Origin of the sequence: Flavobacterium aquariorum (genome assembly GCF_003254745.1) — a bacterium.
GTDB classification, from domain to species: domain Bacteria; phylum Bacteroidota; class Bacteroidia; order Flavobacteriales; family Flavobacteriaceae; genus Flavobacterium; species Flavobacterium aquariorum.
In genome coordinates, this window is sequence record NZ_QKXH01000006.1 from 1 (window position 1) to 57671 (window position 57671).

42 protein-coding genes and 1 pseudogene (1 of these 43 running past the window's edge) are annotated in these 57671 nt (G+C 34.2%); 24 read left to right on the top strand and 19 right to left on the bottom strand.

The features are described from left to right. The 5 genes from DOS84_RS10160 to DOS84_RS10180 all read right to left on the bottom strand — a co-directional run. Positions 1-772, bottom strand: a 772-nt coding sequence (locus DOS84_RS10160; RefSeq protein WP_207802044.1) for a 6-phosphogluconolactonase, incomplete at its 3' end; no start/stop codon positions are given. A 44-nt stretch (positions 773-816) separates the two neighbouring features. Next, positions 817-2199: a sugar MFS transporter gene (locus DOS84_RS10165; protein ID WP_243636359.1), complete on the bottom strand. Its 1383-nt coding sequence runs from the start codon at positions 2197-2199 to the stop codon at positions 817-819. 82 nt (positions 2200-2281) lie between these two features. Continuing rightward, complete coding sequence (locus DOS84_RS10170; protein WP_111410024.1) at positions 2282-3211, bottom strand: NAD-dependent epimerase/dehydratase family protein; 930 nt, start codon at positions 3209-3211, stop codon at positions 2282-2284. A 24-nt stretch (positions 3212-3235) separates the two neighbouring features. Further along, a complete protein-coding gene (locus DOS84_RS10175; protein ID WP_111410025.1) occupies positions 3236-4114 on the bottom strand; it encodes a sugar phosphate nucleotidyltransferase in 879 nt (292 codons plus the stop codon). A gap of 20 nt (positions 4115-4134) precedes the next feature. After that, complete coding sequence (locus DOS84_RS10180) at positions 4135-5211, bottom strand: mevalonate kinase family protein (protein WP_111410026.1); 1077 nt, start codon at positions 5209-5211, stop codon at positions 4135-4137. A gap of 462 nt (positions 5212-5673) precedes the next feature. Between DOS84_RS10180 and DOS84_RS10185 the strand changes: the two genes are divergently transcribed. From DOS84_RS10185 to kbl, 3 genes are all read left to right on the top strand, one after another. Next, positions 5674-6714: a substrate-binding domain-containing protein gene (locus DOS84_RS10185; protein WP_111410027.1), complete on the top strand. Its 1041-nt coding sequence runs from the start codon at positions 5674-5676 to the stop codon at positions 6712-6714. 524 nt (positions 6715-7238) lie between these two features. Next, the gene (locus tag DOS84_RS10190) at positions 7239-8195 is read left to right on the top strand and encodes an NAD-dependent epimerase/dehydratase family protein (RefSeq protein WP_111410028.1); all 957 of its coding nucleotides are present in this window, start codon (positions 7239-7241) and stop codon (positions 8193-8195) included. A 6-nt stretch (positions 8196-8201) separates the two neighbouring features. Next, positions 8202-9407, top strand: a complete 1206-nt coding sequence (kbl, locus tag DOS84_RS10195; protein ID WP_111410029.1) for a glycine C-acetyltransferase — start codon at positions 8202-8204, stop codon at positions 9405-9407. A 118-nt stretch (positions 9408-9525) separates the two neighbouring features. Here kbl and DOS84_RS10200 read toward each other — a convergent pair whose 3' ends face one another. Next, positions 9526-10176: a sugar-binding protein gene (locus tag DOS84_RS10200; RefSeq protein WP_111410030.1), complete on the bottom strand. Its 651-nt coding sequence runs from the start codon at positions 10174-10176 to the stop codon at positions 9526-9528. Between the two features lie 715 nt (positions 10177-10891). Here DOS84_RS10200 and DOS84_RS10205 point away from each other — a divergent pair. The 9 genes from DOS84_RS10205 (at position 10892) to DOS84_RS10250 (ending at position 29594) form a co-directional block, all read left to right on the top strand. Next, a complete protein-coding gene (locus DOS84_RS10205; RefSeq protein ID WP_111410031.1) occupies positions 10892-13993 on the top strand; it encodes a SusC/RagA family TonB-linked outer membrane protein in 3102 nt (1033 codons plus the stop codon). A gap of 37 nt (positions 13994-14030) precedes the next feature. Further along, entirely contained in the window at positions 14031-15542 is a 1512-nt protein-coding gene (locus tag DOS84_RS10210) for a RagB/SusD family nutrient uptake outer membrane protein (protein WP_111410032.1), read from the top strand. Between the two features lie 118 nt (positions 15543-15660). Further along, positions 15661-17070, top strand: a complete 1410-nt coding sequence (locus DOS84_RS10215; protein WP_111410033.1) for an aryl-sulfate sulfotransferase — start codon at positions 15661-15663, stop codon at positions 17068-17070. 72 nt (positions 17071-17142) lie between these two features. Then, complete coding sequence (locus DOS84_RS10220; RefSeq protein ID WP_111410034.1) at positions 17143-18132, top strand: c-type cytochrome; 990 nt, start codon at positions 17143-17145, stop codon at positions 18130-18132. A 58-nt stretch (positions 18133-18190) separates the two neighbouring features. Next, positions 18191-21208, top strand: a complete 3018-nt coding sequence (locus DOS84_RS10225) for a glycoside hydrolase domain-containing protein (RefSeq protein ID WP_243636360.1) — start codon at positions 18191-18193, stop codon at positions 21206-21208. 213 nt (positions 21209-21421) lie between these two features. Further along, positions 21422-24520, top strand: a complete 3099-nt coding sequence (locus DOS84_RS10235; protein ID WP_111410036.1) for a DUF5107 domain-containing protein — start codon at positions 21422-21424, stop codon at positions 24518-24520. A 119-nt stretch (positions 24521-24639) separates the two neighbouring features. After that, complete coding sequence (locus DOS84_RS10240) at positions 24640-26820, top strand: M1 family metallopeptidase (RefSeq protein WP_111410275.1); 2181 nt, start codon at positions 24640-24642, stop codon at positions 26818-26820. A gap of 20 nt (positions 26821-26840) precedes the next feature. Then, a complete protein-coding gene (locus tag DOS84_RS10245; protein ID WP_111410037.1) occupies positions 26841-28139 on the top strand; it encodes a DUF3472 domain-containing protein in 1299 nt (432 codons plus the stop codon). 132 nt (positions 28140-28271) lie between these two features. After that, entirely contained in the window at positions 28272-29594 is a 1323-nt protein-coding gene (locus DOS84_RS10250) for a Gfo/Idh/MocA family protein (RefSeq protein WP_243636371.1), read from the top strand. 54 nt (positions 29595-29648) lie between these two features. Here DOS84_RS10250 and cfa read toward each other — a convergent pair. Then, a pseudogene (gene cfa, locus DOS84_RS10255) lies at positions 29649-30590 on the bottom strand (cyclopropane fatty acyl phospholipid synthase); the annotation flags it as partial. Positions 30591-30602: 12 nt separating this feature from the next. Next, a complete protein-coding gene (locus DOS84_RS19225; RefSeq protein ID WP_207802046.1) occupies positions 30603-30767 on the bottom strand; it encodes a hypothetical protein in 165 nt (54 codons plus the stop codon). A gap of 658 nt (positions 30768-31425) precedes the next feature. Here DOS84_RS19225 and DOS84_RS10260 point away from each other — a divergent pair. From DOS84_RS10260 to DOS84_RS10270, 3 genes are all read left to right on the top strand, one after another. After that, positions 31426-31902 (top strand): YbhB/YbcL family Raf kinase inhibitor-like protein, encoded by a 477-nt coding sequence (locus DOS84_RS10260; protein ID WP_243636361.1) that lies wholly within the window; start codon positions 31426-31428, stop codon positions 31900-31902. A gap of 16 nt (positions 31903-31918) precedes the next feature. Next, positions 31919-32116 carry a DUF2188 domain-containing protein gene (locus DOS84_RS10265; RefSeq protein ID WP_111410039.1) on the top strand — a complete coding sequence of 66 codons (198 nt, stop codon included), beginning with the start codon at positions 31919-31921 and terminating at the stop codon, positions 32114-32116. A 138-nt stretch (positions 32117-32254) separates the two neighbouring features. Continuing rightward, on the top strand, positions 32255-33565 hold the full coding sequence (locus tag DOS84_RS10270) for an erythromycin esterase family protein (RefSeq protein ID WP_111410040.1): 1311 nt from the start codon (positions 32255-32257) through the stop codon (positions 33563-33565). A gap of 276 nt (positions 33566-33841) precedes the next feature. On the opposite strand, the gene DOS84_RS10275 is transcribed toward DOS84_RS10270, so the two are convergent. Both DOS84_RS10275 and DOS84_RS10280 read right to left on the bottom strand, forming a co-directional pair. Further along, positions 33842-34225 carry a hypothetical protein gene (locus DOS84_RS10275; protein ID WP_111410041.1) on the bottom strand — a complete coding sequence of 128 codons (384 nt, stop codon included), beginning with the start codon at positions 34223-34225 and terminating at the stop codon, positions 33842-33844. A 105-nt stretch (positions 34226-34330) separates the two neighbouring features. Further along, positions 34331-34591: a heavy-metal-associated domain-containing protein gene (locus tag DOS84_RS10280; protein ID WP_111410042.1), complete on the bottom strand. Its 261-nt coding sequence runs from the start codon at positions 34589-34591 to the stop codon at positions 34331-34333. Positions 34592-34916: 325 nt separating this feature from the next. Between DOS84_RS10280 and DOS84_RS10285 the strand changes: the two genes are divergently transcribed. Continuing rightward, on the top strand, positions 34917-35387 hold the full coding sequence (locus tag DOS84_RS10285; RefSeq protein ID WP_111410043.1) for an NUDIX hydrolase: 471 nt from the start codon (positions 34917-34919) through the stop codon (positions 35385-35387). A gap of 18 nt (positions 35388-35405) precedes the next feature. Continuing rightward, positions 35406-35834 (top strand): response regulator, encoded by a 429-nt coding sequence (locus DOS84_RS10290; RefSeq protein WP_124020631.1) that lies wholly within the window; start codon positions 35406-35408, stop codon positions 35832-35834. A 435-nt stretch (positions 35835-36269) separates the two neighbouring features. Here DOS84_RS10290 and DOS84_RS10295 read toward each other — a convergent pair whose 3' ends face one another. Both DOS84_RS10295 and DOS84_RS10300 read right to left on the bottom strand, forming a co-directional pair. Further along, positions 36270-37001: a LytR/AlgR family response regulator transcription factor gene (locus tag DOS84_RS10295; RefSeq protein ID WP_111410045.1), complete on the bottom strand. Its 732-nt coding sequence runs from the start codon at positions 36999-37001 to the stop codon at positions 36270-36272. Then, the gene (locus DOS84_RS10300; protein WP_111410046.1) at positions 36988-38058 is read right to left on the bottom strand and encodes a sensor histidine kinase; all 1071 of its coding nucleotides are present in this window, start codon (positions 38056-38058) and stop codon (positions 36988-36990) included. Before DOS84_RS10300 ends, DOS84_RS10295 begins: the two co-directional genes overlap by 14 nt. A gap of 208 nt (positions 38059-38266) precedes the next feature. On the opposite strand from DOS84_RS10300, the gene DOS84_RS10305 reads away from it, so the two are divergent. From DOS84_RS10305 to DOS84_RS10320, 4 genes are all read left to right on the top strand, one after another. Further along, positions 38267-40120, top strand: coding sequence for an alpha-amylase family glycosyl hydrolase (locus DOS84_RS10305; protein WP_111410047.1), 1854 nt, complete (start codon positions 38267-38269; stop codon positions 40118-40120). Positions 40121-40226: 106 nt separating this feature from the next. Continuing rightward, positions 40227-41570, top strand: coding sequence for a beta-alanine-activating enzyme beta-propeller domain-containing protein (locus DOS84_RS10310; protein WP_111410048.1), 1344 nt, complete (start codon positions 40227-40229; stop codon positions 41568-41570). Between the two features lie 45 nt (positions 41571-41615). After that, a complete protein-coding gene (locus tag DOS84_RS10315; protein ID WP_111410049.1) occupies positions 41616-44249 on the top strand; it encodes a DUF5916 domain-containing protein in 2634 nt (877 codons plus the stop codon). 41 nt (positions 44250-44290) lie between these two features. Further along, entirely contained in the window at positions 44291-45433 is a 1143-nt protein-coding gene (locus DOS84_RS10320; RefSeq protein ID WP_124020632.1) for a hypothetical protein, read from the top strand. A 164-nt stretch (positions 45434-45597) separates the two neighbouring features. Here DOS84_RS10320 and DOS84_RS10325 read toward each other — a convergent pair whose 3' ends face one another. The 7 genes from DOS84_RS10325 to DOS84_RS10360 all read right to left on the bottom strand — a co-directional run bounded on the left by DOS84_RS10325 (position 45598) and on the right by DOS84_RS10360 (position 54755). Next, a complete protein-coding gene (locus DOS84_RS10325) occupies positions 45598-46818 on the bottom strand; it encodes an ABC transporter permease (RefSeq protein WP_111410051.1) in 1221 nt (406 codons plus the stop codon). Continuing rightward, on the bottom strand, positions 46815-47567 hold the full coding sequence (locus tag DOS84_RS10330) for an ABC transporter ATP-binding protein (RefSeq protein ID WP_111410052.1): 753 nt from the start codon (positions 47565-47567) through the stop codon (positions 46815-46817). The genes DOS84_RS10325 and DOS84_RS10330 overlap by 4 nt, the downstream gene beginning before the upstream one ends. Beyond that, positions 47564-48775, bottom strand: coding sequence for an efflux RND transporter periplasmic adaptor subunit (locus DOS84_RS10335; protein WP_207802048.1), 1212 nt, complete (start codon positions 48773-48775; stop codon positions 47564-47566). Before DOS84_RS10335 ends, DOS84_RS10330 begins: the two co-directional genes overlap by 4 nt. A gap of 594 nt (positions 48776-49369) precedes the next feature. Further along, the gene (locus DOS84_RS10345; protein WP_111410055.1) at positions 49370-50425 is read right to left on the bottom strand and encodes a serine hydrolase domain-containing protein; all 1056 of its coding nucleotides are present in this window, start codon (positions 50423-50425) and stop codon (positions 49370-49372) included. Between the two features lie 153 nt (positions 50426-50578). Beyond that, entirely contained in the window at positions 50579-51319 is a 741-nt protein-coding gene (locus DOS84_RS10350; RefSeq protein ID WP_243636362.1) for a helix-turn-helix domain-containing protein, read from the bottom strand. Between the two features lie 750 nt (positions 51320-52069). After that, positions 52070-53224 carry a sensor histidine kinase gene (locus DOS84_RS10355; RefSeq protein WP_341537929.1) on the bottom strand — a complete coding sequence of 385 codons (1155 nt, stop codon included), beginning with the start codon at positions 53222-53224 and terminating at the stop codon, positions 52070-52072. A 181-nt stretch (positions 53225-53405) separates the two neighbouring features. Continuing rightward, entirely contained in the window at positions 53406-54755 is a 1350-nt protein-coding gene (locus DOS84_RS10360; protein WP_111410058.1) for a sigma-54-dependent transcriptional regulator, read from the bottom strand. Positions 54756-54896: 141 nt separating this feature from the next. Between DOS84_RS10360 and DOS84_RS10365 the strand changes: the two genes are divergently transcribed. From DOS84_RS10365 to DOS84_RS10375, 3 genes are all read left to right on the top strand, one after another. Then, on the top strand, positions 54897-56135 hold the full coding sequence (locus tag DOS84_RS10365) for an efflux RND transporter periplasmic adaptor subunit (protein WP_111410277.1): 1239 nt from the start codon (positions 54897-54899) through the stop codon (positions 56133-56135). 88 nt (positions 56136-56223) lie between these two features. Continuing rightward, the gene (locus tag DOS84_RS10370) at positions 56224-56925 is read left to right on the top strand and encodes an ABC transporter ATP-binding protein (RefSeq protein ID WP_111410059.1); all 702 of its coding nucleotides are present in this window, start codon (positions 56224-56226) and stop codon (positions 56923-56925) included. Between the two features lie 119 nt (positions 56926-57044). Next, positions 57045-57671, top strand: partial view of an ABC transporter permease gene (locus DOS84_RS10375; protein ID WP_111410060.1) — the 5' end (the start) only. 1797 nt of this gene lie beyond the right edge of the window; only the first 627 of its 2424 coding nucleotides appear in the window; the start codon lies at positions 57045-57047; its stop codon lies beyond the right edge, outside the window.

Here is a 57671-nt window from a genome sequence, read left to right on the forward strand (position 1 = left end):
CCAAAACGAAAATAGCATTTTTGTGTTCCTGCAAAAAGGAAGCTGGTATTTGATTGGTGACCGTGCCTTCAACAGAGGCTTTTATGATGTTCGATTTTCCTTCTCCCCAAGCCATCAGAATAACCTGTTTGGCTTCCATTATTTTTTTAACACCTAATGTGATTGCTGTTCTTGGAGTATTGCTTAACCCTTTGAAATCGCCGCTTGCCGCCACTCTCGTGATATGGTCCAATGCCACCAATCTTGTTTTGGAATTCTGCAAAGAACCCGATTCATTGAATCCGATATGACCGTTACCGCCAATTCCCAGAATCTGCAAATCAATACCACCCAAAGCTTCGATTTTGGCCTCATAATCGGCACAATAATCCGCGATTTCTTCTTTTGACAAAGTGCCGTCAGGAATATGGACGTTTTGAGGTAAAATATCTACCTGGTTAAACAACAATTCTTTCATAAATCGCACATAGCTGTTTATCGAATCCGGTTCCATCGGGTAATACTCATCCAAATTGAATGAAATTACGTTTTTAAAGCTCAGTCCTTCTTCTTTGTGCAAACGCACCAATTCTGCATATAATCCCTTTGGGGAAGAACCCGTTGCCAATCCCAATACGCAGGATTCATTGTTTTCCTTTTTTAGTTGGATAAGGTTTGCTATTTCTTTTGCAACAGCCACCGAAGCCGAATTTGAGTTGTCAAAAACCACGGTGTTAATATTCTCAAATCTTTTTTCAAATCCTGTCGACTTATCTATATTGCTCTTTAACATTTTTTGATTTATTATGTTACTGTTTTTTTTACTGTGCTATTATTTTAGGCTCTGGACCAACTTCTGTATTTATGCCCTTTTATTGCAAAAAACAGAATCATAAAGTAAGAAGGTAATAATATTAAATAGGCGAGTTGATTTCCGCTTTTTACAGTTTCCTTAAGGATTTTGGTTTGGTTACTTATATCAATCGAATCGGCCAATGCACCATACATTAACGGAAAAATGGCACCACCTATAATTGCCATAATAAGCATAGCACCACCAATTTTGGTATAGCCTCCCAGGTCTTGAAGAACCATAGGCCAAATTGCAGGCCAGCATAATGCATTTGAAAGCCCCATTAATGCTACCAAAATAATTACGAGCGGTAATACTGGGATTCCTGGTATTGCAATCATTGTGTTCGGTGAAACGGTCACAATTGACAGTACCAAAATAACCCCCAGTGCACCAGAAATTTTTAAAGCGGTAACTTGAGAAACATATTTTGGAATTAAAGTCATCCCTAAAATGTAACCTATAACCATCGCTGTCATGGTAAAGGAAGTCAACTTTAGATAAAAATCCCCATTATCTCCATAAACACCCAATTTTTTTCCGAAACTGCCTATTGAATCTCCTGCCAAAACTTCTGCAGCTATATATAACATCAAAGTTATCACACCCAAAACTAATTGAGGACGCTGTAATACATCTCTAATCTGCTGAAAAATGCTTAGATGTGCTACATTTCCATCTTCGTCTAGACTTATTTCCGGAAGTGGAGAAAATTTAACCAGTATCGCTAAAACAAGTATAATCAATCCCATATAAAGATAAGGAGTTTGTAATTGCAGTGCAAGAGAGTCTAATGCAGCTGATTTAGCTGTAGCGTCTAGAGTAGCAATTTTATCGGATGTATAATCTGCCATATTAGACAATACTAATGTTGTTAATACAAGCGGTGCTATAAATCCAGCCAACTTATTGGCTGTACCTAAAATACTTATACGCGCAGCTGCACTTTCGCGAGGGCCAATTACTACAACATAAGGGTTGGCGGCAGTTTGTAAAACAGCCAAACCTGTTCCCATAATGAATAGTGCCCCCAAGAATAAACCAAAAGTTCTTGTTTCTGCAGCTGGATAAAACATAAATGCTCCAAATGCAATAATTATCAGTCCTATTGACAAGCCATTTTTATACCCTACTTTTTCAATCAACCAAGAAGAGGGTATTGCCATAACAAAGTAAGCGATATAAAAGGCGAAAGTTACAAAATATGCTTGTGATTCGGATAGTTCACATGCTAACTTAAAAAACGGAATTAAAGGGCCGTTTAACCAAGTTACGAATCCAAAAATAAAAAACATAAAGGTTAAAATAGCCATTGGTACCAATGTGTTATTTTGTTTATTTGCAAGGGAACTATTCATTTCGTTCATACTATTTTCGTTACTATTTATAATTTTAAATCTAGGTTTTTTGGTAGTTTGATGTGGAAAAAGGACTTTCTTAATGAAGTAACTATTTTATCTGCAGTAATTCATTCTCATAGAAACAAATAGTTTCTTGCAAAGCCCGATCAATTGTATAATCTGGTTTGAAACCTAATTGATTAAATTTGGTTGGGTCTGCAATTGAATGTTTAATATCTCCGGGTCTTTCTTCTAAAAATTGAATTTGAGATTTTGAGTTGGTAATTTCGATTATTTTTTTGGCCAGTTCCAAAATAGAGGTGCTATATCCCAAAGCTACATTATAGGTTTCTCCACCCATTCTTGAAGCCAAAACATTGGCTTTAACAACATCTTTTACATAAATAAAATCTCTTGTTTGTGAACCATCTCCATAAATAGTTATAGGTTGATTTTGAAGTGCTTTATTTATAAAAATAGGCACTGCTGCTGCATAAGCTGATTGCGGATTTTGGCGAGGTCCAAAAACGTTGAAATAGCGTAATGAAGCAGTCGGGACATTCCATTGATCCTGATACATTTTCAAATAAAACTCCCCATCCAGTTTTGTTACTGCATAAGGTGTCATCGGTTCGGGTGTCATTGTTTCAATTTTAGGCAAAATAGGATTATCTCCATAATTTGCAGCAGAAGACGACAGCACCACTTTACAGCTGTCGTTCTTCTTTGCAGCTTCCAAAATATTTATTGTTCCCAATGTATTTATTTCAATACACTCGTTTATGTTCAACAGGGATTCCGGTACACTAACCAAAGCAGCTAAGTGAAATATTCCACTGGCCCCTTGTACTAGTTCTTCCACAAGATTTTTGTCCCGAATATCTCCTTTTATGAATTTAACATTCAAGCCACTAAGATTTTTTTCAAATCCTGTTCTTAAACTATCCAATATGGTTACTTCGTGTCCTTTATTTGATAAATATTCGGCAATGTGACTTCCTATAAAGCCGGCTCCTCCTGTAATTACATATTTATTCATAGTTTTCTTTTTTGAGTTTTTTGACTAGTTTTCATACCAGTTTATCTCAGGATAATGCTTTTTTAAATATTCTTTTACCTCGAGTATATCTTCTTTTGCAGTTAAGTCAGGAACGTGTTCAGAAAAAGGAATCCCAACTGTCATATTTGGATGATCTTTTATGGCGTTTAAAAGAGCTGTTGGAAGTTCTTTTTCGTCTCTTTCCGGATGAACAGGACAGTTTTTGAGGTATGGATATAAAAGTGCTCCGTTAAATTTGAAGGCGTTCATACTTACTCTTAATTTACCTTCGGAATCCTTATAATCCTCAATATTATCAGCTGATGGTTTTTCAAGAATATCCAAGAGTTGATTATCTGTACCTAATTTAGCAATGGCAAAGCGCGAAATTCGTTCTGAAGGAAATTCCATTGCGTCCCGATCATAGCTTATGAAAGCATTTGGGCTATTCGTTTCCCTAAGTGCCAAAAGGGCTTTGGTCGAATATAAATTATCACTATTACACACTGAATATAATTGAGTGTTTAGTTCCGGATACTGTTCTACTGCCTGAAATAAAGCATCTGCTGTACCAAATGGTTTTATTCTGTTTTTAGGAACATGTTGAACTGCAAATGAAATGTTTAACCCGTAAAAATCATTGTTTTCCTTTTTACTTCCGTAAAATTCTTTAAACAATTCTCCCTGTTCACCAATGATAATATATATGTTTTTGTATCCGGCTTTTTTAGCATTTAGCAAAAGGTAATCTAATAAAGGTCTTCCGTTTGGACCTACTCCAATAAGTCCTTTACTTCTTTCATTGGCTTGTTGGATTTCTTCCTCATTTAAATTTTCCAAAGAAGCTTGTTTTTTCATTCTTGAAGAAGCTCCTCCCGCTAAAATAATTAAACTATTATGCATGTTTTTTATTTTTAATTACATTATAAAATTCTTGCTCCAGGATCTACACCCACAGCATAGGCCTCTTTTGCACCTGCTTCCAAAATGGACTGGACAACTCGTTCTTGATTTTTTGGATCAACAATTGCCACTATGCACCCGCCGCCGCCAGATCCCACAATTTTTGCCCCGTATGCGCCTGAGTTTAAAGCAGCATTTATCATAGCATCAATTTTTGGTACCGTAATTTTTAGTAAATCTCTCAAAACGGCATGATGGCCATTCATTAATTCCCCAATCTTTTTCAAATCAAGAGAAGGTTTCTGAAATTCTTTCAAAGCAAGTTTAGTGTATTGATGATTTTTTATTGCTGCTTCAAAATAAGGAATTAACCGATCCGGTAAAAAGTTGCAATATTTCTTTAAATCTTCATTTTCGGCAGTATTTAAATCAAAATCTTTATGATTTTGTTTTACAATATCGATTGCCAATAATGCATTGTTTTTTAATTCACCGATTAGTCCAATGGTTTCTTTTGGAACACCGGAAACACCTATAATGAGGCCTTTTAAATCAGTGCCTATAATAGAACAGCGAAACGGTTCACTTGTGTTGATGTGTACAATATTACCCATGCTGATACTATAATGATCCATCATACCTCCTGGTTCACCATGTTCTAATACTTCAGAAACATATCCCATTTGCGCAATAAATTCAGGGGTTACTTCATCATCAACGCCAAACGCGGTTATCAAAAAATTGATCCATGCAATTAGTAAGGCAGATGAACTCGATGTACCGGAATTGATGGGAATATTTCCGGTTACGGTAATGTCATATCCAACAGTTGGAATGCAGCCATGTCTTCTAAGAACCCTTAATGAAGAGGCAAAATAGTCTCGTGGTTTTAATTCGGGGAAAGTTTCATTGATGTTAATTATTCTTATTTCATCAATATCTACCATATCTAGTTTAAAAACGTTGGTTGTATTTTGTATTGCAGTTAATTTTATTTCTCTGTCAATTGCGCATGCTATAACTGGCAATCCGAGATAATCTTGATGGTCTCCAAAGAGACAAGTACGACCCGGAGCTAATGATGTAATTTTCTTCACTTATTAAATATGTTAAGTTGCTGAATATTAGTAATTTGTATTTAAAATAATTATTGATAATTATTCATTGTTTTTTTCAACGCAACGAAATTATAGATTAACTTTTAATTAAACAAGTAAAATCAAATAAAATGTGCTCGAACACACTAAATTTATGTTTTCGAGCACACAATATTTATGTTTTCGAGCACAATATTTATAAAGTATCCTTAAATTAGCAAAATTAGTTAGTGGATTTACTGGTGTTAATTTTAAAAACACAGTAGGGTTTTATTATGTTTTAAGTAGTTCCTTTGAGCAGTTTGTTTACAAGCGAAAAAGAATGATTGTTGTAAAAGGAGCGTAATTGGAGGATGATAATTCAATTTGAATTGAACCTATTTATTTCATTAGATTAGGAAAAATAATTACCATTAAATCTTAGGTCTAAAAACTTAACGAAAAACTTATATATTTGTGATTATGAATAAGAAATATACAATAAAAGATATTGCCCAATTGGCTGGAGTTTCGAAAGGAACTGTGGATAGAGTTCTACATAAAAGAGGAAAAGTTTCTGATGACGCTCTAAAAAAAATCAACGAAGTTTTAGACGTTATAAACTACGAGCCAAATCTTATTGCCAGAAATTTAAAGAACAATAAAGTGTATCGCATTTGTATATTGCTTCCAGATCCAAAAATAGATCCTTATTGGCTACCTTGCATAAAAGGGATTGAAGATGCAGTGCAAGAATTTAGAGCTTACAATTTTGCAATCGAGACTTTTTTCTTTAATCCGGAAGGAAAAAAATCATTTTTAAAAATTAATGAAACAGTTTTGGAAAAATCGCCAGATGCCGTTTTGTTGCCACCTTTATTTCATAAAGAAACATTGGAAGTTATCAAGAAATATGATGAGTTAAATATTATTGTAAATACCTTTAATAACCAAGTTCAATCGGATTCAATAAAGAGTTTTGTTGGTCAGGACTTATTTCATAGTGGAAGAGTAGCTGCAAAATTATTGGACTTACTTTTAAAAAAAGGACAGATTGCCATTATCCATATTGACGAATCCATTAAGAACGCCATTCACATGCAGGAGAAGGAGAGGGGCTTCCGCAATTATTTTAGTGAAAAACAAAATCAGGACTATAATATCACTACCTTAAAATTAAAAAATCCCAATGTTGAAATCAATTTTAACAACTTCCTAAATGAAAACCCCGATTTGTCAGGAATCTTTATTTCTACTTCAAAAGCCTATCAAATTGCTAAAGTAATTAGTGAAACAAAGCATAAAAAAATAGCAGTCATCGGTTATGATTTAATTGAGAATAATGTAAATTATTTGAATCAAGGTGTAATCGATTTTTTAATACATCAAAATCAAAAAAGACAAACCTATCTTGGGGTTACGTCAATAATAGAATTTTTTCTTTTTGATAAACAGATTCCAAACACTATCCTTCTGCCCATTGACATAGTGAATTCTGAAAACGCTTCGTTTTATATAGAATAACTTATCCTTTATATTTAATTACCAAAAAGTAGCTATACAGAAATTACTAAGTTCTGTATAGCTGCTTTTATGTTAACTATTTAGTTTCAAAATAGCGCTAATCATTTTTATTGCTATCACTTAATTTAATTAGTGCACACAATTCTATTTGCTTTTATAGTTTTATGTGCTCGAGAACATTATTTTAATGTGTTCGAGCACATTTTATTTGTTTTTGCTTGTTTTATTAAAACGTAATCTATAATTTCGTCACGTAATAAAAAAAGCAATCTTTAATTCTTATGAAGAATATCCTTTTAAAATTTATTTAGATTTAAATAAGTTTTTGAAAACAAGCTATTTATTCTTGTTTAGGTTGTTTTTTTTCTTAATGGATCTTAGATGAATTGGACTTTGAATCATAAGTTTTTTGAATATCAAAAAAAACAGCAAATGTAATCTTTAGCCGCAAATAAATCCGACTGCTTTTTAAGCCCAATTATTACATTTCGATGAACTGCTAACACATAAATTTATTTCATAAAATGATAAAAATATTAATCATTGGAGCCAGTGGACAATTAGGTTCCGTTTTGACCCAAAAACTGCAGGAAAAGTATGGTGTTGAAAATATAATTGCTTCCGATTTGCGCATGAACCCATCGTTTAATGGTTGTTTTGAAGTTCTTGATGCTACAGATTTTGATGCCTTAAAAGAAATAGTCATAAAATTTGGAATTACCCAAATATACCATCTTGCGGCAATTTTATCTGCGAATGGCGAAAAGGCGCCGCTAAGTACTTGGGATATAAATATGAAATCTCTATTTAATGTTTTGGAGGTTTCAAGATTGACCAATATGGAAAAAGTGTTTTTCCCTAGCTCTATAGCCGTTTATGGGAATGATGCACCAAAAATACAAACGCCACAAGATTATGTTTTGGCACCTTCAACGGTGTATGGCATCAGTAAAGTTGCTGGTGAAAATTGGGCCAAATATTATTATGAAAAATATGGTCTTGACATACGTTCCATAAGATATCCGGGTGTAATAGGACATCAGTCATTGCCAGGAGGCGGCACAACAGACTATGCAATTGATATTTTTCATAAAGCTGTTAAGAACGAGGTTTTTGAATGTTTCTTGGAGTCTACATCAGTACTGCCAATGATTTATATGGATGATACCATCAGGGCTACCATTGAATTAATGGAAGCGCCCAAAGAAAATATTACCGTAAGAACGTCTTATAACTTGTCGGGGATGAGTTTTTCGCCTGAAGAGTTAACCAAATCCATTCAAAAGATTTATCCGGAATTTAAAATAGTCTACAAACCAGATTTTAGACAAAAAATCGCCGAAAGTTGGCCATCCAGTATTGATGATTCTGCGGCTAGGGCTGATTGGAATTGGAAACCACAATTTGATATTGATGCGATGACCAGTATTATGATTGAAGAATTGAAACTAAAATATACTGCTGAACTTAATATTAATTAGACCATCATGTACGGGACAACAAAAAATGAATTGATAAACGAGTTGGAAAACATAAAATCTAACGGACTTTATAAAAATGAACGAATAATTACTTCAAAACAAGGAGCCGAAATTAATACAACATCCCAAAATAACGTATTAAATTTTTGTGCAAATAACTATCTGGGGCTCGCATCCAATTCGGACGTAATTGAGGCTGGAATTGAAGCTTTAAAAAGATATGGTTTTGGACTTTCGTCCGTTCGCTTTATATGTGGGACACAAGATATTCACAAAGAACTGGAACAAAAAACAGCTGCATTTTTAGGAATGGAAGACTGTATTTTATATGCTTCTGCATTTGATGCCAATGGGGGGATTTTCGAGCCGTTACTATCTTCTGAAGATGCAGTAATATCAGATGAGTTTAATCATGCCTCTATAATTGACGGTATTCGCCTTTGTAAAGCAAATCGATTCAGATACAAGCATAATGATATGGGAGATTTAGAAGAACAGTTAAAAGCGGCTAGTTCCTCAAGGCGAAAATTAATTGTTACGGATGGTTCATTTTCTATGGATGGAACAATAGCCCAATTGGATAAAATATGTGACTTGGCAGACAAGTATGGAGCTTTGGTTATGATCGACGAATGTCATTCTACCGGTTTCATTGGGACCAAAGGGAGGGGCGTTCATGAATACCACAATGTTATGGATAGAGTAGATATTATCACGGGAACTTTTGGAAAAGCTTTGGGAGGCGCTTCGGGTGGATTTACGTCTGCAAGAAAGGAAATAGTTGAATTGTTGCGACAAGTTTCCAGACCTTATTTATTTTCAAATACAATAGCTCCGTCCATTGTTGGCGCTACTTTAAAAGTGCTTGAAATTTTAACCGATTCTACCCATCTAAGAGATAAATTGGAAGAAAATACAAAATATTTTCGTCAGGAAATGACAGCTGCCGGATTTGATATTGTTCCTGGTTTGCATCCCATAGTGCCTATAATGTTATATGATGCACAGCTAGCCCAAGATTTTGCACGAAAACTATTGGAAGAGGGAATTTATGTAATTGGTTTTTTCTACCCGGTTGTGCCAAAAGGAAAAGCCAGAATACGAGTTCAGCTTTCTGCGGGACATGAACTGGATCAAATAAAGAAGGCTATCAATGCTTTTGTTAAAGTTGGAAAAGATTTGAAAGTAATTGAAGGCAATAATACTTTTTAAGTTATAGTTAAAATTCAATTAAATCAATCAAAAACAGAAATAGTCGGTATAAAAAAAACGGATAGTATTTAGATTCTAATACTATCCGTTTTTTATTTGATTCATAGAATGCTATATTTTATTCTTTTAAAATTAATGTTCCGAAAGAAGAAGCTATATGGAAATTGGGTGTTTCCGTATTTGGATTTACCCAGGTTATCCAGATTGGTTCAAAATTTCCTTTTTCGTTCTGGGAATATTTTGCCCGAAAAATACCTGTTTCGATTTTGTTATTTTTGATTAAATTGAAATATTTTAAGGATTGAATCGAAATTGAACCTTCTACGGTGAAAGAATCCTTTTTTACGGATGATTTTACTACCATGTCATCTTTCGGCCAACTCCAGCTAAAATCCAAATTCTTATTTGGATAAGCAATGAAATCCATTAATCGTGCTTCAGAATCCATTTCCAAGCAGTAATAAGGATTCATGGAATCGTCGGACCTAAAAAAAAGTTCGACTCTATCCGAATTATTGATTCTGTCAAAACTATCATCCTGTTTTTCAATGTGAATTGATGAATCCACAACGGTGAAGTTGAAAAATAATTTTTCAGAATCCCAAAGTGCCTTGAATATAATCTTTGATGGCTTTTCACTATCCCATGGAGAGCAAAAATCGGTCAACGGCATGGCATTATTCCATAGAATGTCATCTCCTTTTCCGGTGAGAATCAATTGTTCTTTTTCGATTAAATTTACTGTGTATTCTTTTATTTTGTGATTCATTTTATACTGAATTGGTTTTTTGGATAAAACTTAGTTCAAACATTTTTCGCAAAAAAATAATTAAAAGAAATGTCAATTTTTCCCCTTGTAAAATCACTATTTCTGTGATGTTATTAACAGTACTTTTTTGAGCTCTAATTTTTAACTGCAAATAAGCAAATAAAATTAGAAAAAAGGGTTATTCTAGTCTTAACTGATAATTATTTAATTTTCAATGATATTATTTATTTTCTACAAATTAATATCATTTAATCAGTATTTCAATCATTTGTCAGGAAATATAATTCTAAATCTGATAAAACTATTTTTTTAATTATTGGAATTGTATTACAAAAAATGTGTGATTATTCAATTTTTTGTGCTCGAGAACACAAATTTAATGTGTTCGAGCACATTTTTTATGTTTTTCCTTGTTTAATAAAAATATAATATATAGTTTCGTAATTGAATTGTAGATTTTATTGTTTGAATTTTAATTTTTAACGATCAAAAAAATGACTTTATCATCATTTTAACTTTAAAAATGAATATGTATTTAGTTAAACATTTTCTTTTCTAAAAACACTTTAAAAATTTAAAAATCAGAATAAATGAAACAAAATAAATTCTTCTTTTTTTATGAAATTAAAATAGACGTGTTTGATTTCATAACACAAAAAGAGGAACGAATTGAAAAAATATTGATTAAGTATACCAACCAAAAAAAACAATAAGTATGAATGAAATAACCAAAAACAAGCAGGAGCACTATCGGCTTAACATTTTCTCAGGGAGAATGGTCAAAATTACTACCGTTTTACTGTTAAATTGGACTTTGCAGGCTTCAGCATCAGAAAGTTTTAAGACAAATCTTCCTATTGAAGTTAATGTTCAAAATGTACAAAAGCAAATTAAAGGGAAGGTTACCGATGAAAGTGGTTTACCTATATCTGGAGTAAATATCCAGGTAAAGGGGAGTAAAGAATCTGTCCAATCAGAATTTGACGGATCTTTTACAATTAATGCAGATGAAGCTTCGGTTACTTTGGTTTTTTCCTTTATAGGCAAAGAAACTAAAGAAGTAAAAGCTGGTGCTGGTTTCGTGAATGTCGTTTTGAAAGAAGAGGGACTAAAAATGAACGAAGTAATTGTTGTTGGGTATGGTAAACAAAAGAAAGGTGACGTTACTGGCTCTGTGAGTTCTATTGGTAAAGATAACTTAAATTTAGGTGGTACTGTTGCCAATGTCGGCCAAGCCTTGCAAGGTCGTGCATCTGGAATTCAGGTACAACAAAATAATTTTGCTCCGGGGAGTACACCTTCTGTTGTTATTAGAGGTGGTAACTCAATCAATACTTCTAATTCACCATTGTATGTTGTTGATGGATTTATTACAAGCACCGGTGCATCTATTAGCCCAAATGACATTGAAAATATTCAGGTTTTAAAAGATGCTTCTTCTACGGCCATTTATGGTGCCAGAGGAGGAAATGGGGTAATATTGATTACTACCAAGAAAGGAAAACTTGGGAAAATGCAAGTTGAGGCCGAAATCTCGGATGGTTTTCAAAATATAATTAAGGAGCCTTCTTTGTTGAATGGACAACAATACGCCAGCTATCAAAATGCACTTGCTGCCGAAAATGGTAAGCCGCCGGTTTTTCCTTCCAGTTTTCCAATTGCGAATACCAATTGGTTTGATGAAGCAACGCGTCAGGGAAGCGTAATCAACAGAAGCCTTACTTTTAGCGGAAGCGACAAAGTGTCTAAATTTTTTCTTTCAGGAAACTATATAAAACAAAAAGGAGCTTTAGAAAATACTGATTTTGAAAGATACACTGTTAGAATGGGTGCCGAGAAAAAATTTAATGATAAATTAAATATGGGTACCAATGTTTATGGTGCTGTAAGTGAAGGAAACAACAGTGATTTTGGGGACAACATTTTATCTCCGATGTATTCTCTTCAAACTGCACCTCCTAGTATTCCTGTTTACAACCCTGATGGATCTTATTATAAATTTCAAGGAAAGGATAACGCATTGGCTCTTTTGTTAGAACCTACAAATCATATAATCAATAGATTGGTAAACGGAAGTATGTTTTTGGACTATGAAGTTATCAAAAACTTAACTTACCATTTTGGCGCAGGGGCTGAGTGGCAAGAGAACATACAAGGAAATTATACCCCTAGTACGCTTGTTGCTGGAGCCGCCTTAAAAGGGATTGGATCTGAAGAAAATAAAACATATTTTAGGTGGAGTACAGAGCAATATTTAACATATAAATTTACAACTGGTGAGCATGCTGTAACCGCGATGTTGGGAACTTCAAATCAAAAAGATACCTACGAGCGATTAAAAGCAGTAGGTACTGGTTTTAGCAACGATTTGTTGACATATTACAACCTTCAAGGAGCCGAAGTTTATCAGAAACCGGAAACTGAGAAAACAGAGACGAAGCTTACTTCGTATTTCGGTAGGTTGAATTATTCATTTGCTGATAAATATCTAGCTTCTTTCACTATAAGAAAAGATGGTTCATCCCGTTTTGGTCCAAACAATAAATATGGGATCTTCCCATCTGGGGCCGTTGCTTGGAAACTCTCAAATGAATCGTTTATACAAGACCTAAATACTTTTTCGGATTTAAAATTAAGAGTCAGTTACGGTATTACAGGGAATGATGGTATTGGAGATTATTCATACATGAGTAGACTTGTTTCTTATGGGGTAACAATTGCTCCTGATGGTTTTGTTGGCGGTACGGAGCCTGCTAATTTAGCTAACCCTAATTTGAAATGGGAAGAAACGGCTCAAACCAATTTAGGTTTGGATATGGGATTCTTTAATGGAAGACTTAGCGGGACTATTGATTTCTATAAAAAAACAACAAGTGATGCACTTTTAAATGTTCCTGTTGGAGGATGGTGGGGTTTTGGTACTCAAAGAATTAATTCGGGAATTATTGAAAATAAAGGGTTTGAGCTTGGCATAAGCAGCGAAAACTTTAGAACAGATAATTTTTCATGGAGAACATCTTTAAATTTCGCGTACAATAAGCAGGAGATTGTTGAACTTGCTGACAATGTTAAAATAATTAGTACCAATACATCCAACCCAAGCGGTGTAGTTTCAGGTCAAGAGTTTACAAGATTAGAGCCAGGAAAAGAAATGGGAGTATTATTTGGTTATGAATATGCGGGAGTTGTAAAAACAGGAGAAGTGTATGCGCCGCAACCATTGTCTAAGCCAGGAGACCCGAAATATGTGGATGTAAATGGAGACGGAAAAATTACGGCCGATGACAGAACTTATTTAGGAAATTCTACACCTCATTATCTTGCAGGGTTTAATAATGATTTTAGATATAAAAATTTCGACTTGAATATCTTTTTTCAAGGGGCTTTTGACTATTCCGTGTACAATATGACCGCAATGGTAGGAGAATCATCTACAAGTACAGACGTCTTAAATCGTTGGGTTGCCGGTACAAATGAAAATACAGATATTCCAAGAAACGGCTATTACGCAAGTAAATATGGTAGTTATGTTAATTCAAAATTTGTTGAAGAAGCATCTTATATTCGTTTGAAAAATGTTTCTCTTGGATACTCTATTCCCGAGAGTGCATTGAAACAAGTTAAATTTATAGATAGTATCAGATTGTATGCTATTGGTCAGAATTTGGTAACTTTTACAAACTATTCTGGAAATGACCCTGAAGTAAACGCACATACAGCTTCAGTTACATCACAAAACATTGGTGGAGGAATCGATTTCAACTCATTCCCAGCTTCCAGGACTTTTATTTTGGGTTTAAAAGTTACAATTCATTAGTCTAAAAAGCTTTTTTACTAACACTAAATTTATTAAAATGAAAAAATATACAATACTATTACTTTTACTTACCGCAGGAGTACAATTTTCGTGCAACAACGATCTTGATCCCACGGTATACAGTAATTTGACCAATACAAACGGGTATCAAACAAAGTCGGATGCCATTGCAGCCGTCAATTCAATTTATGGCAGGCTAAAAGGACCTGTTGTTGGAGATAACTTTTCGTATTGGGCAACGAGACATTTTGCTTTGACAGATCTTGCAACAGATTTAGGACATTGCCAATACGGTGGTGATCCAGGACAACTCTCTTTAGGAACTTGGAATGCTGCCAATGGATTGCTTAAGGAAGATTGGAATGCAATGTATAAGTTGATTGCCAATGCCAATAGTGCGATTTATAACATCGCGCCTATGACTGGAATTTCGGATGCTGAAAAAGCGCAATTTATAGCCGAAGCCAAATTTTTAAGAGCTTCTGCCTATATGGACTTAACGGATTCTTGGGGTCCGGTAATTTTAATTACGGAAGCCAATTTGGGAAACCCTGCTTATTTAGATCAAACACCTCCAACATCAGTTGAGGATATTGATGCTTTCTTGATTAAAGAACTTAATGACGCAGCAGCTGTATTGCCCGTGAATTATAAAAGCAATGCAATTTATGATAGTAATGATGTGGGGCGTGCCACCAAAGGTGCTGCATTAACATTGTTGGCAAAATTGTATTTACGCAGCCACAGCTGGCAACAAGTAGTGAGTGTTACCAAACAGGTAATGGACCTTAATGAATACAGCCTTTTCCCCTCTTATAATGGATTGTTCAAAGAAAGCAACAAATGGTGTAGCGAAAATATTTTCTCTTCCCTTAGTGATGCCAATACAAATGGAACGGAATTGTTGAATCATTTTGGACCAGTAGATCATCCTGTTGTTCAAAACAGATGGCAGTATTATACTGTAAACTGGGATTTCTATAATACTTTTGGTGATGAAGATGACAGAAAACAATGTTTCTTCCCAGAATTTATGGGTGTTGACGGTTTGTTGCACAAGCAAGCTCCTACATTGGGTGCTGAACCACCTGCAGGTGAGTTCTACATGCCGGATGTATCTACCAGAAAATACGCAGATGATGAAACTACTACTTATTATGATGGTCACAGTGTAGATATTTTACGTTATGCCGATGTATTGTTAAGTAGAGCAGAAGCAATAAATGAACTTAGTGGGCCTACTGCCGAAGCAATAGATCTTATCAATCAAGTTAAAGCAAGATCACACGCTAAACTTTTGGTTTTGGCAGATTACAATCAAACAACTTTAAGAGATGCTATTTTGCAAGAAAGAGGTTGGGAGTTCTTCTTTGAAGGAAAACGTCGTTCCGATTTAATTAGAATGAACAAATATGATGTTCTTGTAAATGCATATCACCTTAGAGTAGGTGAAGCAGCTCAAATCAAGATGCCTCAAAATAAATTTTATACTTACCCTCAAAGTCAAGTGGATCTTAACCCTAAGTTAAGCAATGCCGACAGACAGTAAGTAGTAATTTGGTTGTTTAAATTTAAGACCAAGGATATAAAACATAGTAAATAGGGAAACTATTATATCCTTGGTTTTTATAAAAAAGGACTAGCATTTTTTTTAAAACACACATAAAATGATCAAGAGATTTTTATCAATAGGACTTTTTGTTTTCTCGCTATCAATACTGATGAGCTGCTCTAATAAAGGCAATTGTATCCAAAATATCATCGTAGGAACTCATGGTAACAACGAATTGAAAATTCAAATCGATGTTACTACAAGTACTGATGCAAAGGTCTATGTAGAATATTGGCGTGAGGCAACTGGAACTAAAGGTAAAATGACTTCCTTGACAACAACTAGTGGAACAAAACATTCTTTGGTACTTTGTTCTATTAGGCCAGACACTAAATACAACTATCAGGTTGTGACCATTCAGGATGATGTGAAAAACACTAGTAAAGTTTATGCTTTCAAATCCAGGCAATTGCCGGAATGGTTTCAAAAACAATTCAAAGCCAATTGTCCAAAGCCTAATTTATTACCTGAAAATTTCAAAAAAGGCTTTATGCTTTTAAGCAAAAGAGAAACCCCAGGAGTGGCTTATATAGTGGATTATAAAGGAAACTTGAGATGGTATCATACTGTAGAAGGGACGGGATTCAAAGTTTCCTGTTTTACCGATGACCAAACGATTATTTCCATACTAGGAAAAAATGATGAGCCAACGAGTTATGGCAGTGAGATTTTAGAAATTAATTTGCAAGGTGATACGCTAACGCACATCAAAAAAGGTCAAGGCGATTTTAAACAAGTTATTCATCATGAAATTTTTAAAAAATCGACCAACGAAATCGTGACTTTGTTTGTTGATGAAAGAATAACCGACTTATCCTCGATAGGCGGTAAAAAGAAAGATACCATCAATGGTGACGGAATTATTATCATGGATAAAAAAGGAAAACAACTTTGGAAATGGAGTGTTTTTGACGATTTAGATCCAATGAAAGATAAAGCATTGTTGAAAACAAAAAAGGATTGGATGCATGCCAACAGCTTGAATTACGACAAAGACGGCAATTTTATTATTTCGTTTTATAACAACGGCCAAATTTGGAAAGTAGATGCTAAAACCGGAAAAGTAATCTGGAAAATAGGAAAAGGCGGGACAATGACAATGCCAGCCAACTGTAATTTCTCGCAAGCCCACGCTGCACATATTAACAAGGAAGGAAGCTTAATGTTTTTTGATAATGGTGTCGATAAAAAACAATCTTCTGTTTTTGCTTTTAAAGTAGATGAAAAAGGCAATGCCATAAAACTGGATTACCAAGTGAAATTACCGAAGGAAATCTATAATGACAGAATGGGAAGTGCCTATATGATTGATAAAGAAACCATATTGTGCTGTTGTTCTAAAAGACACATAACTGTTTTGACCAATAAACAAGGGGTTTTGCTATGGGCCTTAGAGTCCGAAATTCCTCCTTATCGAGTTAAGTTTATTCCAGAAGATAAACTCAAACCGTTTCTTTTTAACTAAAAAAATAACCAAAAGGTGAGAGATGTTTCAATTGGAATAACTTCAAGTACCTGGATTTAATAACTTATCAGTATGAAAAAAATAGTTGTTATCGGAATCCTTTTTGCTTTGCCAATAATGATTTTTAATTCTTGTAATTCGTCTTCGGCCAATACTGTTGCAAAAGAAGAAACAAAAGACGAATCTTATATTACCATCGATACTTCAAAAATTCCAAATGATAAGTTTGGCGAATCGGTGCGTTATGGAAGAGAATTAATGCTAAGAACGGCATATTATATTGGTCCAAATGGAATTAAAGGAAAATATTTGGGCAATAAAATGAATTGTACCAATTGCCATCAAGATGCAGGGACGAAGCCTTACGCTTTCAATTTGATGTCATCGCATGACAATTATCCACAATACCGTGGGCGAGAAGACAAAGTGCTCACGCTTGCAGAACGCGTAAACAATTGTGTGATGCGTCCACATTCCGGTAAACCTTTGCCATTGGACAGTGACGAAATGGTTGCTTTTTTATCTTATTTTAAATGGATTAGCAAGTTTGTACCAAAGGACAGTTTGTTTAAAGGAGCTAAAAACCTAAAAATTGAATTCCCTGCAGTGGCAGCAAGCCCTGAAAGAGGAAAAGTACTTTTTACCGAAAACTGCGCTCGTTGCCACGGAAATGAGGGGGAAGGGAAATTCAACGAAGACAAATCAGGATACGTTTACCCACCTTTATGGGGAAAATATGCGTACCAACCTGGTTCGAGCATGCATAGAGTTATCAAACAAGCACAATGGTTAAAAGGGAATATGCCTTTTGATAAAGTAACTGTTGGTAAACCCTATTTAACCGATGCACAAGCACTTGATATTGCGGCCTATGTGAATGATGATTCCGTTCATACCAGACCAAATCCTAAAACATTGGATTATCCAGATCCAAAGGCTAAAGCAATAGATTATGCTCATGCTCCTTTTATTGATCCTTTTAGCGAAAAACAACATAGACTAGGACCTTTTAAACCCATTATTGAATATTGGAAAAAACAAGGTTGGGAAGCTATTTATTAAAGGTTTGATAAAACAATCTATTACTATTCTAGAACATTTTTTGAAAAAAAATACAATTATGAAATACAACTCAAAACAGAGATCTTTTATAAGTAGCTTAGTTGCACTTTGTCTTTTTATAACGACTGGAGCTTTACGTGCGCAAGAGTTAAAGTACACTGATGGCAATAACAGTTGGAATCCAAGTTTACTAGGAAATCACCGTGCTGTAGTACAGTTTACAGGTAGCGGAACAGTTGCCAAAACAACAATCGACTGGAGAAGAAGAGACGAAAATCCAGAATTAAAACAGATTATAGTTCAGGATGCCAAAACAGGTAAAGACATTCTTAATGTGAAGCCTGAAAATATAAATAGAGAATCAGGAACTATTTTTTTTGAAGCTGTTTCCGGTAAAGGGACCTATTATGTGTATTATTTGCCATACATAGATGAAGGCCCTAATGTATATTATCCAAAAGGAGTTTACGTTAAAGCAAAAAATACGGCTGATGAAGCATGGTTGTCGAAAGTAAAAACCGATCTAAAAACTAATTGTAGTGTTTCGGAAATTCAAAGTATCAATGCTTTCAATAGTTTTTATCCTATGGAAGTAATTGCTACAGCTAAAGAAACGAAAAATTTAATTGCACAAAATCAAGGAAAAGCATTCTTGGTTTTCCCAGAAGATCGAATGAATTCTATCAGAATGCAAAAAGATTTACCAAAGCGTTGGATTGACAAAGGAGTTCAAAAAACTTTTACAGATACTGCGTTAAGAGGAGAATATTTGGCTTTTCAGTTGGGCGTTTATGCTTTGCAAGATTTAAGCAATGTAAAAGTTACGTTTTCAGATTTAAAAAATGCAGCAGGAAAAACAATTGCAGCAAAAAATATAAGCTGTATCAACACAGATGGAATAAAATATGACGGTTCCGTTTTTTCAAACACAGTAAATGTGTCAAAAGGGAGAGTACAAGCCCTATGGTGCGGAATTGACATTCCTGAAAGCACTGTGGCTGGAGATTATTTAGGTGAGATTTTGGTTAGTTCGGGTGGTGCCACCCAAGCAGTTTCTCTTCATTTGGTGGTTAATGGAGATGTTACTAACAATGGTGGCATTGACCACCCCGAGAAAATGACCCGATTAAAATGGTTGAATTCCACAATGGCACAGGAAAACACTGTAATTGCACCATATATACCATTAGAAGTAAAGGAATCGGAGATTTCATTATTAGGAAGAAAAGTGCTTTTGAGTAAAAATGGATTGCCAGCTCAAATTCAAACTTTTTTCACTCCTGAAATGACTTCAATTGGTGCCAAAGCCAATGATATATTAGCAGCTCCTGCACAATTTCATTTACTGGATAATACCGGAAAAGAAATTAATAATTGGAAAAATACTAGTTTCAAGTTCACTAAGAAAGAGGCTGGAACTGTAGCTTGGGAAAGCACCAACACAGATACAGCTGTTGAAATGCAGGTAAACGGAACCCTTGAATTTGATGGTTTTTTATCATACACCGTTAAAATTACGGCTCTTGAAGATGTTACTTTCAATGATATCAATTTTCAAATGCCTTTGCAGCCTACATCGGCTAAATATTTGATGGGATTAGGTCAAAAAGGTGGAGAACGCCCTGAATCGCTTAAATGGAAATGGGATGTGGCGAATAAAAATCAGGATGGTGCATGGGTTGGAAATGTGAATTCAGGATTGCAATTTTCCTTAAGAGATGAAAAATACAGCCGCCCTTTGAACACTAATTTCTATTTACAAAAACCATTAATCTTGCCGACTTCTTGGGGTAATGAAAACAGAGGGGGAATTGATATTGTTCCTAGCGGAAAAGCGGTTTTGGTTAACGCTTACAGCGGAAATCGAAGCATGAAAAAAGGCGATGTTTTGTATTATAATTTCAATTTGTTGATTACACCTTTTCATGCTATCAATACAGATTTTCAGTGGGATAGTAGATTTTATCACAGATATAATAATTTGGATACCATTGCAAAAACGGGAGCTACAATTGTGAATATACATCATGCAACCCCAATAAATCCATACATCAATTATCCTTTTATCGAGCATGAAAAAATGAAAAACTATATTGATGAGGCGCATAGTAAGGGATTAAAAGTTAAAATTTACAATACCATCAGAGAGCTTAGTAACAAAAGTTATGAAATACACGCGTTGCGCAGTTTGGGACATGAAATTTTTACTCCAGGTAAAGGAGGAGGGTTTAATTGGTTGCAAGAGCATATTGGCGAAGATTATATTGCAGCATGGTTTGTTCCCGAAATTAAGGATGCAGCGATTGTAAACAGCGGTATGAACCGTTGGCACAATTATTACGTTGAAGGAATGAATTGGCTGGTTCAAAATGTTGGTATAGATGGTGTTTATCTTGATGATGTTGCTTTTGACAGGGTTACGATGAAGCGTGTTAAAAGAGTATTGACTAAAGACGGACATCCTGGAATAATTGATTTGCACAGTGCCAACCAATTCAACAAAAGTGATGGATTTAATAACAGTGCCAATTTATACATGGAGCATTTTCCATATCTTAATAAACTGTGGTTTGGAGAATATTTCGATTATGAGAAAAATCAACCTGACTTTTTCTTGACCGAAGTAAGTGGAATCCCTTTTGGACTTATGGGTGAAATGTTGCAAGATGGAGGAAACGCTTGGCGTGGTATGATTTACGGTATGACGAACAGAATGCCTTGGAGCGAAAATGCAGATCCAAGACCAATCTGGAAAGTATGGAATGATTTTGGTATCAAAGGTTCAGAAATGATTGGATATTGGAGCGAAAATTGTCCAGTAAAAACTTCTAATACCAAGGTATTAGCAACAGTTTATAAAAAGAAAGGTTCAGCATTAATATCTATTGCAAGTTGGGCTGATGAGGATGTAAAAGTAAAACTGAATATTGACTGGAAAAAGTTAGGAATCGATCCTGCTAAGGCTACAATAACAATTCCTGAAGTAAAGAATTTTCAATCAGCACAGCAATTTTCTGCTAATTCGGAACTACTGGTTGCAAAAGGGAAAGGATTGTTATTGATTGTTAAACAATAATTTTTTTAAAGTCTTTTTAATTTGAATTCAATTGTTCTTTGTGGTTTGGTTACCTTATGTTTTAAAGCATAAAAATGAAAAGCAATGGGAAGGAATAAAAGACAAAATGTATGAAATCGCCATGATTCTAAAAACAAAGGAAGAGTGGCGATAACATATTGTTTAACCAGTAAGTTATGGCTCGAATTCGTTGAAAAATAATAAACATTTACCATGAAATTTAAATCAGTATTCATCCTTTTATCTTTTGTAAGTCAGTTTACTGTTGCTCAAAATAGCGCACCAACAATCAAAGTGTATAAAAAGGTTTTTACAACCTATCCTTTTTCGGATCCGGATCCTATCCCAAAACCAGACTCAAAAATCTATCCATATTATCGATTTGACGGCTTTACTGATAAGCCTGTGCAAAAAGAATGGAAAGTGATAGAGTTGGAGAACGATTATATTAAGCTAACGATATTGCCAGAAGTGGGAGGCAAGGTTTGGTCCGCCATCGAGAAGTCAACCGGAAAAGATTTTATTTACAACAATCACGTAATTAAATTTAGGGATATTGCTATGCGTGGACCTTGGACCAGCGGTGGTGTTGAAGGAAATTATGGTATTATTGGGCATACGCCAAATTGTGCCACACCGGTAGATTATATAACCATTACCAGAGAAGATGGTAGTGTAAGTTGTGTTATTGGAGTATTTGATTTGCTTACTCGAACTTCTTGGAAATTAGACATTAATTTGCCAAAAGATAAGGCATATTTTACCACCAATTCTTTTTGGTTTAACGATACTGCTTTTGAGCAACCCTATTATACTTGGATGAATACAGGTATTAAGGCAGCTGGGAATTTGCAATTCATTTATCCAGGCAAAAATTATCTTGGTCACGATGGTGAGTATAATTCATGGCCTATCAACAAGGAAAACGGAAAAGATCTTTCTTTTTACAATAATAACAATTTTGGAGGTTACAAATCATACCATGTGTTTGGGAAGTACAGTGATTTTTTTGGAGGATACTGGCATGATGAAGATTTTGGAATGGCCAGATATAGCAATCATGATGATAAACCCGGAAAAAAAATATGGATTTGGGGTTTGTCTCAACAAGGAATGATTTGGGAAAAATTATTGACAGACACAGACGGACAATATGTAGAAGTGCAAAGCGGCAGATTGTTCAATCAATCTAGTGAAAACAGCATGTACACACCTTTTAAACACCGCTCTTTTTCACCGTATCAGACGGATTCCTGGACAGAGTTTTGGTTTCCTGTCAAGCAAACCAAAGGTTTCGTAAAAGCAAATAATTATGGTTCTGTAAATGTAAAAAACGAGAGCGGATGGTTGAAAATTTATTTTTCGCCATTGCAAAAGTTAAACGAAAAACTGGTTGTGTTTGATAATGGCAAAGTGGTGTATTCGAAGGATATTTCGGTTAAACCAATGGAACTATTCAAAGACTCTATTCGCGTTTCTGTTAATGAAAATAAGTTAAAACTAACAATAGGGGAGAATAAACTGGTTTGGAATTCGGCACCAGAAGATGGAAACCTAAGTCGACCATTAGAAATTCCTAAAGATTTCGACAATAACTCGATATATGGCTTATACCTGCAGGGCAAAAATTGGATTAGTTTTAGGGATTATATAAAAGCAGAGGAGAAGTTAACGGAATGCTTGAAAAAAGACACCAATTATGCTCCGGCTTTGTCGGATATGGCGTCTTTGCAAATTAGAAAAGGGCAATATGCAGAGGCAGTTTTAACGGCCAGTACAGCTTTGGCAATTAATACCTATGATCCTGCAGCCAATTATTATTATGCGATGGCCAACTTATATTTAGGAAAAACAACTGATGCAAAAGATGGTTTTGATCTTGCCGCTTCGAGTGTTGAATTCCGCTCAGCTGCTTATACGGAATTAGCTAAACTTTACTTTTGTGAAAATGAACTAAACAAAGCCATTGAATACGCTGAGAAAAGTTTATTGAACAATCAGTACAATCTGGAAAGTTTGCAATTGTTGGCTGTTATATACCGCTTGCAAAATGATAGTTCAAAATCAAATGAAATACTTAATAGAATTAGCGCAGTTGATCCTTTGAATCATTTTGTTCGTTTTGAAAAATTTATCTCGGAAGGTTCTGAAGCCTCAAAGAAAAATTTCACTTCGATGATACAAAATGAAATGCCTGAACAAACCTATTTGGAATTGGGTATGTGGTATTATCGATTAAATCGAAAAGAAGAAGCATTAAAAGCTTTCTCGGTTGCTGTACCAAATGCAGAGTTAGCGTATTGGAAAGCATTTTTGGAGAATAAGCCTGTAGATTTGAGTCAAATCCAACCGGGAATCAGTTTTCCATTTCGTGCTGAAACTGCCAATATTTTAGAAAAATTGATTCCAACAAATGGTCAATGGCAATTAAAATATCATTTGGCACTAATTGAATGGAATAGAAATAATCTTGCTAAAGCAAAAGAACTGTTTCAGCAATGCGGCTATAAACCAATGGACCCTGCTTTTTATGCAGCAAGGGCAGCATTGATGAAAGAGAATCCAGAATTAGCTTTGATTGATCTTCAACAAGCCATTAAACTGAATAAACAAGGATGGAGATACTCTAAATTATTGGCGGAACATTTTATCGTGCAAAAGCAATATGACAAAGCATTGGCTGTTGTAGAACCTTTTTACAAAGGACATAAGGAGAATTACATCATTGGAATGTTATATGCAAAAACACTGTTGCTTACTAAAAAATATGCAGTTGCAGATGTATTCTTAACCCAACTGAAAATTCTGCCTTTTGAAGGAGCCACTATTGGTAGACAATTGTATCATGAAGCCAAACTAATGCAGGCGGTAACGGAAATGAAAAATAAGCAATACAAAAAAGCATTACAGTTTATCGCAGAGGCTAAGTTATGGCCTGAAAATTTGGGCGCGGGTAAACCGTATGACGAAAACATTGACGAAAGATTGGAAAACTGGTTGAATTATTTGTGTTACACAAGTCTTGGAGATAAGGCAACCGCTAACGAATGTTTGCAAAAAATCATTGCTTTCAGTCCAAAAGTGGATAATACCGTTATGAACTTTTTACCGGCCAATCAATTGGTTTCTGCATGGGCTATTGAAAAAACTTCTAATGCAAAAAAAGCGGAAGAATGGTTGCAGGCGCAAGCGAATATATATCCTTCCAATAAAATTATTCAGTGGTGTCTGCACACTTACATCAAAAAGCAATCTGCTGGTTTAACTGAGGATGAAAAAGATGGTGAAGTCAGAATTTTGGAAAAACTTTAAAAATAAGCTAGCGTAAAAAGTCTCATCATGACTAATGTAAAATAAGGATGATTGAATTAGATCAATGAATGATTTGGTGTAATTTTATCATGAAAATAACCATCATAAACAAAATAAAAATGAATAAGCTTTTTTTAAAATGTACAGTTTTTAGCTTCATCTCACTGGTATCATTAGAAATGAGTGCACAGAACGCAAATAAAAACAAAGACGAGCTCGCAGTTTATAGAGTTACTGCACAAAAGGTTAACGATCTCGTAAACACAAAACTTGAAGTGTCGTTTGATTATGGCAAGCGATATTTATACGGAAAAGAATGGCTTACTCTAACGCCTCATTTTTACGAAACGGATACCCTTACCTTGGATGCCAAGGGAATGGATTTTAAGGAAATTGCAATCATGGAAGGGACAAAAAAAGTTCCTTTAAAGTATACTTACGATACAGAGCAACTTTTTATCACTCTAAACAGAAAATATAAAAATACAGAGAAATACACGATTTACATTGATTATACAGCAAAACCAGATGAGTTAAAAGCAAAAGGAAGTGCTGCAATTACTAATGCAAAAGGACTGTATTTTATCAATCCAGACGGTAAAGAAGATAAGCCTATAGAAATATGGACACAAGGTGAAACAGAGGCATCATCTGCTTGGTTTCCTACTATTGATAAGCCAAATCAAAAAACAACATCGGAGATTTCGATGACTGTGGATGCTAAATACACAACCTTATCAAATGGAAAATTAGTTGCCCAAAAAGCCAACAAAAATGGAACTCGTACGGATACTTGGAAGATGGATGTCCCTAATGCTCCTTACTTGTTTATGATGGCTGTGGGAGATTTTAAAATATTTAAAGATTCCTATAATGGAAAAGAAGTTAGCTATTATTTGGAGCCAAAGTATGCGCCTTACGCCAAACAAATTTTTGGTAAAACACCGGATATGATGAATTTTTACAGTAAAATGTTGGGAGTTGAATATCCATGGGTTAAATACGCTCAGATTGTAGCCAGGGATTACGTTTCCGGCGCAATGGAAAATACATCGGCTACTTTGCATGGTGCTTATGTTCAAAAAACAGAAAGAGAATTGCTGGATGAAAATGAAGAAAGTACTATTGCACATGAACTTTTTCATCAGTGGTTTGGAGACTATGTGACTGCCGAATCTTGGTCTAATTTAACGATGAACGAATCTTTTGCAACTTTTGGAGAAGTCCTTTGGCATGGACATGATGCCGGACAAGATGCAGAAGACAGATCACGTTATGAAAAACTGCAAAATTATTTGGGTTCCAGCAAAAATGGAATGAGCCCTGTTTTGGCCCGTTTTCATTACAATGATAAAGAAGATATGTTCGACAATATTAGCTATTCAAAAGGTTCTATAATATTGTATGCTATAAAAAATCAAATGGGCGATGAAGCTTTCTTTAAATCATTAAATCGTTATTTGACAACTAATGCTTTTAAGAGTGGAGAAACACATCAGTTGCGTTTGGCAATGGAAGATGTGACCGGAATAGATTGGAGTCCGTATTTTAACCAATGGTATTATCAAGGTGGTAATCCGATTTTAGAAATTAAGTATGGTTATGCAAATGGGAAAGCGACTATTTCTGTAAAGCAAACGCAGGATAGTTCAGTACAATTGTTTAGCCTGCCTCTGAAAGTTGATTTTTATGTAAACGGAAGTAAAATAAGAAAGAATATTCTAATTGAAAATAGAGAGCAAATTTTCAGTTTTGATGTACCTGCCAAACCTGATTTTGTAGATATGGACGCCGATAAAATTTTGGTTGGCCAAATTATAGAAAACAAGAAGGCGGAAGATTATTTATACCAATATAAAAATGTTCCATCGTATTTCAACAGAATTGAAGCAATAAAATTTGCTGTAAAAGATAAAAGTCATACTGCTCAACTTATAGTATTGGCAGGTTTAGGTGATAAACAAGATGATTTAAGAACACTTAGTATTAAAGGATTGGATTTAAACGATAATCAAACTAAAGATGCTGCATTGAAAAGCTTACTGGATATAGCCAAAAATGATAAGAATACAGGAGTTAGAGCCGCAGCAATTTTGAAATTGGCATCTACAGGTGATATTGCTTATAAAGGTTTAATGAGTGAAAGTGTCAAAGAACAATCTTATAAAGTGATTGCTGCAGGGGTAGTAGGACTTAATAAATTTTCACCCGAAGAAGGAAATAAAGTTTTATCATCATTGGACGATGACACCCAAAAACACATTTCTCCATTGATGAAAAAAATTGAAAATCAAAAATAGTTTTCAAAATCCTAATCAAAATGAAATATTCAAAAGTTGTTTTTTCTTTCTTTTCTGCGATTCTTGTTAGTCTTGTATCGTCGGCCCAAAATTCAAAAATTGAATTATCATTACCTCTTGGAGGAAATGCATTCAGTTCTTTGCATCTTGAAGAAAATCCAACAATTACTAATAACGGAATAGAAAACTGGACTAATCCCAAAGAGTATTTTACAGCCTACTTCCGAATTTCAAAACCTGGAACATTTACAATTGCTACAGATGAATTGGTTGCTGTTTCTGGAAAATCAGTAGTTGAATTTATTATCAATAATGTGTCCAAAAGAGTTACATATGACGAAACAAAAAAACAGTCTCTAATTGTTGGAAATTGGAAAATCTCGGATACAGGTTATGTTGCCATAAAAATAAAAGGAATAAGAAAGACTGCAAATGCTTTTCCTTCTATTCCGACATTAACAATTAGGAGTACTGATTTCAATGGGAAAATTGCACTAGTTCCTAATAATGAAGGCAATTTTTATCATTGGGGCAGGCGCGGACCTTCGGTTCATTTAAATTACCAAGTGCCTGAAAATGTAAATGCCGAATGGTATTATAATGAAATTACTGTGCCAGTAGGTCAGGATATTGTTGGGTCTTATTATATGGCAAACGGTTTTGGAGAAGGCTATTTTGGAATTCAGGTTAATTCTGATAATGAACGTAGAATTCTGTTTTCTGTTTGGAGTCCTTTTGAAACTGATAATCCGGAAAGTATTCCAGACTCTCAAAAAATAAAGTTGTTAAAAAAAGGAAAAGAGGTAACGGCGGGAGAGTTTGGCAATGAAGGTTCTGGAGGACAAAGTTATTTGAGGTACAATTGGACTGCTGGTAATACTTATAAATTTTTATTACATGGTGCGCCGCAAAAAGATAATACGACTATTTATACGGCCTATTTCTTTGCTCCAGAATTGAATGAATGGCAGTTAATTGCGAGTTTTAATCGCCCGCAAACAAATACATATTTGAAACGATTTCATTCATTTTTAGAAAATTTTATTCCAGAGCAGGGGGATATATCACGCAAAGTATTGTTTGGTAATCAGTGGGTTTGTAATAATTTAGGAGATTGGATTGAAATAAACGCCGCAAAATTCACTTGCGATAACACAGGAAATAAAGGGTATCGTATGGATTATTCAGGAGGTTTGGATATGAAATCATTCTATTTGAAAAACGGAGGTTTCTTTAACAATTACACTAAGAAGCAAATTATTTTCACAAGACCTTTAACTAACAATAAACCAAACATTGATTTTAAAAATTTGCCTTAAAAGTTAAGTCATTGTCAAAATGATTTTGACCAAAAATATACAGATTTTGTATCTATTTTTTAAACTAATTAACATATAATGAAAACTACTTTTTTTAAAAACATTCTGATTACTTGTTGTCTATTGGGATGGATGGGGGCATCTGCCCAAATGATAAAGACTGACACACCAAAACGTGCCAAAGGACAAACGGATGTTTTGAGAATGGCTTGTACCCCAATACCAACTGTTCGTGTAGCATTCATAGGACTGGGTATGAGAGGTCCAGGAGCTGTTGAACGTATGACACATATTCCGGGAGTTGAAATTGTTGCGCTTTGTGATATGTTGGAAGACCGAACAAAATCGGCGAATAAGATCCTTGTGAAAGCAGGGTTTCCAAAAGCTAAAGAATTTTTTGGAGAAAACGCTTGGAGACAGGTAACGGCACTTCCAAATGTGGATCTTGTATATGTAGCTACCGACTGGAAGCATCATGCCCAAATTGGAGTACAAGCGATGAAAGATGGAAAACACGTGGCCATAGAAGTACCTTCTGCAATGACAATGGATGAAATATGGGAACTAATCAATACTTCTGAAAAAACAAGAAAACACTGTATGCAATTGGAAAACTGTGTTTATGATTTCTTTGAATTGACCACTTTGAATATGGCTCAGAAAGGATTGTTTGGGGAAATTCTTCATGCCGAAGGTGCTTATATTCATAATCTTGAACCGTATTGGATGGATTACTGGAATAATTGGCGTTTAGACTATAACATAAAACATCGTGGAGATATTTATGCAACTCATGGAATGGGGCCTGCTTGTCTGGCATTGAACATTCACCGTGGGGATAAGATGAATTATTTGGTTTCTATGGATACTAAAACTGTGGGAATTCCAACTTTTATCAAAGAGAAAAAAGGTGAGGATTTGAAAGATTTTAGAAATGGGGATCACACTATGACGATGATTCGTACGGAGAACGGAAAAACAATTCAGATTCAGCATGATGTGGCTAATCCTCGTCCATATACTCGTATGTATCAATTAACAGGGACAAAAGGATTTGCCAATAAATATCCAGTTGAAGGATATGCTTTGGGATCTAAAGCTGTTGGTGCTGACATCACTCCAGATTATCAAAAATTGGATGCGGAGGAGTATGTGTCTGAAGAGGTGAAAAAAGCATTAATGATTAAATATAAACATCCTATTGTAAAAGGAATTGAAGAAAAAGCCAAACAAATTGGAGGTCACGGAGGTATGGATTTCATAATGGATTATCGTTTGATTCATTGCCTTCAAAACGGACTGCCATTGGATATGGATGTCTATGATTTGGCCGAATGGTCTTGTCTTGGTCCATTGACCGAAATCTCCCTTGACAATGGTTCGGCTCCTGTCCAAATCCCTGATTTTACTCGTGGCGGATGGAACAAATTGAAAACAGTGGAGTTTTCGGAGTAAAAAATTGAATTATTACCGTTTGTGTATCCTGAATTTGATTCATGAAAAATTATATCAAAACCGTATAGGTTGATACTCTATAAGACGGCCTGACTTTCTGGCTACAATTTGCCAAAGGTTGAGTCGTCTGGAACGGAAGGACGCGGCCGAAGACATAAGGTAATATATCCACTTCAGATAAAAAGTATTGTTATAATTATCTTTGAGTTCATCCCACGAATTTATAAAATTGTTATGCCAAGCCTTAAGAGTATGATCATAGTGGATGCCAATATTGTGAAGATCCTCGATAACTAGCTGGTTTTCCATTGCTTTCCCTATTTGTGCCATTGAAGGTATTAGGCCATTTGGGAAAATATATTTATTGATCCATCTATCTAAAGTCAGATTGGTTTCATTTCCCCCGATAAAATGAAGCAGGCATATTCCGTTATCTGTCAAGCTTCTATTAAGGGTTTGCATGAACTTATTGTAGTTTTTATAACCTACATGTTCAAGCATTCCTATAGAAACTATGCGATCAAACTGTTCATCAATATCTCTGTAATCCTGAAAGCGGATCTCAACATTCAATCCGCTGCAACGTTTTTTTGCAATCTCCTGCTGTGCTTTTGATAAGGTAATTCCAACGACATTGACTTTGTAATTTTTAGCGGCATAATATGCAAATCCTCCCCATCCACAGCCAATATCAAGTACTTTCTGGCCTGGGCTAAGATGTAGTTTTTCGCAAATCAGTTTTAATTTCTGCTCTTGTGCTTCAGCCAATGTTGTGGCATTTTTCCAATAGCCACAGGAATACATCATTAACGGATCAAGCATTTTACTATATAATTCATTACCAATGTCGTAGTGGCTCATAATTGCGTTTTGGCTTTTTGATTTGGTTTGAAGATTAAATAGTTTTGCCTTTAAGAGATGTAATTTAGTTCTGAAATTTCCTAAAAATCCCTTTTCGATCTGTTTCAAAAAAAGTTTGCAAAAAAATTCATCAAGGGCATCACATTCCTACCAGCCTTCCATATAGCTTTCGCCTAATCCAATTGATCCATCACGCAATACTCGTGTATAAAATTTTTGGTTTTTTATGCGAATGTCACATGGTTCTTTTCCATCTATGGTAATCCCTGCTTCTGATAATAATCGTTCTATTGATATTTTATCCATACTCATATCTTCAAAATTTACGTAATTACAAAGTTCCTTTTTCTAACAGGACAATATTACAAACCAATTAAAAAATCAATCGAATAATTGGGCATAATTATAAATGCTAGATTCTATAGTAGGCTCTAGTAGGCTCTGTTTTTATGTTTGGGTATGGCTATTATATTTTATAGTGTAATTCAAAAAAGTATAATTTTATTACAAATGTTTCTTCGGAAATCTCCGCATCAAATTTTTTGTAATTAAAATTCATAATGGAATGAATTAAAAAAAATGCCTAATAAAAGTACAAAAAAATAGGCAATTATTTACTTCAATAGACTAGACAAATAAGTGGATTAGTGGATAGCCTGAAAAAAAATAAAGTAAAGTCCATCATTAGTATTCAAATCATCTTTTAAAGAATCTTCAAATCTTTTATAATTAATTTAACCCTTGATTGGAATATTTATTATTATTTTTATTGCTATGTAATGTGAAGATTTTAAATGTATTACATAAATATAAAATTAAAAAAGGAAGATGTAAAAGTGATAAAAACAACAAGTGTGGAGAACTTTAGTGCAGCACTTTTAGATATGAAACTGTCCCCAAAAAGATGGAGAAAAAAGGCATATCGAGCTTGGGGGTTGAAGATAAATTTGGATAAAAAATAGAACCTAACATGAAAATCTTACTCTTATTAGTTATGACAACTGTACTTAATAAACCGCTCATTATTAAAAGCCCCGCTTTTTCAAACAACGAGTGGATTCCTGTAAAATACACCTGCGTTGGCTCCAATATCAATCCGGCTCTTGCCATAACAGATATTCCAAATGACACAAAATCTTTAGCGATTATAGTTGATGATCCTGATGCTCCTAATGGCACATTTGTACATTGGGTTATGTGGAATGTCCCTGTAATTTCCATGATTGATGAAAATAGCGCTCCCGGAATACAAGGAAAAAACGGAAAAGGTGAAAACAAATATTTTGGACCTTGCCCGCCTACTGGCACACACCATTACAATTTCAAGGTATATGCACTTGATGCCAAATTGATTTTGCCGTTAGGAGCCAATAAAAATGTTCTGCTTAAAGCAATGGACGGGCATATTCTTGCCTCGGGTAGTCTAATTGGCCTCTTTAAAAAATAATTTAAATCTAAATAGTATGCCGTGGACAAAAACGGATTATCCTAATTCGATGAAGAACCTTCCTGCAGCGGTGCGAAATAAAGCCATCGAAATTGCAAATGCTTTACTTGAAGAAAGGAATATGGATGAAGGAATTTTAATAGCGACAGCTATCAGCAAAGCCAAAAAGTGGGCGGTAAAGCATGGTCTAAATGTGGATAGTCTTGAAAAATAAAGGATTACCAATGTAAAAAGGCATGGTCTGGTTCGTATTATAATTCCTTTTTATAAAGATGGGAATAAAAACAGAAGGAAAAGAAAACATTGAAATGTTGATTCCATATTAATTCAGTAATATCCAAAAAAAAAGAGAATGAGTCAAGTAAAATCAAAAGATATTCCCAGAAATGTTGATCAATTACAACAGGCTTCACATAAGTTAGATACAGATGCTGATCTTGATGTGCTTTTAGATGAAATTGGCGATTCGCGTTTTGTTTTATTGGGAGAAGCAAGCCATGGGACACATGAATATTACACTTGGCGTACTCGCATCAGTAAGCGGCTTATTAAAGAAAAGAATTTTTCGATGATAGCAGTGGAAGGAGATTGGCCAGATTGCTATCGACTAAATCGTTATGTTAAGGGCTATGAGAACTCGGGCGAGAATGCAAAAGAAGTTTTAAAAGAGTTTAATCGTTGGCCCACGTGGATGTGGGCGAACTGGGAAACAGTTGCATTGACTGAATGGATGCATAAATACAATAAGAAACTGCCCCCGAATAAGAAAGTAGGATTCTATGGACTAGATGTTTATAGCTTATGGGAATCTATGGAAGCGATACTCATCTATCTTCATAAAAAAGATCCTATTGCGTTTCGCTCAGTACAGAAAGCGATGGATTGCTTTGAACCTTTCAATATTAAAGAAGGGTTTTCTTATGCTGAACGAAGCTACGGCATCCCTTTTTCGTGCAAACGGGAAGTCCAAGATCTTTTGGTAAATATTAGGAACCGTATGCCTTTTTTTGATACAGATCATGAAGCAGTATTTAATGCAGAACAGAATGCCTTTGTGGCATTAAATGCAGAACGGTATTATCATGCTATGCTGAGTGGAGGAGAATTCACATGGAATATTCGTGATCATCATATGTCCGATACGGTAAACCGACTAATGAACTTTCACGGCTCGGATTCCAAAATAATTATTTGGGAGCACAATACGCATATAGGTGATGCAAGGGCAACAAATATGAAACATTCCGGGTTGATTAATATTGGTCAATTGATACAGGAAGAACACAATAAGGAGGGCGTAATGCGAATCGGTTTCGGCTCTTATCAAGGAACTGTAATCGCAGGATACAATTGGGGGGCAGAAATGAAAAAAATGCAGGTACCAAAAGCGAAACAAGACAGCTGGGAATACTTATTGCATGAAGCTGGTCCTTATGACAAATTGATTTTTTCGAAGGATATTGAAAATTTCAATTACCCTATTGGGCACCGTGCCATAGGAGTGGTTTATGACCCTGGTTATGAATATGGAAATTATGTCCCGAGTATTATTCCCGAGCGTTACGAAGCATTTATCTACCTTGATACAACAAAGGCTCTTAATTCCTTGCATATAAAGCCAGACGGTTTACAAATGCCGGAGACATATCCTTGGGGTGTCTGAAATTATTACAGTTCAGAAATTTTATCAGGTTTATTATATTCATTCAGAATCAACAATGCAGCAACAGAAAACTCGATGTCACGGAATTGTATTCCATGACTGTCAATGAGAAATGACCTATCTATTAAAATGAGAATATTTTTTTTATTGCAATTACTTGAATACTGTGTTTTCGATTTATTACGGCAAAATGTAGTAAAACGACTTACGGAATAGATGCAAAGTTTTCTACTTCAATAGTAATTCAAAAAGAAAGTCAGTATCAAATTATTTAATTCACATCCATTTCGACAGAAAATCAATCAATTCTTCTCTCAAATCTTTAAATAGTTTTTCAAAAATTGCTATACTTTCCCTGTGTTTTTTATGGTCTAAAAAAATTTCATTATAGATACCTTTATCATTATCAATCACTGCTGCATTAAGATACGATTCGTGACTTTTAATATCATGGCTTAGGATGTCAATCTGTTCTTTTTGAATAATCAGCTGATTATTAAAATGATCAGTCAAGGATTGTACCTCTTTTGAAGTGTTCTTTCTTGCCACTTCCAAAATTCGGTTATCCATAATTTTAAGTTCATCTTTGTAGAACAAAAGTTTGTTTAACCAAGTTTTATGCTCTTCGTGTAATTCAGAAATTGTTTTTTTGGCTTCCATTTTAGTCTTTTTTTGAATAGTTTGAGATTGACTGAATCGGTATTATTTATTATTTTAGGAGAAATTGCGAAAGACAAAATATTAAGCGAAATTTATTTCAAAATATTAAAGCTCGAATAAATCCTTCGGAATGGCATGAAAACCAACTGATTTGACCGTGTTTTCAATATCGGCTACGGAAACCATTTTATTTGTGTGTACCGTCAATTCTCTGGGGAAAATTTCTGTATTCAATAACACATCTGCTATCCCGTCTAATTCCAATAGACTGGCTTTGATTTTCATTAAATCAGCATCTTTCACGGCATTTGTTCCAAAAATTTTACCATAATTTCCTGGAATTACATTATTTGTTAGAACGCTCATTTTTTTTATTTTTAAAGATTAGCAATATAGTTTGGATGTAATTTATATAAATGGCTTAAGTTGTTTAAAGTTAGTGATTTATGTTTTATAAATAAAAAAAATAGAGCAGAAATATCACTTGTTGAATTTTAGAATGAATACTTATTTGTACAAAATTTTAATAAATAGAAAAAGTGGATAGCACATGGATAATGTCTACTACGTTCTGATTTTTTTAAATTGAAATATCACCAAAAGTGGGTATTGCGATGGTCAATTAAAAAGATTAATTTACATCAAATCCTAATGCTATAAGTAAGACTCTTTTTACGAAGACCTTTCAAAAATGAAGCTAAAGAAAAGCGCCGGAATACTTTTGTATAAAAAGGTTAGTAATCAATTGTTTGTCTTGCTAGTACATCCCGGTGGTCCTTTCTGGAAAAATAAAGACAGGGGACATTGGTCAATACCAAAAGGGGAATTTAATGATGAAGAAGATGCATTTGATGCGGCAATCAGAGAATTTGAGGAAGAAACTGGAATGCGATTAGAAGGAAGCTTCATTGAACTTTCTCCTATAAAATTAAAATCCGGTCAAATAGTTTATGCATGGGCTCTGGAAAAGGATATCGATACAAATTCAATATCGACTAATACTTTTGAAATGAAATGGCCCCCAAAGTCTGGGATATTACAAATTTTTCCCGAAACTGACAAAGGGCAATGGTTTGCAGTGGATGAAGCATTAGAGAAAATCAACAAGGAAATGGGAGATTTTATTTTACAACTACTTGGAAAGATAGAATTTGATAATTAATTAGACTAAAAGACCCAATTGAAAAGCAAATTTGTAAGTGAATTTATAAGCTCTTTTAAAATGAATAAAAAATTTATTATTGTTGATGATGATTCCGTTAACAACCTTATATGCCGAAAAGTTATCAACCTCGTTTTTCCTGAAGCGGAGGTGTTAGCATTTACCAATCCGGAAAAAGCGCTTTTATATATCAAGTCCAATTATGCCGATTCCTTTGGAAAGAAAACGATACTACTTCTGGATATTAACATGCCTATTCTTTCAGGCTGGGATTTCCTAAAAGAATTTGAGGGTTTTGATGCTCGTATAAAAGAGGAACTAAAAATTTATATGCTTTCGTCTTCCACTGATCAGCTTGATAAAGATCGTGCAAATGAAAACAAAAATGTCTGCGGCTACATTGAAAAGCCATTAAACAAGGATATTATTACGAAGATGTTACTTTAGATTTCTAATGTATAGCTGCAAAATTCAAACGGAGTATCATGAATACGAATAAAAGTTAAATTGTGAGCAGAGTAGATAGGAGAGTTTATAATGGGAAACGAAACATTTTACTAGTATGAGAGTTGTATTTCATTATCATGTAAATGGAGGTTTGGTATGATGCATAAACCTTAATTATGCGTTTTGGTTCCAAAAAGTATAGAGCTTTTAACGTTTTGATTTGTTAGGAAATTGTATCGCTTTTTTTTCCTTATACCTAATCAAATAATCTTGATGACACGCCACATTTGCAGAATTCAATAATTCAGACAAATATCATAGTGGGGTATCTAGACCTTTATACGTAGTTTTTATATTTTGGCATTAGTGGCGGTCAAAAGACTCACATTGGTAGAACAAAAAATAGTATTATTTGCGGAATGTTTTGAAAAAAAATTAATACTTCAACTGAATCGACTGCAATAAATCATTCGTTTTTGAAGCGTATAATCGTCCAATAGGTAAAACTTTATTTTTGATGGTAACAGTGCGACTACTGAATTGATTAACTTTTTTTAAAGTAATCAAAAAAGAGCGGTGAATTCTGTAAAATATACCTTCGGGTAATTTTTCGATCATCTCCGTAATGGATTGATGTGTTTTAAAGCAATCTTTTTCAGTATGAATTAAGAGATAATTGCCTTGGGACTCAAAATAGTCAATTTCATCGAGATACAATTTTAGTGTTTTTCTTTCGCACTTGACAAAAATAAAAGGGCGCTCTGTTTCTGCTTTAGAAAGTTGTTCAAATTCCTGATTTGTTTTCTGAGTTTTGCAATATTTCTGTATTGCTTTCGAGAAACGATCGAATGAAATGGGTTTCAATAAATAATCAATCGCTTCCAATTCGAATCCCTCCACTGCGTAATGTGGGTTGGCGGTTGTGAAAATGATTCCGATATCCTTTGGTAATGATTTTGCAAATTCTATACCCGATTTTCCTGGTAAATTTATATCCAAAAAAAGCAAATCTATTTTTTGGATCTTCAAAAGATTCAAAGCATTGTTTGTACTCATGAATTTTCCTTTCAAATCCAAAAAATCAAATTTGGCAATATGCATTTCAAGTAATATGGATGCAGGAAGTTCATCTTCTATGATGATACAATTGATTCTAGTGGGTGTCATTTATTTTTATTTTTAAAGAAACAAAAAACGAATCTTCTTCATTTTTGATGATCAAATTATGCTGATTTGGATAGAGCAATTCCAATCTTCTTTTCACATTAGCGATTCCGACTCCGCTGTATGGGTTTTCCATATTTTTGTTTTTTGAAAAGTCTGGCGGTAAGCTATTCTCAATTTTAATAGTCAACCAATCTTCTGAAGCTGAAATAGAAATGGTAATCCATGCTTGGGAATAGGCATCGTCTAAGCAATATTTGAAACTATTTTCAATAAATGGAAGGATTAAAAATGGTTCGATAAATTGATTTTTACAAATTCCATTGGTACTAAAACTCAGTTCAAGTCGGTTATCAAATCGCAATTGCTGCAACGAAATGTAGTTTTTTAGATATTCAATTTCTTTTTCCAAAGGAATGTGTCTGGAATTCACATCATAAACGGAATACCTAAGAAAATCTGAAATTTGAAGTACAATTTCAGCAGAATCATCCGATTTGCTCAGGATTTTCGAGTACAAACTATTGAGAACATTAAATAAAAAATGAGGATGAAACTGATTTCGCAATGAAAATAATTCAGCTTCTAACTTCTCAGACAGGATTGCTTGAACTCTGTTTTTCTCTTCAGCAAGATAATATACTAATTTTATTGCCAAAGGGATAGTAATAACAAACTGTAGTTTAATCACATTATACAAATATGCGGGAGCTGAAAATAATGGTTCGATTTTCCATTCGGTTAAATTGAAAGCTATAATAATGTAATTATCAATTAACCGCTGAATGAAAGCAAAGAAAAGGATTGAAAGCACATAAATTATAATGAAAAGAGCTCTCTTTTTTTTGAAGAATAAAAGCGGCATGGCAACTTCAACAATCAACAAAACAAAGAGTATTTTGGGAGGTACACTATAGCATTCATTGGATAAGGCTCTCCAAAAATCGGCTGTCGGCAAACCTTGAATTAAACTGAACAACAAGATGTATCCCAACCAATAGATGGTATACATTTTTATTTTTTGGGATGTACTTCCGGAATACATAACTGAATCATTCATTGCCGAATTTGTTTTCTGAAATGTAAAGCTAAGTGTTTTGTTTTAGAATCAAAATTGATCTGTTGCAGAAAACACTTTTTTGTATTTAAATGACATGAGACTTTAAAATGTTGTTTGCAACACAAATCAGGTTGTTTAAATAAGAGGCTTTAAGATAAATGAAAAGTAAAATATCTTTCGCAAACTATTTAAACCTTAAACAATAATTATGAAGAAATCAGCTTTAATTTTAATGCTATTATTTGGTTTTTCTTTGGTAGCAAATGCCAAAAATATTGAGGTCTATCCCACAAATTGGTGGACAGGGATGAAGACTAATTCTATCCAATTACTGATTCGAAGTACCGATGGTTTGTTTGCTTCGGATAAAATAAGTATAAACTATCCAGGAATAACTGTAGTCAAAACGCATTCATTTTCAAACCAAAAATATATTGCCGTAGATATCGTTATTGCACCCGAGACAGTTGCAGGAGATGTGACTATCGAATTGAATCAAAAAGAAGGAAAGCAAAAAATAAAATGGCCACTTTATAATCGAAGATCAGGCAATGGAACAGAATATGCTCAAGGAGTAACGTCAAGTGATTTTATTGATTTGATCATGGTAGATCGTTTCAGTAATGGCGATGTAACAAATGACAAGGTAAAAGGCTTGAGAGATCAATCCCTAAACCGAAACGAAATGTTTGATCGTCATGGAGGTGATTTACAGGGAGTAATGAATAATCTGGATTATATTCAAGGGCTTGGCGTTACCACATTATGGTTTACTCCAATTATGGAAAATGATATGGAAAAAAGGACAGAACATGGATACGCCATTACTAATCATTATAAAATAGATAAGCGATATGGTGATGATGCTTTGTACGGGAAGTTGAGTGATCAATTGCATAAAAGAGGCATGAAGCTTATTTTTGATGCGGTTTATAATCATATTGGATCTTTTCACTTTTTAGAACTGGATCCTCCAGCCAATGATTGGGTTCATCGTTGGCCTACCTACACACAAACCAATTTTAGAGAGATTCCTTTGTTTGATCCATATGGTACCAAATCGGATAAAAAACGAATGAGTGATGGTTGGTTTGACAAGATCATGCCCGATATCAATCAAGGTAATCCATTTATGGCCAATTTTATTATTCAAAATTGTATTTGGCATATTGAAAAGTTTGGTATTGACGGAATTCGTTTGGACACTTACACTTATAATGATTTGGATTTTGCCAATCGCTGCAACAAAGCGATTATGGATGAGTTCCCGAAAATGACTTTTTTTGGAGAAATAATGGTTCATGGTGTAGCCAATCAGGCATATTTTGAGCAAAATAATATGGATGTTAGTTTCAAAAGCAACTTGCAGTCAGTTGTGGATTTTCAGGCTTTGTATTACGGAATTATTCCAGCCTTGACAGAACCTTTTGGTTGGAAAGAAGGAGTGAGCAGATTGTACTATACATTGAGTAGTGATTTTTTGAGTAAAAATCCAATGCAGAAAGTGCTCTTATTGGACAATCACGATGAACCACGTTTTTTCTCCGTAGTAGGAGAGAATGTCGAAAAGCAAAAAATGGGTTTTCAATGGTTGTTAACTTGTAGAGGAATTCCGCAATTGTACTATGGATCTGAAGTATTGATGAAAGGATTTAAAAATCCCGATGGACTGGTGCGTGCCGATTTTCCTGGTGGATGGAAAGAAGATTCCAAAAATGCCTTTACTGGAAAAGGAATGACAGACGATGAAAAATCTACACAGGACTTAGTTCGTAAACTCGGCAATTTCAGAAAAAATTCTTCGGCGCTTAAAACGGGAAAAATGATGCATTATGTTCCTGTAGATGGTTTGTATGTTTATTTTAGATACGATGAAAATCAAACCATAATGTGTGTTATGAATACAAGCAATTCTGAAAAAGAAATTGATTTTCAAAAGTATGATGAAAGAACGACTGGCTTTACATCAGCAAAAAATGTTATTTCTGAGGAAAGCTTGAATACTTCGAATAAAACAACTATTCCTGCGATGAAAATGTGGGTGTTGGAGTTGAAAAAATAGGGAAACAAACAGTTGTTTTTTATTTTGTAATAAAATATTTATCTTGGCTAAATAAGATTTTAAAATATTTATTATTAACAGATTGGTATTTATAAAAAGGCATGATATGAAAAGAAAGTATTTGGTATTAGTATTAGTAATTCTTTTAAATGTAAATAATTCTAATGTTTTTGGACAACAAGAAAAAAGCGGAACTATAAGTGCATTTCGAAATCGCGTATTTAAAGGTGAGAAATATATGCCTTTGGGTGATCTGAAATGGTCTTTTAAAACAGATGGTAAAATCTTTTCATCGCCAATTGTTCATGACGGAATAGTATATATCGGCAGTGAGGATGGCAATCTTTATGCTATCAATGAAAAAACAGGTAAAATACATTGGAAATTTAAAACCGGAGGTGCTGTACATAGCTCTCCGGCTGTTTTCAAAAACATGGTTTACATAGGTAGTTTTGATGGCTATTATTATGCGATTGATTCTAAAACCGGTCATTTGAAATGGAAATTTAAAACGGGTGGAGAACAATGGTCTGGCGAAATAGGCTTTTTGGGATTGAAACCTGTTGATAAGTACATGGATGATTTGTGGGATTTCTTTTTATCATCCCCAGTCATAAATCCTGATAAACAAAATCCAAGTGTTTTCTTTGGGAGCAGTGACGGTAACGTGTATGCACTCAACGCCAATACCGGTGAACTGAAATGGAAGTTTGAAGCAAAAGGATCAATTCACTGCAGTCCGGTTCTGTATAAAAAAACATTGTACATTGGGAGCTGGGATGCTAATTTGTATGCGATAGATATGGAAACCGGTAAAGAGCGCTGGAAATTTCAAACAGGAACGCAAATTGGTTTCAAAGGAATTGAATCGACTGTGGCAGTTGCCAATGACATGGTTTATTTTGGAGCTCGTGATCCTTTCTTATTTGCGCTCAATGCCGAAACAGGAAAATTGGTTTGGAAGTATGATGCCGCTTATTCCTGGATAATCAGTTCGCCGGTTGTGGATAATGATGTTGTGTATGTAGGTACTTCAGATACATACGCCTTACTGGGTTTGGATGCAAAAACGGGTAAAGAAATATTTAAGTTTAAAGCAAATGGTTATGTATATTCTTCTCCTGCGATAGCTGGGGAAACTGCTTATTTTGGGGACTTTACGGGTAATTTTTTCGCTGTAAACACGAAATCTTCAGGCAAAGAATGGAATAGTTTTAGCACTGAAAACAGAAAGTTATTTTCTCCTGAAATATTAAATAATAATCTTCTTGACTTTTCTTATGTTGTCAAAGAGGGAGATATTTCGATGTATGACACTAACAAAGCGGTGATGGATCAGTTTTATAAATTGGGGTCCATTGTTTCTTCTCCTTTTGTGACCAATAATACTGTTTATTTTGGAAGTGCCGATGGTAATTGTTATGCGATTGAATTACAGAATAAGAAATAATTAAACGCATCAGATTACAAATAAATTAGACATAAATAAAATTATATGATTATTCAGCAAATACGATTTTTGCTGGTATTCTTATTCTCTTTTTATTTTTGTTCAGGGCAAGATATGCCTAAAAATGAAAAGAGAATTTATACCACAAAATCTTTAGAAAATTTAGATACTCCCATAATTGATGGTGTTTTAACCGATACAAGTTGGGATATTGTGGAGTGGCAAACGGATTTTATTGAGAATCTTCCCGATGAAAATACGTCTCCAACAGAGCAGACCAAGTTTAAAATACTATACGATTCCAAGTTTTTGTATGTTGCTTTTAAATGTTATGATAAAGAACCGGATAAAATTGTAAAACGCCTTTCGAGACGTGACGGTTTTGATGGTGATTTTGTGGAAGTAAACATCGATAGCTATCATGATAAACGAACTGGATTTTCATTTACAATATCAGCATCAGGAGTAAAAAGTGACGAATTTATTGCCGATAACGGCAATAATTGGGATGCAAGCTGGAATCCAATCTGGTATGTAAAAACCAATGTGGATTCCGAAGGTTGGACTGCCGAAATGAAAATTCCGTTGAGCCAGCTAAAATTTAGTGCTAGTGAGAATCAAGTGTGGGGATTTCAGGCAACACGCCGATATTTCAGAAAGCAGGAACGCTCCATTTGGCAACGCATACCTGCTGATGCTCCTGGCTGGGTAAGCGAGTTTGGAGAATTACGTGGTTTAGTTCATTTGAAACCACAAAAACAACTCGAAATTCAGCCTTATTTCTTAACGCAATTAGATACTTATGAGCAAGAAACAGGAAACCCTTTCCGTGAGGGGCAGGATCTCAGTTTGAAAGCGGGGCTTGACGCCAAAATAGGGATCACAAACGATTTGACTTTGGACTTAACTATTAACCCAGATTTTGGACAGGTTGAAGCCGATCCAGCTGTGATTGCTCTGGATGGATTTCAAGTATTTCTTCAGGAGAAGCGTCCTTTTTTTATTGAAAACAAAAACATTTTTGACTATAATTTTGCAAATAACGAAGACAATCTCTTTTATTCCAGACGCATTGGCAGAAGTCCGCAAGGAATCATTTCAACTCAAAAAGGAGAATTTGTCAAACGACCACAAAACTCTACCATTTTGGGTGCTGCAAAATTCAGTGGTAAAACCAAAAATGGATGGTCTTTAGGTATTTTGGAGAGTGTTACTGGGAATGAATATGTCAAAATTGATAATGGTTTGGAACGTAAGGATGTGTTGGTAGAACCGCTTACAAATTATTTTGTTGGACGTGCTCAAAAAGATTTTAACGATAGAAACAGTTTTTTGGGCGCTATAGTAACTGCAACCAATAGAAATACAGACGAGCCACAATTTACTTTTTTGAGAGCAGCGGCATATTCTGGTGGATTGGATTTTAAGCACAATTGGAAAGACAGGAAGTATTTTGTCGCTGGAAATATTGTGGGCAGCCACGTTTTTGGATCTAAAGAATCCATTACCAATACACAAAAGGAAATAACTCATTTGTTTCAACGGGTTGATGCTAATTATGTCTCGGTCGATAATGATCGTACTTCTTTGACTGGAACAGGAGGGAAGATCGAAGCAGGCAAGGTGTCTGATGGGCATTGGCGATATAATGCGAGTGTGACTTGGCGTTCACCGGAATTAGAGCTCAATGATATTGGTTTTCTTCGTCAAGCCGATGAAATCAAACAAACATTATACGTTAGTTATCAGGCTTTAAAACCTTTTGGTGCTTTCAGAAGCGGAATGGTGCGTTTTGAACCATTTACGACCTATGATTTTGGAGGTTTTCATAACAGAACATATTATGATATCTTAGGAAAAGCGGAATTCAAAAATTATTGGTGGGCCAATATTGGTTTTTCATACAAACCCAGAACGTTCAATAATGCCTATTTGCAAGGCGGACCAAAATTCAGATTCTCAGAAGAGTTTGTGAGTTATAATGTCTTTGGTTCTGATCCCCGAAAAAAACTTCGTTTTCAGGCGGGGGTGTTTTTTGCACAAGGAAAAAACAATTCGTTTTCGTACAAGGAATTGGATCCGAGTGTCACGTATCAACCTACAAATTCGGTGTCAATTACGATTAATCCTAATTTTAATATCAACCAGAGTAAAACACAATATGTAACCCAATCTTCTTTTGAGAATGGCACACGTTATATCACCTCGCATTTAGATCAACAAACTGTTAGCGCTTCCTTGAGGTTGAATTATAATATTAACCCAAATTTCACCATTCAGTATTATGGACAGCCATTTGCTTCAACAGGAAAATATTCAAACTTTAATTATGTTACTAACCCTAGAGCCTATTATTTTGGGGATCGGACGGTTTCGTATGCTAACAATCAAATCTCCTACGACAGTAATACAAATATTTATAATGTGGATGAAAATCAAAATGGCACCACTGATTATTCTTTTTTGAATCCTAATTTTTCATTTGTTCAATTTCGTTCCAATTTGGTTTTGCGTTGGGAATACATACCAGGTTCCGAAATTTATTTGGTATGGTCTCAAGGTACTAATGGTTCAGGAAATCCTATTGATGATTTGTTTGTAAATTTAAATACTCAAATATTAGGAAAGCAGCCTCAAAATACATTTATATTAAAAGCAACGTATCGCTTTTTGTTATGATTGCAAACTATCGATTATTTATAAATTTTAAAGATACTATTATGTTCAAAAAAATCTCTTCATTCTTTGTAATACTCCTTCCAGTATGCTTGTTTTCACAAACAGAGGCTATAGATAGACCACTTCAATATTTGTCTGCAAACAAAATGTCACCTCAGGAATACATTGTGTCTAAGTTTGCAACCAGAGATATAGTGCTCTTGTCTGAAGAACATAGGATTAAGGAAAATCTTGAGTTGGTCAAAAGTTTGATTCCTTTTTTGTATAAAAATGGGGTTTACACGATTGGAATGGAATTTGGCGCAAGCGAAAATCAAAAGACGCTGGATTCTTTAATTCTGGCACCAGAATATAATGAAAATATAGCCCGAAAATTGATGTTTAATTACAATTCGGGATGGGTTTTTAAAGGATATACGGATATATATAAAGCAGCTTGGCTATTTAATAAGTCACTTCCCGAATCAGCGAAGAAATTCCGTATTCTAAATTTAAGTTACCGATACAATTGGTCTTCTTTCTCAGGTTATCGAACTCCAGAAAAAATGATGAAAGTATTTTATAAAGGAAATACAGAGATATACAGGTTTGGAATAGTTGAGAAAGAGATTATGACAAAAGATGATAAAATTTTAATTCTTACAGGAGATATTCATGCCTTCACCAGATATAAATTTCCGGTGTATGATTTCTTGGGAGAAGATTTTGTTAGATTGGAAAATGGCTATTTTGGAAACCTTTTATATGCTAAATATCCGCAGAAAGTGTATACTGTTTTATTGCACAAACCTTTCATGAATCGTCCCGATACCAAGCCCGAATTGGTTTCGCCAGCAAATGGTGCTATAGAAACTATAATGCAAAAAATGGAGTATGAACCTGTGGGATTTGATCTGGTCAATACACCTTTAGGTAAGTTGAGAGATGATAGTTATTATTCTTTAGGACATAAAAACTGTGCTTTGGAAGATATTGCAGATGGCTATGTATTTTTAAAACCGTTGAAAAAGCTTTCGGGCTGCGATATTGATACTGCTTTTCTAACAGAAAAAAATTGGGAACAGGCCAAAGAAAATGTAGCAGATCCAGATTGGAGACCAAGGCCAAATAGTTTGGAAGAGTATTGGAAACAAATTTTGGAATATGCAGATGTTCCAAAAAAATACGCTGAGGTAGATAAATAGTAAATAATTTGTATTGAGTTTTAGCTTAAATTCCGCCAGGAGTTTATAAACTTTTGGTGGATTTTTTATAGTGGTATATCGAGATTTTTCGAAATAAAGTTAACAATTGTTATAACGTATTAGAGGCTTTAAATCTGAATTTAAAATTGTTAAAACGATTCAGATTATTCAAATCTCAATGCAGTAATTGGATCAAGTTTAGAGGCTTTTAGAGCAGGATAATAACCAAAAAATACCCCAGTAATAAAGCAAACTAAAAATGAAATAAAAATGGATGACTGGCTAATTAACGTTGGCCAATGCATAAAGTAAGTAACCAATTTTGTAGCAGATATTCCAATGATAACGCCAATGATTCCACCTGTCATACTGATTAGAATGGCTTCTATTAGAAATTGGATTAAAATATCAATGCCACGAGCTCCAATAGCCATGCGTAAGCCAATTTCTTTGGTCCGTTCCGTAACCGAAACATACATGATATTCATGATGCCTATACCGCCAACAACCAGAGAAATTCCAGCTATTACGGTAAGTAAAATGGTCAATATACTACTTGTTGAGGTCAGTATATTGGCGAGTTCCGTTTGTGTTCGAACAGTAAAATCATTTTCGTCAGTTTCTTTTAATCTATGGGTTTTTCGAAGTACTCTTTCAACTTCTGCCGAAGCACTATCGGAGGAATTTTTATCAATTGCAGAAGCGTAGATGTATTGGTAATAAGTGGTAGCGAGAATTCTTTTTTGAACGGTTGTTATTGGTGTTAAAATCATATCGTCCTGATCTTGTCCGAAGGAATTGTTTCCTTTTTTGCTGAGGATTCCAATTATTTTGAAAGGAATTTTTTTGAACCGAATAGTTTTTCCAATAACATCTCCACCATCAGGAAAAAGATTAGCCATTACAGTTACTCCTATTAAACATACTTTGGATGCGGCTTTCACATTTTGATTGGTAAATGGTACTCCATCTTTTAATGGCCAACTTCGGATGAATAAAAACTCTGGAGTGACTCCCTGAATCGTGGTGCTCCAGTTGTAAGTGCCATTAACCACTTGTCCTTTCATGGAAACTACAGGAGAGATTGCATTGATGTATTGTGGTTTTTTTTTCAAAGCAATAATATCTTCTTCGTCAAGTGATTGTATTGTGCTATTGTCCATTCTAACACCTCCTTCTACATTACTGGTAGGGCGTACCATAATCATATTGCTTCCCATACTGGTGATTTGTCTTTCTATACTTTGTTTTGAACCTTCACCAATAGCAAGCATAGCAATTACGGCCGCTACACCAATGATAATGCCTAACATTGTAAGAAAGGTTCTCATTTTGTTGCGACTTATAGCTCGCCACGCAATATTTAAAAGATTGGCGATTTTCATTTAATCGGCTCTTCTATGATTGGAGGTAAATTTTCTAGAACATCTTTGGCACTACTCACTTTTTTATTGATTGTATCGCTTAAAATTCTGCCGTCCTTTAATGTAATAGTTCGCTTGCTAAAAGCTGCAATGTCGCGCTCGTGAGTTACAAATACGATGGTTTTGCCATGAGCATTCAAATCTTGAATGAGCATCATAATTTCGTAGGAGGTTCTGGAATCCAGATTTCCTGTGGCTTCATCGGCTAGGATCATAACCGGATCGTTGACCAAAGCCCTTGCAATGGCAACCCGTTGTTGTTGCCCGCCAGACAATTGATTGGATAAATAATATATTCGATCTGATAATTTTACGGATTCTAAAGCTTTTATACATTTTTCTTTTCGCTCTCTTGATGAAATTTTATTGTTGTATAGGAGCGGTAATTCTACATTTTCAAGCGCAGATGTTCTGGGTAGAAGATTGTAGGATTGAAATACAAAGCCCAATTTAGAATTGCGTAAAGCGGCCAATTCATTTTTGGAAAGATTACTTACATCAGTGCCATCGAGTAGGTAAGTACCTTGAGTTGGTTTTTCGAGGCAACCTAAAATATTCAGCAATGTAGTTTTTCCAGAACCACTGCTTCCCATAATGGTAATGAATTCACCTGAATTAATTGTAAAACTTACATCATCAAGTGCTTTTACCGTTTGGTCACCAATGATAAATTCTCGTTTGAGGTTTTTTATATCAACAATTACGCTCATTTTTTTTTAGGTGTTGTAGAACCTCGACGGTTCATTTTTGGCATAAATGGACTGGTTTGAGTGGTTGATTCTTCTATTTTTTTAATACTTTTTTGGCTATTGGTTATTACTATATCGCCTTCTTTTAGCCCTTGCGTAACTTTTACATTACTATCGTCATTGATATCGATACCAATATTTTTTTCAAAAAGAGTATCGCCTGATTTGATCCAAATACTTCCTTTTTGATTGGCGTTAGTATTAGTTTGATTAGTATTTTCTTTTTTGGAGTGCAGAATCACAAATTGTTTTTCGGCAATACTATCTGGTTTAAATGCCAAAGCTTTTGATGGTATTAATAATGCTTTGGCATCTTCTTTTATATAAATATTGATGTTTGCAGTCATTCCCGGTTTTAGTTTCAAATTGGTATTGTCAACATTTATCAGGGTTGTATATGTAACTACATTTGATGATACTTTTGCATGGAGTAAAACCTCTTTGACAGTTCCTTTAAAAACTTCATCGGGAAACGCATCTACGGTAAAATTTACATTTTGACCCGATGTCACATTGCCGATGTCGGCCTCATCTACAGCTGCCCGAACCTGCATTTTAGTCAAATCTTTGGCAATGACAAAAAGAGTTGGAGCATTAAAACTAGACGCAATAGTTTGGCCTTCGCTAACGTTTCGATTGAGTATGATTCCGTCAATTGGAGAATAAATATTGGTGTAAAATAGATTTTTTGTTGTGATCTTTAATTGTGCTTTGGCATTATCAACGGCGGCTTTGGCACTATTAAAACTATTTTGGGCAATTTGGTAATCCGCTTTGCTAATGACACCCAACTGGAACAATTTATTTTGACGTTCGTAAGTGCTTCGTTGGTATTCCAAATTGCTTTCTGCATTAGCAAGATTGGCTTTGGATTGTTCTTTTTGTGCTAATAGTATGGAAGGATCAATAGTTGCGATTAATTGTCCTTTTTTTACAACATAATTAAAATCGACATAGATATTTTTTATAACACCTGAAATTTGTGAACCGACTGAAACTGTATCGACAGGTTCTACTGTTCCCGTGGCTGTGATGCTTTTGGCAATATAACCATAATGTGCTTTGCTGGTTTCAAAAGTTTCAATAGCTATTTTTTTGTGATTAATAAAATAAAATAGAGCTACTATAACGGCTAGAATTACTGCTGATATGATAACCCATTTTTTCATTTTTATAATTTTATTTTATTTCAGTTGTAAAAAAGGATATGTTTTTGATACCAAATGGGAGTGTTTTAAATTGCTGATTTTTTTATTTTTATGAAATTTTACAATGCTGTAGTTTCGGTTTAGCAAAGTTACTATATATTGATTATTAATGAGTTATGTCCTTGTTTTAAAATTTGTAAAATATTACTAATGATTTTGGCACTGACATGATAAGAGTTGGATATATCTATCGAGATGGGTTTGATGATATTTGTATGTTTGGCTAATAAATATGATTTAGCTGAACGATTTGGTCAAGATATCACTTTTAGCTACAACTATTCAATTATCTGTTTAGTAAACTATAAGTCAGGGGATTTTAAACCAAAAACTTTATACCCAGTTTCAGATTTAAGCAACATTGGACTGCAAGATATTGATAAAGAAGGTAATCTTGATATTATCACTTCTGGAAACCGGTGACCTACAGCTGGTATCACTGTATGTAAAAATTTGATAGTGTCCCACTAACTTTTCAACTTATGTAGTTAGTGAGATACTGCCTTTGTGCTTCCTGTTTTCAGAGTATTATTTGCCCCTCGGGTATGGTTTTATTTATTTCAGAACGGCATCATAAATTTCATTCAGCAGGTTTTGTCTCATTTTTGAGTTTCTTTGGTTTAGAAGGATTATAATACCCCAATTTTCGGCTCTATTATAACATATAATAGAAGATTGGCCCATAGAATCACCTGACTTTTGGTAAATTGTATTTTTATCATCTGTCATAATATTTGTACCTAATCCCATTTCTCTTTTATCATCTTTATAGAAGATTTTTTCAGTTATCATGGCCGCTTTACCTACCGCAGTTTCCTTATTTAACGCCGCTTTTAAAAACGCAATCATATCAGAAGCATTAGATTTTACTAAACCTGCAGGTGCTGTAATATTCCATTTTAAAAATTCCTGAATACCGCCCTCGGAATTATGACCAATAGTTCTGTTTATTACATTAAAGTCCATAGTTAATGTATTTGCCATGTGTAAAGGATCTATTATTTTACTCCTAATTATTTCATCGTAACTCTTGTTATATACTTTTTCTAATATTTGTCCCAGTAACGTATATCCAATCGTAGAATATCGGTATTTACCATAATCTTTTAGTTGACTGCAATCATTGATTATTGTAACCAGTGTTTTTTCAGTTACACTACTGATAGGCTGTTGCTGATTCATCTCTATTAGCTTTCCAAAATCTATATCTGGCAAACCTGACTGATGAGAAGCCAGATCCGAAATTTTTATTTTATTTCTAAGATTTTCATGCAGGATATATTCCTTGGGAAGGAAGCCGTCTATATAATCGGTCGTTTTTATTTTATGATCAATAACGGCTTGTGCAATTAAATTTGAAGTTAAAATTTTAGTAATCGATGCAATTTCGAATATGGAATTTTTATCAATTTTAATTTGACTTTCTGTATCCAGATTACCATATGCCGTATAGTATTCTTTATTATTGTTGATAAAACCAACGCTAATCCCTACGCCAGGATTTTTTTTATAATTATCCTTTATTATTGAATCAATCTTTCTGGTGATGTCTTGTCCAAAAGATAAGGTACTTAATAATAATAGTGCTGCTAAAAAATGTAATGATTTCATTGTATCGTTTTTTTGATTAAATAATTATTTCGATACAAATATGTGACAGGAATTAGTGCTGGGCGACCGAATAAAAACAGTCGAACGCATTTGTTTTAAAAAATAAGTACGAGTAATTTTAAAAATAAGTACGAATAATTACAAAACGCTGTTTTATAGGATTTTGCGGTAATCGGTCGGGGTGTAACCTGTGTGTTTTTTAAAAGCCGTATTGAAAGAAGATTTTGAATTAAAACCTACATCGTACAGGATTTCTAAAACAGTCACTTTACTTTTTGCTGTATCTTTTAAAATATTCATTGCACTTTCTATGCGGTAGGTATTAATAAAATCATAAAAATGCTGTTCTAGTTTGTGATTAATTAAAATCGATAAGTCTCGAACAGGAATTTCAATAGCAGCAGAAATGTCTTGAATTGTCAGTGAAGGGTTATGAAATGGCTTCTCATCAATCATATACTGCTTCAGTTTCAATAGTGCTGAATTGTATTCTTTTTCATTTATAGCTAATTGCGAGCTGTTTTTTTCTTCGAAAATTATATCCTCCACCAGTTTTAATTTTGAGTCGATATTTCTAAACAGACTTGGATTGTTCAGGGCTTTGTATAAGTACCAAAAAATGATAATCAGCTGAAAAAAGAAAAGTCCAATTTTTAACGATTCGGAAACATTAGGCTGTTCCGTAAACTTGAATATGTTTTTGAACAGCGCAATTATAAAAAAAAAGGATAATGCCACAGTAAATTGAAACAGCCACTTAAGTGATTCTATAGATGCTCCTGAGTAATTTTCGAGATATATTTTCTTTGCTTTTCTCAAAATCATAAAAGCAGCAATGATGTATAACAAAATTTGAACATGTACAAGAATATGGTTAAATTGTACTTCTGGCATGCTGCTGCTTTTTTCAAGAAACTTAATCTTTGAAGTTAGGTTAACCGCATAGAAGCAGGGCAGTAAAATTAAATTTGCTGTCAAAAAAGGAATACTGTGCGCTAAATGTTTTGGCTTTAGCTTAAAATCAGAATAGCAGACAGAAAGGACATATAAATAAAAAGCGGGAAGCTGTAAGAAAAAAAATGTGCTTATAAAAATTCTTATATTCAAAGAGAATTTAAACAAATCGACTAGATTTATGCTAATATCAATTGCCGTCAAAATTAGAAAAAAAGCGAAAAGACGATTACTTAATTTATGTTCTGTTTTAACCGTAACCAAAAAAAATGATAGAAATAATGAAATGAAAATTGTTATTACAGAAATTGTAGCCAATAAATTAATTTTTTCCATCAATTACTTTTTTGTTTTTTATTCTTTTTTTTCGAAAAAGCATTTTTTTTAAGCTTATAGTTAACTCTTTTATAACTTCCAAAAAAGGCTTCAATACAACTTTCTACGCTAGTTATGTGCTAAAAGTGGGTACTTCTTCAAGCGAATATAAGAAATATTTTACTGCATTTTAACTTTTTTGAAATTGGAATAAAAATGATTTCTCAGCTTCATTTCACTGAAATTTTCTTGAAATATTGTATAAATTGGTTTGCAATCAGTTTTGTAAGAATTATATAACTTCTCAGTGAATTGGAAAGTTTTTTTTCGTAAACTGAAAATATGGTAAAGCTAGAGATGAATTTGAAATTAAAACTAAGTATCTAGCAGACAAATTACAAACGTGGTTTTTTCGTCATCATTCCGGTGGGCCAGATAACCGCCGTGTGCTTCGACAATGTTTTTAGACAAGGTCAGTCCAATTCCAGCTCCTTCTTTTCGGGTGGTAAAAAAGGGAAGGAATATTTTGCTTTCAATTTCCTTTTCTATGCCTTTTCCGGTGTCGGTAATCATTATGAAAGTTCTTTTTTCTTTGACTTCAGCCGAAACAATAATCTGTTTATTCATCGTTTCTTTCAAAGTATAAATACAGTTTGTCAAAAGATTAATCAATACCTGCTCCATTTGTTGCGGATCAATATATAACCTACGGTCGAAAGCAATCATGTTCACTACTTCGATTTTCTCTTTTTTAAACAATGGAGCCATAATTTGAAAACTGTTTTCAATCCATTTTGAAAGCTCAATTTTTTCTTTTTTGGGAGAGGGCAACATGGCCAGTTTACGGTAACTTTCTACAAACTGCTGTAAATGATCACTTCGTCTCAACATCGTGGCAACACTACTTTTCATATCGTCCAGATCTTCTGCCGAAATGGTATCCTGCTGCACCAAGTCCTGCAGATTCTGAGAAAGTGACCGAATTGGAGTTATAGAATTCAACAGTTCATGGGAAATGACTTTCATTAGATTAATCCAAGCTTCTTTCTCTTTTTTCTCGATTACATTTTGAATCGAATCCAGTAAAACAATAAAGTAATCGTGATTGAAAATCTGACTTCTGGAAGTTTGCATCACAAACGTCTGTGTGTCCTGGTGATTAACACGAATCTCCAATGATTGTTTAATTTCTTGAAAATCCTGACCTTCAATAATTTCACATAGCGAAGGCAAATGATTTTTCAGATACTTCCATTTGGAAACTTTTGGCACATCAAAATGTTTGGAGAAAAAATCATTCATTAAAAAAATACTCCAATCCGTTTCTTCCTTTTGCAGAATAATAATTCCTGTTTCGATGTTGTTTAAAATAGAACGGTACACAATATCTTTTGAAACCTGCTCATTTCCTTTTCTTTTTAAAGTTTCATACAATTTGAATAAAGCGGAATAGTTCTGATAGGATTTATACTTTGCAAAATTGGATGTAAAATCATTTTGCAAAATCGAAGTAATTGTTCTATCGTACACTGAAAATGCATTTTTTAGATAAAAATACAGTTCAAGAAGGAGTAGAAAAATGATAAAAAATCCGAATATAGCCGAAAAAACAAGTCCTTTTTGAAGAAGAAATATGGAAATTCCCGTACCAAAAAGAATAAATATTAATCGGAGAAAAAGGAAATGATGTATTTTCAGGGATTTATGCATATTAGCCAATGGTAATGTTATATTTTTCTATGCGTCGGTATAAAGATGCTCTTGTCAAACCTAATTCTTTAGCAGTTTTACTGATATTGTTATTGTTCTTGGTCAGTATCTTTTCAATAGCTGATTTTTCAACCGCAGACAGCTGAATATCTTCTTGATTTTCTTCATAAGCTGTTATGTGTTCCAAATCCAAATCTGAAACAGTAATGTGATTGTTTTCGCAAAGAATTACGGCACGTTCAATTCGGTTCTCCATTTCCCGGATGTTACCATTCCAAGCGTGTTTTTCTATTTGGTCTAATGCTTTTTCGTCAAAAGTGATTTCGTCTCGTTCGTATTTAGTCATCATTTTTTGCAAAAGATAGTGCGATAATGGAATTTTGTCTTCATTTCGCTCCCGCAATGGTGGCAAAACAATTTCCATAGTGTTGATACGATAATACAAATCTTCTCTGAAATTTTTGTCAGCGACTTCTTCCTTCAAATTTAGGTTGGTAGCCGTTATGATGCGGACATTCAAAGGCCTCGCTTTTGATTCTCCCAATCTGGTTACCGTTTTTGTTTGGATAACCTGCAAAAGTTTAGATTGCAGATGCAAAGGAACGTTTCCTATTTCATCCAAAAAAACAGTTCCATTTTGAGCCATTTCAAAGCGTCCGGCGGTATCCGTTTTAGCATCAGTAAAAGCGCCTTGTGCATAACCGAATAATTCACTTTCAAAAATATTGGTATTCAATGAACCCAAATCAATGTGAATAAATGGATTGCTTTTTCGCTCCGATTGTCGATGGATATGATGTGACAAAACATATTTACCTGTTCCGTTTTCGCCAAGGATTAAAACATTGGCATCGGTTTTGGCTACTTTATCCGCTAGTGAATAAGCTTTTTTGATAACATCTGAGTTACCAACGAAGAATTCTTCTATACTCTCAACATTATTTTGCTTTTTTTGTTCTTTTCTGCTTTTATCAACACCTTGTTTTACAACGCTGAGTAATTTTTCATTTTCCCAAGGTTTTAAAATATAGTCAAAAGCGCCCGATTTTAAGCCTTCTACAGCCGTTTCGACTTTGCCAAAAGCAGTCATCAAGATAACGACGGTTCTGGGCGAAAGTGTTTTTATTTCTTTTAATAAATACAAACCCTCTCTACCGTCCTCAAAACCTATTCTGTAATTCATGTCCAACAAAACGACATCGATGACATTTTTTGCCAATAATTCAACCACATTTTTTGGGTTATTGAGCGTGAAAATGTTTTCAAAATGCTTTTTAAGTAGCATTTTGGAAGCAAAAAGAATATCTTCTTGGTCGTCTATGATTAATATAGATGAGTTGGTCTTTTTCATTATTGTTCGGTTTCGGACAAAAGGTGTTCATTATCGAACACTTTAAAAAAATTAGTTAAAAATAAAAGCTTAAAAATAAGCGAATTATGGCGTTTAAATTTCTGGCACGATAATCCCTTTATGTTTATCAAATTATCAACAATGGACACCATAATTACACGTAAAACTAACAAAAATAAGTATCTTTTAATCGGTTTACCAATTATCTTAATCTTTGGGTATATCATCTTTACTTCGGCAACCAAGAAAAGAAGTCTTACAATAAAGAAAGATGAAATTACGATTAAGACAGTTGAAAATGATTTTTTCGAAGATTTTATGTCTTTTCAGGCAAAAGCTGTTCCCTTACATTCGATGTTAGTTAATATCATTGAAGGCGGAGCGGTTCAGGAAATATTTGTTGCAAATGGTGATATGGTTATCAAAGGACAACCGTTGGCGCGATTGTACAATCCCAATGCAGAACTGGCCTACATGCAACAGGAAACAGCCATTATTGAACAAATCAATAATTTAAACAAAGCCAAGCTCGATTTGAGAAATCAAGAGTTGAATTTAGAAAAAGATTTGATAGCAATAGAACACGATTATCTCGATGCTAAAAATTTGTACGATTTGAACAAAAAACTTTTTGAACAGGAAATATTGTCTAAAAATGAATGGGAGAAAACCAATGAGAATTATCGTTTTCAAAAAGAACGTATGAACATTATAAAACAAAGTGTCAAAAAGGAAAAATTGGCAAATCAAATTCAGATTGGACAGCTCAACCAATCGATTGCCGTAATGAACAAAAGCCTTGACATTTTGAGAATCAACAAAAAGAATTTTTTAATCACGGCACCTATATCCGGAAGGCTCTCTTCATTTGAACCGATACTTGGGAAAACCTACACTCAAAATACAAGTATTGGGACTATTGATGATAGGAAAGGATATAAACTTGTTGCCGATGTGGATGAATTTTATTTGGACAAAATTGCAGAGAAACAAAAAGGGACGGTAGATTTTGAAAATAAAGCCATTAACGTTCAGATAACTAAAGTAATTCCGGAAATCAAGAGTGGCAGATTTCAAGTGGAATTGGATTTCGTTTCATCCGATAAACTGGATTTAAAACAGGGATTAAGTTTTGGTGTAAAATTAAATCTGTCGGAGAAAACAAAAACTCTAGTTCTTTCGAAAGGAAGTTTTAACGAAGAGACCAGTGGGAAATGGATTTTTGTTGTCAACGGAAAAAAAGCAGAAAGAAGAGAAATCAAGCTGGGGAGAGAAAATCCACTGTATTATGAAGTACTTGGTGGATTGAAGGCCGATGAACAAGTAATTACTTCATCCTATAAAGATTATAAGGAAGTAGAAGTTTTGAATTTCGAATAAAGAAAAAGAGCATAGATTAAAGAAACAAGAATAAAGAGTAAAACAAATAATTATATAAAATATCATCAATCAAAAAACGAATAATATTATGATTCAAATTAAAAACCTTTCAAAAGTATTTAGAACAGAAGAACTAGAAACAATGGCACTTAGTGAAGTTTCGCTAACCATTATTCAAGGTGATTTCGTGTCCATTATGGGACCTTCGGGAAGTGGAAAATCAACTTTATTGAATATTGTTGGATTATTGGACAGCGCCTCCGGCGGAAGCTATCAATTGCTTAGTCAAGAAATGATTGGGCTGAAAGAAAAAGAAAAATCGAAAGCCCGAAAAGAAAATATTGGCTTTATTTTTCAGAATTTCAACCTGATAGACGAATTATCAGTTTATGATAATATCGAATTGCCGTTGATTTACAATAAAGTTCCCTCTTCGGACAGAAAGAAAAAAGTAGAAGCAATTGCTGATAAATTAGGCATTTCACACCGATTGAAACATTATCCACAACAACTTTCTGGAGGACAACAACAACGTGTTGCCGTTGCCAGAGCATTGATCAACGACCCTAAAATTATTCTTGCCGATGAGCCTACGGGAAATTTGGACAGTAAAAGCGGGAACGAAGTGATGGAATTACTAACCGATTTACACGCTAATGGGGCGACAATTTTGATGGTCACGCACTCTGATTATGATGCTTCTTTTTCTCAAAAAACAGTTCATATGAAGGATGGAGTAATACTTTCAGAAAAAAAGAATAGTCGTAATGTTGATGTTTTTAAAGTATAAAAATGATAAATATCCTTATATCAATCATTACAATCGTTTTTGAGTTGCTTTACAAAATGCTTTTGTAAACATCTTGAACTTCTCATCAATCAAATCAAAATTAAATCAATCAAAAAGTTATGATTCTCAACTGGATAAAAATATTTATTTATCACTTAAAGCAAAACAAACTGTTTTCTTTTCTCAATGTTTTGGGATTAAGCATTGGTATTGCAGGAGTGATATTCGCCATTTTATATTGGAATGACGAACAAAGTTATGATGCTTGGAATCCCAATAAAGACAGCATTTATTTAGTAGCCAATCAAATGGATTCAGAAACTTTTTGGGCTTCAAGTTCCGCTCCGATTGGACAAGCCATTAAAGATAAAAGTCCAGAAATAGAATCGTTTTGTTATTTAAGCGGGGACTACGATAATGAAATCATTCGTTTTAAAAACAAGAAAATTCAATCTGATAAAATTGTAATTGCTCAAAAGAATTTCTTTGAATTTTTTCCTTATGAATTTGTAGAAGGCAATCCAAAAACAGCATTGCCAGATGAAAACAGTATTAGTTTATCAGAAGATTTAGCCTTTCAGCTTTTTGGAAATGAAAGTGCTTTAGGAGAAGAGATTGTTTTTCAGTCTAAAAAATTAGTAGTAAGAGGTGTTTATAAATTAGATCACAAATCATCTTATAATCCTTCGTGTGTGATTAATTTCATGGATGCAAGAATTAGAAAATATATTGAACAATGGGGTAAT

Bases quoted from the DNA above. Each gene is read 5' to 3' on its own strand.
- DOS84_RS10280 (WP_111410042.1), bottom strand. From the start codon at position 34,591: ATGAGCGTTCTAACAAATAATGTAATTCCAGGAAATTATGGTAAAATT.
- DOS84_RS10225 (WP_243636360.1), top strand. From the start codon at position 18,191: ATGAAATACAACTCAAAACAGAGATCTTTTATAAGTAGCTTAGTTGCA.
- DOS84_RS10300 (WP_111410046.1), bottom strand. From the start codon at position 38,058: ATGAATGATTCAGTTATGTATTCCGGAAGTACATCCCAAAAAATAAAA.
- DOS84_RS10205 (WP_111410031.1), top strand. From the start codon at position 10,892: ATGAATGAAATAACCAAAAACAAGCAGGAGCACTATCGGCTTAACATT.
- DOS84_RS10345 (WP_111410055.1), bottom strand. From the start codon at position 50,425: ATGAAATCATTACATTTTTTAGCAGCACTATTATTATTAAGTACCTTA.
- kbl (WP_111410029.1), top strand. From the start codon at position 8,202: ATGTACGGGACAACAAAAAATGAATTGATAAACGAGTTGGAAAACATA.
- DOS84_RS10250 (WP_243636371.1), top strand. From the start codon at position 28,272: ATGGGGGCATCTGCCCAAATGATAAAGACTGACACACCAAAACGTGCC.
- DOS84_RS10365 (WP_111410277.1), top strand. From the start codon at position 54,897: ATGGACACCATAATTACACGTAAAACTAACAAAAATAAGTATCTTTTA.
- DOS84_RS10370 (WP_111410059.1), top strand. From the start codon at position 56,224: ATGATTCAAATTAAAAACCTTTCAAAAGTATTTAGAACAGAAGAACTA.
- DOS84_RS10265 (WP_111410039.1), top strand. From the start codon at position 31,919: ATGCCGTGGACAAAAACGGATTATCCTAATTCGATGAAGAACCTTCCT.
- DOS84_RS10310 (WP_111410048.1), top strand. From the start codon at position 40,227: ATGAAAAGAAAGTATTTGGTATTAGTATTAGTAATTCTTTTAAATGTA.
- DOS84_RS10350 (WP_243636362.1), bottom strand. From the start codon at position 51,319: ATGCCAGAAGTACAATTTAACCATATTCTTGTACATGTTCAAATTTTG.
- DOS84_RS10235 (WP_111410036.1), top strand. From the start codon at position 21,422: ATGAAATTTAAATCAGTATTCATCCTTTTATCTTTTGTAAGTCAGTTT.
- DOS84_RS10245 (WP_111410037.1), top strand. From the start codon at position 26,841: ATGAAATATTCAAAAGTTGTTTTTTCTTTCTTTTCTGCGATTCTTGTT.
- DOS84_RS10320 (WP_124020632.1), top strand. From the start codon at position 44,291: ATGTTCAAAAAAATCTCTTCATTCTTTGTAATACTCCTTCCAGTATGC.
- DOS84_RS10175 (WP_111410025.1), bottom strand. From the start codon at position 4,114: ATGCATAATAGTTTAATTATTTTAGCGGGAGGAGCTTCTTCAAGAATG.
- DOS84_RS10190 (WP_111410028.1), top strand. From the start codon at position 7,239: ATGATAAAAATATTAATCATTGGAGCCAGTGGACAATTAGGTTCCGTT.
- DOS84_RS10285 (WP_111410043.1), top strand. From the start codon at position 34,917: ATGAAGCTAAAGAAAAGCGCCGGAATACTTTTGTATAAAAAGGTTAGT.
- DOS84_RS10170 (WP_111410024.1), bottom strand. From the start codon at position 3,211: ATGAATAAATATGTAATTACAGGAGGAGCCGGCTTTATAGGAAGTCAC.
- DOS84_RS10270 (WP_111410040.1), top strand. From the start codon at position 32,255: ATGAGTCAAGTAAAATCAAAAGATATTCCCAGAAATGTTGATCAATTA.
- DOS84_RS10165 (WP_243636359.1), bottom strand. From the start codon at position 2,199: ATGAACGAAATGAATAGTTCCCTTGCAAATAAACAAAATAACACATTG.
- DOS84_RS10360 (WP_111410058.1), bottom strand. From the start codon at position 54,755: ATGAAAAAGACCAACTCATCTATATTAATCATAGACGACCAAGAAGAT.
- DOS84_RS10215 (WP_111410033.1), top strand. From the start codon at position 15,661: ATGATCAAGAGATTTTTATCAATAGGACTTTTTGTTTTCTCGCTATCA.
- DOS84_RS10260 (WP_243636361.1), top strand. From the start codon at position 31,426: ATGAAAATCTTACTCTTATTAGTTATGACAACTGTACTTAATAAACCG.
- DOS84_RS10305 (WP_111410047.1), top strand. From the start codon at position 38,267: ATGAAGAAATCAGCTTTAATTTTAATGCTATTATTTGGTTTTTCTTTG.
- DOS84_RS10210 (WP_111410032.1), top strand. From the start codon at position 14,031: ATGAAAAAATATACAATACTATTACTTTTACTTACCGCAGGAGTACAA.
- DOS84_RS10240 (WP_111410275.1), top strand. From the start codon at position 24,640: ATGAATAAGCTTTTTTTAAAATGTACAGTTTTTAGCTTCATCTCACTG.
- DOS84_RS10315 (WP_111410049.1), top strand. From the start codon at position 41,616: ATGATTATTCAGCAAATACGATTTTTGCTGGTATTCTTATTCTCTTTT.
- DOS84_RS10200 (WP_111410030.1), bottom strand. From the start codon at position 10,176: ATGAATCACAAAATAAAAGAATACACAGTAAATTTAATCGAAAAAGAA.
- DOS84_RS10330 (WP_111410052.1), bottom strand. From the start codon at position 47,567: ATGAGCGTAATTGTTGATATAAAAAACCTCAAACGAGAATTTATCATT.
- DOS84_RS10295 (WP_111410045.1), bottom strand. From the start codon at position 37,001: ATGACACCCACTAGAATCAATTGTATCATCATAGAAGATGAACTTCCT.
- DOS84_RS19225 (WP_207802046.1), bottom strand. From the start codon at position 30,767: ATGAGTATGGATAAAATATCAATAGAACGATTATTATCAGAAGCAGGG.
- DOS84_RS10325 (WP_111410051.1), bottom strand. From the start codon at position 46,818: ATGAAAATCGCCAATCTTTTAAATATTGCGTGGCGAGCTATAAGTCGC.
- DOS84_RS10335 (WP_207802048.1), bottom strand. From the start codon at position 48,775: ATGAAAAAATGGGTTATCATATCAGCAGTAATTCTAGCCGTTATAGTA.
- DOS84_RS10220 (WP_111410034.1), top strand. From the start codon at position 17,143: ATGAAAAAAATAGTTGTTATCGGAATCCTTTTTGCTTTGCCAATAATG.
- DOS84_RS10185 (WP_111410027.1), top strand. From the start codon at position 5,674: ATGAATAAGAAATATACAATAAAAGATATTGCCCAATTGGCTGGAGTT.
- DOS84_RS10275 (WP_111410041.1), bottom strand. From the start codon at position 34,225: ATGGAAGCCAAAAAAACAATTTCTGAATTACACGAAGAGCATAAAACT.